Here is a 49995-nt window from a genome sequence, read left to right on the forward strand (position 1 = left end):
GCCTTGTTGTCATGTCGTCATGGTCTTGCGGTCATGGTCCTGCTGTCATGCTTGCTGCCATGGGCGGGAGAGGCCGAAGGCCTCCCCTGGGGAGAGGCCGAAGGCCTCCCCTGGGGAGACGCCTCAGGCCTGTCCCATCGGCTGGCTGTACATTGGCATGCGGCTTTACGACGTAATCCGCAATGTCTCGGCAGGCCGGAAGACCGACAGCTTGGTCGCAAAACTCTCCGCAAAGGAAGCCACGGTCTTCGCGCTGATCGGAAAAGGCCAGACGAACCGGCAGATCGCCGAGGCCACCGGCGTCCAGATAAAGACCGTCAAGTTTCACGTCTCGCGACTGCTCGCCAAGCTTGGGCTGCGGAACCGTGTGGAAATCGCGCTTCTGGCCCAGCAAAGTGGCGTAGGCAAGACCGCCCGTGGCTAGCGGCGGCGATGAGTTGGACATTGGGGCGGCCGACGCAAAGTGACATGACCATCCTTGGAGGTTAGCCGAACGCGTCAGGCTGCCTCCGGGACATTGGCAGCTCGGTATCCAAACGCGCAGATCAAATTCGTTCATGCGGCCTGCATGAGCATGAGAGAAGGCTGGCTTTCACCAGCCTTTCCTTCTTTTACGGGGACGCTTTGCCGATCCGGCTTGGTGGTAAAGAATGGCTCGAAAATGCGGTTCAAGGCAGCCGGATCGATCCCAGGACCGTTATCAGCGACAGCAATGATGGCGTCTTGACCTTCCAAGCCGGTCCACAAATTGATGCGGGGCTCGGGCCTATCATAGAGGGCTTCTGCGGCATTGCGGATCAGATTGTGGATGATCTGCTGGAACGAGATGACATCGATTGCCACCATGCGGGACCGGTCGGCGATCGCGATATTCAGCGCGATGCCTCGTTGTGCCAGGTCCGCTTCGAAGAAGCGCGTCGGCGAGCGCCACGGTCTCCATCCGCGCCTCTGCTCCAGAGATAGGCGCGCATACGGCCAAGAATGTCGCCCGCGCGTTTTGCTTCACGGACGTTGGCCTCGAGCGAGCTGAAACGGTCAGTCTATGTCGGCTTCTGCGCGCTCCGGCGTGCATAGAGGATACTGATCAGCCCCAAGAGCGCCGAAGGGACGAGCATTCCAACGACGCCGACGGTAACCTGGGCAAACGCCCCCGCAGCGCATCCGGCGACGAAGCCAAAAACCAAAACCATTGATGTCAGTGACTGGTTCCACTCGTCAGGTTTCTCAGGGTAGCCAATCAGCCGACGAGCAGCAGCCACGGCCAGACCAGCGATGTTGCCGGTCATCAGCGAAAACGGCGGGCCAAGTCCGCTGTCCAGCCGTTCGATCGCCGTCAGCATTCCCATAGCAACAACAGCGAATAGGGCACAGGCGGCATCAAATCCGGTATTGGCGATTGCCAGAACAGCCGAAATCGCAAACGCGCAAGCCGCCGCGATTAACGTCCAGACGGTTGCCCTTTGCAGGGGTTTGATACGGGCCACCATAATCGCTGCGATACCTGCACCGACCATAAACAGCGGAAATGTCATCAATTGCAATCCTCGCAGACCGCCTTGCTCGTGACCGACGAGTCCCAATCCGATGAGGACAACATTGCCTGTAACCAGGCCGACAAAAAGCCCGCCTAGATGAATGAAAAATAGCGCATCTGCAAATCCTGAAACGAATGCAAGCACCAGCGAATTGCCTTTGCTACGAAGTACATCCAGCATCGATCGCGGTTTCCCCATTCTAAGTGTTTAGATCGTTCGTTCTGAAGCGCGCGGCGTCGCACGATCCGGCAATGATCTCCATCTGAATTGACTCGCGACGTCCAGTCTAGAAGATTTTGGTTTCACGGCCGGAGGCGAGTGAAGGGTATTGTCACATAAACGTGGCGTCAGTATTTGTGGGCTAGAACGCATGGCATGATTGAGCCTGCCGTCAGCCACAAACGTCACCGTTTCCCAGCTCAGATCATCGCCCATGCCGTCTGGCTCTACTACAACAAAAGAACTCCGGGTCACAACGATGCCGGACGAGGCGCTAACCGCCGTCGAGGACAGTGGCCAGTCTTGATCGATTGATTGGGTGATCGAGAAGCCCGCCGGACTTGCTCCTCCGATGAAGCTCACAGCGATTGGCTCTGATGGCGCGTGCTCGCTACGGATGTGTTGAAGCCGAGCAGGCGTGACGGCGAACCCGCAGTCCGTTTTCGCCAACAGTCCGTCATCCCGGCGCGATAAGGAACGACTGAAAGGCGACCTTAAGACCGTGATGTGACATCGCCGCTCGCCGCATCTGTCTTAAACGCGGCCGGACGCGGGTGCGAGGAAACGGTCGCGATTATTTTCATTGCTGCGGCCAATAAGACAATAGCGACAGGCAAGACCAGCGCGTTCCATTGCGGCATAGTATCGGCAGTCTCCGCAACCAACGTCACGAAGTGGACGACGAGATAGAGAATAATCATCTGAAAGAAAAGATTCTTAAGCTCGGCGATGCCTTCAATCACCATCCATTCCGGCAATTTCTTTCGCCAGGGCGAAGACGGGTCAATCACGAATCCTACCGTGATCGCGCAGCCGAAAATTACCAGCACGATACCGAACAACAGCTTGTCCGTACCCTGCAGGACTGCAGTAACGACGGCTTGGTCCGGATCAGTTCGGATGTAAGCGAACGCGTCCCAGATTGTGAGAAGGCCTTCCCAAAACATCAGGAAAGACGCCGCGATGACGCCGACAGATGCCAGCGCCATCACGTAACGCAAACTCAATAGCACGGCGATCATGTCGTCTCGTCCCCGGAAAGCGGCTTACTCGCAGGTCAGTTTCGGAAAACGAAATCACTATTGGCTGTTGGCATCCATTACCATTAACTCGGCATCCCTGTCCATTCCGCGTCGAGTGGTATCCTCGTTCAGAAAAATACGGCCGAGGCCCGTTGGGGCGGTAGCAGAGCAAAGGCCAACCGGCTGCGACTGATTGGAATACATGGTGCGGCGACACCTGATCTGAAGGTTTGTCGAAGAACTGTCTGACAAGGCATTTGATTTTTTTAGGTGCCGCGCAATATGCATACACGCAGAAATAGAGCCTCGGGGCCTGGTTCGGCGACTGATGGATAAAATGGCTTTGCGAATGGCAACCAGGTGCGCAGTGGTCCTTCCGGTTGCCGCAACCGGCGCCGGCGCGGCTAGTTGCCAGTTGAAGGCGTTTTGCCCCTTGTGTTCTCATTGGAGCAAGCATGTCCAGTTCTTCTCATGAGACCAAGTTTTCCGCCTGGACACTGATGGGAATCGTGGTTGGTTCCATGGTCGGCGCGGGAATTTTCTCCCTGCCTCAAGCCTTCGGCAGGGCGACCGGACCGCTGGGTGCGATGATTGCTTGGACAATTGCCGGTGTCGGGATGCTGATGGTCGCTTTCGTGTTCCAAACCCTTTCAGAGCGGCGACCGGACCTTGACGCGGGTATTTATGCTTACGCCAAGGAGGGATTTGGCAACTACGCCGGCTTCCTGTCGGCGCTCGGTTATTGGAGTGCTGCTCTTTTAGGGAACGTATCGTATTTTGTTCTCATAAAATCGACCCTCGGGTTGTTCTTTCCAATTTTCGGAGATGGAAATACGGTCATTGCAGTAGCGACCTCTTCATGCCTGCTCTGGGGAATGCACTGGCTCATTCTTCAAGGCATCCGCCAAGCTGCAGCTTTAAACGCTGTCGTAACAGCCGCAAAGCTCATTCCAATCATGGTTTTCATCGTCCTGGTGCTCCTCGCCTTCAAATGGGAGGCCTTCAGCAGCGGATTTTGGGGAAGTGGTGATCGCACCTTTACTGCAATCGCTGAACAAGTGCGCAGCACCATGCTGGTCACAGTATTCGTCTTCGTCGGCATCGAGGGTGCAAGCGTTTATTCGCGATATGCCAAGAGCAGGTCAGACGTGGGGATCGCCACGGTAGGCGGATTTCTGCTTGTCTTGGGCTTGATGCTAGCCGTCACATTGCTGTCGTACGGCATATTATCGCCCGCTGAGCTTGGCCAACTTCGCAATCCATCCATGGCAGGTGTCCTTGCAGCGGCAGTTGGCCCGTGGGGCGCCATGTTCGTCAGCCTGGGGTTGATCATCTCTGTCGCTGGCGCATACCTCGCCTGGGTTCTGCTCGCCGCAGAGATTTTATACTCCGCGTCAAAATACGAGACGATGCCTCGTTTTCTTTCAAGAGAAAACAGTCGGGGGGTGCCTGCCAATGCGCTTTGGCTAACAAATATTCTGGTTCAGCTATTTCTTATCGTTACGCTTTTCACGCAATACGCCTTCACATTGGCGGTAGCGATGACGAGTTCAATGATATTGATCCCGTATTTTTTTGTTGCAGCCTATGGCGTCAAACTCAGTTGGAGTCAGATACCTTTCAAAGAAATAGGACGAAGCCCCCGTCGAACAGAATTTATGCAATCGTTGCTGGCACTGATCTACACGAGTGGTCTGATCTATGCAGCTGGCGCGAAGCATCTGCTTCTCACCACTCTTCTCTATGGTCCCGGTACGGTTCTTTTTGCCTTGGCGAGAAGGGAGCAACGCAAGGGAGTCTTTAACCATTGGGAAAAGGCCGCCTTCGCTCTGCTATTTCTAAGTGCAGCCGCGGCTATATTCGAAATTGCAAACGGGGGAATTAGGATATAGCCTGAGACAACCCTTAAGGGCAAAACCGCGCCCTGCAAAGGATGCAAAAGCCTTACATCAAACTGACAGCTGAACAGAGATAATGCTTGAACTGAGAGGTTTTTCTCAAATGGCAGACTCGCAGCAGAAGTTCTCACTATTCTCTCTCACCGCAATGGTGGTCGGCTCTATGGTAGGAGCCGGAATTTTCTCTCTGCCACGTACCTTTGGTATGGCAACGGGTCCTTTTGGCGCGATCATCGCCTGGTGCATTGCCGGTGGTGGCATGTACATGCTGGCGCGTGTTTTCCAGGCACTTGCCGAACGCAAGCCCGACCTTGATGCTGGCGTTTATGCCTATGCCAAGGAAGGCTTCGGCGACTATCCGGGCTTTCTCTCAGCCTTCGGCTACTGGATCGGCAGCTGCATCGGCAACGTCTCCTACTGGGTCCTGATCAAATCAACACTCGGCGGCTTCTTCCCGGTCTTCGGCGACGGCAACACGGTGGTCGCGATCGCCGTCGCGTCGATTGGTATCTGGCTGTTCCACTTCATGATCCTGAAGGGCATTCAGCAGGCGGCCCTCATCAACACTGTTGTGACGGTCGCAAAAGTTGTGCCGATCATCGCCTTCATCATCATCCTCTTCGTCTTTTTCAAGCTTGACCTGTTCCGGCTGAACTTCTGGGGTGGCGAAGGCATGCCCGAAGCCTCGCTCCTGGAGCAGGTTCGGGCGACGATGCTGGCAACCGTGTTCGTCTTCATCGGTATCGAGGGCGCCAGCAACTACTCCCGCTACGCGCAGACGCGCGCCGACGTCGGCACGGCCACGATCATGGGTTTCATCGGCGTGTCCGCGCTGATGGTCCTCGTTACGCTGCTGCCCTATGCTGTGCTCCAGCGCCCCGAGATCGCCGCTATGGGCCAACCCTCGATGGCGGGCGTGCTTGCCGCCGTGGTCGGCCCCTGGGGTGCGGTTTTTATCAGCGTCGGCGTCATCGTTTCGGTGCTGGGTGCCTATCTTGCCTGGTCGCTGGTGTGCGCCGAAGTGCTGTACATCGCCGCACGCACGAACGACATGCCCCGACTGTTTGGCACGGAAAACCAAAACAAGGTTCCAGCCGCGGCCCTTTGGCTGACCAATGGCATCGTCCAGCTTTTCGTCATCAGCACCTACTGGTCCCGGGATGCCTTCGCGCTCATGCTGAACCTGACCAGCGCCATGTCGCTAATCCCGTATCTTTTTGTAGCCGCATTCGGCTTTCTGTTGGCGAAGCGGCGACTGACCTATGATGTCAGGCCGGCGGAACGCAACCGGGATCTTATCATCGCGAGCATTGCCGCCATCTACACGATCTTCATGATCGTTGCAGGCGGCATGAAGTTCGTCCTGCTATCGGCTCTTCTTTATGCGCCCGGGACAGTTCTCTACTTCTGGGCGCGGCGGGAGCAGGGCAAGCAGATCTTCAACACAACCGTAGACTGGGTAATCTTCGCCGCAGCCGCTATAGGTTGCATTGTCGCGATCATTGCTTTGGCCACTGGATACCTGACAATCTGAAAAGGAGGAAGAGCATGTCTTCTGCAAGTTCCACCCCTCAGGCACTTGGCGTCCATTCCGAAGTTGGGCAGCTGCGCAAGGTGCTGGTGTGCGCTCCCGGGCGTGCCCACCAGCGGCTGACACCGACCAATTGCGACGCGCTGCTGTTTGACGATGTGCTCTGGGTCGACAATGCCAAGCGCGACCATTTCGACTTCATGAATAAGATGCGCGACCGCGGTATCGAGGTCGTGGAAATGCACAATCTCCTGGCCCAGACAGTCGCCGTGCCCGAAGCCAAGAAGTGGATTCTCGACCAACAGGTCGCCCCCAACCAGATTGGTCTCGGCCTGCTAAACGAAGTGCGCTCCTATCTCGAAGGGCTGTCTGACCGTGATCTTGCCGAAACGCTGATCGGCGGTCTCTCGACCTACGAGTTCCCCGAGGCAATCGGTGGCGAGCAGCTGGCTCTTATTCGCGATGCAGCCGGCGTCAATGAATACCTGCTGCCGCCGCTACCGAACACGCTCTACACGCGTGACACGACCTGCTGGATCTACGGCGGCGTCACGCTGAACGCGCTCTACTGGCCCGCGCGTCACGAAGAAACCATCCTCACCACCGCAATTTACAAGTTCCATCCGGATTTCGCCGGCAAAGTCAACGTCTGGTGGGGCGATCCGACCAAGGACTGGGGCCTTGCCACGCTCGAGGGCGGCGACGTTATGCCCATTGGCAAGGGCAACGTCCTGATCGGCATGAGCGAGCGCACGTCGCGCCAGGCGATCAGCCAGGTCGCGGCCGCGCTGTTCGAGAAGGGGGCTGCCGAGCGCGTGATCGTCGCCGCCATGCCAAAGCTGCGCGCCGCCATGCATCTCGACACGGTGTTTACCTTCGCAGACCGAGACTGCGTGCTGCTCTATCCCGATATTGTCAATGGCATCGATGCCTTTTCTTACCGGCCGGACGGCAAGGGCGGTGTCGAACTGCACAAGGACAAGGGTAGCTTTGTCGAGACGGTACGTGACGCTCTGGGACTCAAGAAGCTGCGGGTCGTCGAAACGGGTGGCAACGACTATGTGCGCGAGCGTACCCAGTGGGACAGCGGCGCCAATCTCGTCTGCGCCGCACCGGGCGTCGTCTATGCCTATGACCGCAACACCTATACGAACACCTTGCTTCGCAAGGAAGGCATCGAGGTCATCACCATTACTGGCGCTGAGCTCGGACGCGGACGTGGCGGCGGCCATTGCATGACATGCCCCATTATCAGAGACCCCGTCGATTATTGACGAACCGAAGTCTTGCCCAATGGCATAGGTGGCAAGCCGGTGAAGGCGTCAACAATAAGTGTAGCATGAGTGAAACTGGGCGCGAGCCTTGAGCAGCTGCGGCGTATTGCCTGATGATGCCAGGACTTAGTCCTGTCCGTCCGTGGACGGGAGACCGGAGGCATGCGATCTGGTCTGAGTGCGCCCAACGTCATGGATGGCATGCCCGGTCTGACGCAGCCGCCGATCAGCACCGGCGAAACCTTCGTTTATGAGTTCACGCTGCAGGATGCGGGAAGCGTGGGCATTTCCTCCTCTAGATGCGTTGTGTCTTGGTGGTTTGAATGTTGTGCGTTTATGCCTACCGTCGATGGGTCGAAAATGCGAAACTCCGAACTTGTCCCGTGGTTTGGACTCATGCTGTCGGCGGTCGCAGCGCACTCGAGCTGCAGGGCCTGCCGGAGCGAGCATTTTGCGAGCTTCTTGACCTTCTCCCGTCTAAGGAGACGTTTCATGAGGCGGACGTCCTGATGGAGTCGGTTCGAACTCTGAGCCCGAAGCGGGTTCAAGAAGTGCTGGAAGCGTGCCGCGGCGTGAAGGTAAAGAGGCTGTTTCTCTGGTTCGCTGCGTTCGCCCATCCTTGGTTCGGCCGGCTCGATCTCAAGCGTCTCGATCTTGGTCGTGGCAAGCGTCAGATCGCGGTGGGCGGTCGACTGGATAGCAAGTATCAGATTACCGTGCCGGAGACACTCGATGCCGGCGTCTGAAACTTACCGCGCGCAAATCAGTCTCCTCGTTCGGATCTTGCCACTCGTTGCCCAAGAGGCTGTCTTCGCATTGAAGGCTCCGCTTACCGGCCGATGGAATCGCCTCTCCGCTTCATAGATATGCCGGCGGCGGTGTCATATTCGCGAACCTCCTGTATCTTGAATTCTCCGGCCATTGGCCGTACATGTGTGTGATGAGTTGGAGATTGGAAAAATGGCTGAAGCAGCAAAGAGGTCGACTGCCGGCCGCGTCCGGGGGGAGCGCCTCGAGGCGCGCGTGACTGCTGATCAAAAGCGTCTGATCGAATATGCCGCTGCCCTGCAGGGACGTTCCGTGACGGATTTCGTTCTGGCAAGCTTACAGGACGCGGCGCGCCGCGCCATCGAGGAACATCAGCATCTGGAGCTTTCGATGCGGGACAGCCAAGCGTTCGTCCAGGCTTTGGTCGAACCTCGGCCGGTCAACGAACGGCTACAAGACACCGTTCGCCGCTATCGCGAGAGAACAGGCGTTTGACGAGTGGTGGAGCGGACGACATCCTGCGAGTCGAGATTCTCGGCCCGCAACATGACCGATCAGGGTTCGCAAGCGGTGTAGGGCCGCTCGACCGATATTTCCAGACGCAAGCCGGACAGGATGCCAGAAAGAAGATGGCGGCGCCCTTTGTCCTCGTGCTGAAGGACGGCAGCATCGCCGGATACTACACGCTCTCATCGACGGCAGTGCGACTCCCTGAACTGCCGGAGGCAGTCGTCCGCAAGCTGCCGCGCTATCCTCTGATCCCGGCGACCTTGCTGGGTCGCCTTGCCGCCGATCAGCGCTACCAGGGAAGAGGATACGGCCGGTTTCTTCTCGCGGACGCCCTCTACCGGGCTGCGAGTAACGAGATCGCATCCTTTGCGGTGATCGTGGACGCCAAGGACGAAAGCGCGAAGCGCTTCTATGAGCGCGAGAGCTTTTTGCCGTTTCCGGATCAGCCGCTGAAGTTGTTCCGGCCGATGGCGGATATTGAAGCATTGTTCAAATGAGGAGGTGTTCGTGGCGGATTCCGATGAAGTAGAGCCTCAGAAATTGACATTCAAAATTTCTGCCGGGCGTCGAGGCTGATGCCGGTGAGCTTGAATGGCCGGCCGGCGCCGATGTCGTCAGGAAAGCGCTGTCGGAATCGCTTAACGCAAAGAATGTGGCGTTCCTGCTCGGTGCTGTTCACGCCGTCATGAGAAAGGGGGACCGTGATCCAGCGTGACTTGAGTAGGCCAAGTGGGATGGTTGTGGACCGGCCGAGCGCGGAAAGATGCTGCGCAAGTTCGCATAAACCGCGCAGTTTTGGCGGGGCAAGCATGCGAAGGCATCCCACAACGCAGAATGCGTTAGCCGGTGACAACCTGCAGGGAATTTTCCGAATGGAAGCGCGCAGTACCTTTGCCGCTGGACTTGGCCATGTAAAGCGCTTGGTCGGCCTTCTAACCGCTGAGGCATTCGACATGCTCTTTGCGGCGGCGATATCGGGCAGCAGCGATGTCAGCCTGCTCGGCACGGCGATCCAGTTCGGGCTCAAACTCCAGCGCTTCGACGAGACGCTGCGACCAGTCGAAACGCTCAGCCGGCTGCAGCCGGACAATCCGCAGATCAAAGATCTGCTGCGGCAGCTACGAGCCATCACTGGAGCCGGGAAATAGGGATCCAGATGCAAGTGCCGTTACTTGCCAACCGCACGCTCGCCTGTCTTATGCACGAGCGGCGATGGTGCGTTACGTCTGCGCGTAGGGCCGGCTTTGTGCTCCAGGCGATTATCCAGCAATCGAATTCCTGCCCGCGAGCGGCTGGAGTCGCTTAGTTAGGGTTTCATTTCGCCCTCAGCCGAACCGACCCCAAGGCGGCGCTGTGCAGTCGGTAAAAGTCCCACTCGGCAACCGCTCCAGCGTGGATGCAGTCGGAAAGCAGGGAGGAGACGACAGGGATGACCAATCGAGAGCAATCCAAGCGCGGTGAAAACGGCGAATTCTTGCCGCTATCGGCCCGCCAGCGATGCGTCGCCAGCGGACATCAGCGCTTCGGCGGCGCGCCGAAGCAGCGGTGTCGCCTCGCCAGCGGGCGCTGTTACTGGTGACGCGGCGGCCAGTAGTGATGACGAATTGCAGCAATATTTTAATGCCGGCTTCCTATTTGCTGCATTCGATCAGCAGGCCATCCCCATTGTCTTTGGCGGAGGGTACATGGCCGAACACAGGCTGCACATTGGCGAAGTGGACGACCCCCAAGTGCGCGCTTTCTCGCCCGAATCGGTGCTTCGAGTTCGTTTACACGAATGGTCTTAGTGACATTTCCGCTCCCAGCAGAAGCAAGCAGACAAGGAACAGGCGTCGAAAGGCAGCCGCGCTGATCCGCCCGCGCAGCGCCTGGCCAGTCCACATGCCTGCGAGCGCGGGCCCAACAGCGAGCACCGAAAGCGCCAGTCCTTGCAGCTCGAATGCGCCATGTACGCCAAGACCTGCCGCGAGTGCAACGGTTGACACCGTGAAGGACAGTCCGAGTGCCTGCACCAGATCGTCCCGCGGCAGGCTGAGTGCCTGCAGGTAAGGCACGGCCGGGATGACGAAGACCCCGGTGCCGCCTGTAACGACACCGGTCACGGCGCCGATCAGGGGCGAACGCCATGGCTCCCAACGCAGGGGCACGCGGATCTGCCGCGCCAGCAAGGAATAGCCGGCATAAGTGACCAGCGCGGCGCCGAGTGCGGGTGTGGTCGCCCGGGTTCCGCCACTGGTCAGCCATGTCATGCCCAGTATCGTGCCCGCGCAGATTGCCAGCATCATCAGCCAGAGTCGGCGGACGAGCGGACCGAAGGCGGGTCCGGCTAGAAGCTGCCAGACGTTGGTCAGGAAGGACGGGACGATCAGCAGGCCGGCGGCCGCCAAGGGCGAGAGCAGGGCTCCAAGCACTCCCATCGCCACGGTCGGCAATCCCATGCCGGTCACGCCCTTGACAATGCCAGCTACGAAGAAGGTCGCGGCAATCGCAAGCAGAATGGGGAAGGAAAGATCGATCATGCACCAGTCATAGCGACGGCCGTCCCACAGACAATGCGGAAGTGCCGCAGTCAGCCTTCGGCTGGACCGAAGCCTGGCGCCCGAGTATCCTGCCGCCATGCGTTTCGATTTCACCGACCTGCGCCTGTTTCTTGCCGTCGCCGAGGCCGGGAGCATCACCCATGGCGCGGCCGAGGCCGGCCTGTCGCTGCCAGCCGCCAGCGAACGCCTGCGCGAGATGGAGGCGTCAAGCAGGCTGAGGCTGCTGGACCGCGGCCGGCGAGGGGCGACGCTGACAGAAGCCGGCGAGGCGCTGCTGCACCATGCACGGCTGGTCCTCTCCCAGATGGCTCGGATGCATGGTGAGATGGGTCAGCTCGCCAAGGCGGTGCGCGGCACCGTCCGCGTCTTCGCCAATACAGCGGCGGTCGCCGAGTTCTTGCCCCTACGGCTCGCGCCCTGGCTGGCTACCCATCCGCACGCCGACATTGTCGTCAAGGAACGCCAAAGCGCCGACGTCGCCCGCGGCATTGCGCTCGGCTTTGCCGAAATCGGCGTGCTCTCGGATTTGGTCGACACAACCGGGCTGACGCTGCGCCCCTTCGTGACGGACCGACTTGTCGTAGTGGCGGCGCGAGACCATAGTCTTGCGGCCATGCGACAAGTCTGGCTTGCCGACCTTCGCGGTCAGCCGTTCATCGGACTGACTGAAGGCGCCTTGCAGGACCACCTTAACGCGCAGGCGGCGCGCATCGGTCTGCGGACCAGGCCGCGCATCCAGCTGCGCGGGTTCGACGATATCTGCCGGATGGCAAGTGCCGGTGTCGGCGTCGGCATCGTGCCCGAGGCGGCCGCACGCCGCTGCCGGAAATCGATGCCGATCTCCGTCAAGCGGCTGTCAGACGATTGGGCGGTGCGTCGTTTGTCACTCTGCACCCGAAGCGATACGAAACTGACGCCGCTCGCGCAAAGCCTGATCAGGCATCTTGAAAGCGAAGGGAAGGGGCCGCCCGGCCGGGCTCACACTGATACCAGCGCAAGAGATGACCGTTGACGCGAGGCGAACGTCTGTAGCACAGCCGCTGTTCTCGCTGTGTGCTCGAGAGCGTCGCGCAGCGCAGGATCGACCCGACCCCATACCAGGGCTTCGTATCTGCATCTTCTGCGTATGATTGACGCGGATGCGAAGTTCGACTGCCAACCCCTGTCAGTCTCGCGGCAGCTGCCCGACAAGTAATCCGTTGCCGGCATGGTTCCCGCAGCCGGAGCATTTCAGTCTCCTGGCCAAGGTGGCAAGGGTTACGTGTTTGCCTATCCGCCTGCCAAGCTCCCATCGATCGAGCGGCGTGCTTTTTAGGCATAAAGGACAGGCGGCCACGAGCACGAACATTTCCGGTAACGATCCGAGTGTTTCGCGATCAAGGTTGACGGCATAGTCTACAGGCAACGCCAGATTGATGCCGCGGCGGTGACGCATGCCTATTTCCGTTCGAACTCGGGCTTCCAGCCACGCGTCATGCCACGGCTGATGACGCCCTCAGTCAAGGCGAGCTGGTGACGCAGATGCCTGATGTCCTCGAGCAGCGTCGCAATGGTCGCATTTACGTCGTCGTCGTGCCAAGCGAGTGCCGCCTGCACTTCGAAGTCGACGTCTTCCTTTGTCATGGGCAGCATCAGTGCAGGTCCAGGCTGAGTTGCTGACCTTTGATCGAAGGCAGCGGGCGGCCGATGTCGATCTTGCCAAAAACGCGCTTACGGCGTTCGGCATCGCGTTCACGTTCCGCACGGCTGGCTGCAACAACTGCCAAAGCGTTTGCAATAACCTGTTCGGTATGGCTCATGACAACCTCCATTGAATGTTCTTATTTTGTTCTTATTTGGTCGCCAGGTCAAGCCGGTAGCGTCGTTTCCGGGTGGCATTTGGACGCATGACAAAAAGAGCTGTGCCAGGCGTCCTTATGTGCGTCATTGCAGCGGCCTTGCGCCCAAAGGCAATGGCGCAAGCATTGGGTAAGCAGATGGCCGCGGGCCTGCCGGCCGTTTTGCTATCGTGCCACGCGGACCGTCAGTGGGCTGTCTGTGAATGTGCACCGCCGCGTTGCGAGATGCCGCTCAGTGCCCTGCCTGTTTCCATGGTCTCGCCCTTCATAGCCAGATCGCCTAGCGAGATGATGCCGACGAGCCGCTTGCTTCGGTTCAGGACCGGCAAGCGCCGCACTCGAAGATCGCCCATGCTGTGAAGGACATCTTCGATATCTTCGTCATCGAAGCAGTATTTGACATCGGTGCTCATCACGTCACGCACCTTTGCGTCCGGCCCTTTACCCTCTGCCACGCCACGAATGGCGATGTCGCGATCAGTGATCATGCCGACCAGCCGGTCATTGTCACCCACCGGGAGAACGCCGGCATCGAGACGTCCCATCATTAAGGCGACATCCTGCAATGTCTGCTCCGGATCGGTGATCTGAACATCCGTGGTCATGCAATTGACGACTTTCATGGTAGTAACCTCCCTCACGTTGTCCGCGCCAGGTAGCGCGAGATAAAAGAATCAACGCGCACCGATCGGAAACGTTCCTGCCAAAAGCCCTGTAGACTGATCGCGTAACGCTTGCTTCAAATCGCCCACTTGTGGAGGTTTCAGACCAGGTCAGTTCGGAGCGGCTCGAGCATCTTCGATGACCTCGGGCACGTCGTTTTTCGGGGCGCCGACTGCAGCATCTCGTCGGGTCGCCTTGATGCAAACCCGTCCGCTGACCGGGTTCCGAATGGAAGGAACCTGGTGCAAGTTTCCGGCCTTGGCGTTGACAAACCGACATCAATCTCAGCGCCAGCGAGCGGAGGTCCTTCTCTATTCGGCGTGGTGAGGTCAAGCATCTTCTGACTGTCCGTAGCTATGACGATTGACGTCTTCGCAGTATCGCGCTGCTCTCCGGGCTCGGCCTGCGTGGCCCTCCCATTATGGGATCAGAAGAATGAGGCGGAACAATCCAATCGGCGATCTGATCGCAATAAACGACCGTACCAAGACAACCGCGCGAACTCACCCCATCCGTCGTCCTGCGAAAGACATCTTTCCACCGGCAGTGGAATCTTCTTGTCTCCTTTGGTTCTTGTCACCTTGGTTGTTAATTACGCAGCAACAGGCAAGCTCTCCCGTGTCCAGCAGAATTCGGTTCCGTCACTCCACATGCGATGCACGCAAGCCGTCGCGCCAAGGCGACAACCGCCTTTTGCCTGCCGCGGCGTTTGGCGATATTCATCGCCCGCGCTTTTAGCCACGACCATTTCTTAACGTTTACAAGCACGACTTGCGCGGCTTCGTACAGCAGGGATCGCATCATCGCGTCACCGCAGCAGGATACTCGCCCGACCCGTTTGCTTTCACCAGACTCGCTCAGTTTCGGCGTCAGCCCGAGCACAGAACCGACCGCCTTTGAATGTGCAAACCGGCCAGGAATATCGATCGTTGCCGTATAGGTGAGAGCGACAACGGGGCCGACACCAGGGATCGTCGTCAACCGGCGACAAACGTCATCGTCGTAGACCAAATCCAAAACCTTCTTGTGCAGCTTGTTGAACTCGTCGCGCAGCAGTTTGCGTGCAGCCAACAATGGCTGCATGATTTCGTGTAGATCAGGCCTGTCTTCGACCAGCTCATTGATCCGCTTCTCGAATTTGACCTTGCCGACCAATCCGACTTTCAGACCGAAGTTGCGCAACAATCCGCGAATGTCATTCGCGATGGCGATGGCTTTTTCCTGCAAGAGTTTGCGCGCGGTCAGCAATGCCCGGTGCTTCTGGCTCGTCAGTGTCTTCTCGCAGGCTTTGCGCTCAGGATTTCCAGAGCAATGGTCGCGGAGAAAAGCCGAGATTTGCCTTTGCCTTGCGGTTGGAGGCGCCGGTTAGAGAGAGGTGATAATATACCGCCTCCGCACCGGCCGTTTTTAAGGCGTCATCGACGCTGACTCGCGGTGGTTCTGGCGCATCAACCCAGCGCGCGAAGGCCGGGAGCCATTCGGAAACCGGAAGCGGGTCATCGTCCACGATGTTGTAGACGCCAGGCTTAGCGGTAAGCGACGCGACCGTCGCAGCGACCGCATCGTCGATGTGGACGAACGACCATACTGCGCTTCCGTCTCCTATGATCACTGCTTCCTGGTTCCGAGCCTGATCCGCAACCGCGCCGTCGGGGCGATACCAGGTGCCTGGGCCGTAGAAAAAACCATAGCGGAGAACAATGCCCGCCAGCATCGATGATCCGGTGACCCGGCTTTCGTAATCGTCAAAGGCGCGGGCGCTGTCGCCGATCTCGCCCGGCGCGTCGCGCCGTAGTTTTGCAGTTTCGTCTGCGAGCGTCCCGGAGGGGGCATCAAGGTAGAAGCCGCGCGATTGCATAATGAAGCGGCGGACACCGATTGCTTCTGACGCCGTGAGCAGATTGGCGCCGCCTTCGCGGTGCAGTCTGGTGTCGTTGGGCATGGCTTTGATGATATCGGCCGGGCTTGGGGGAAGCCAAGTGAGCTGATCGATGACGACCTCCGGCTTCGCCGCTTCGAGCGCGCGACGCACCTCCGTTGCGTTGAAGGCATCGGCCGTGGACGCCTCCGCTCCAAGCTCGCGCAGACGATCGACGCCTGGACCTGGCCTCGTCATACCGGTTACCTGGTGCCCTTGTGCGCGGAGCGCGCGCACGAGTGGGAGGCCTACCGCGCCCGTGGCGCCGGCAATAAAGATGTTCATGGCGATGTTCCTCTTCGGGTTTACTCGATGGGGGTGGTCAGGGCCTTTTCATCCGTGTCGACGACGAACACGGCGAGCAGCCTTGCGGGCTCGGTCTTGCTGGCGTTGCGGCTGACGAGATGGCGGGCAGCCGGCGGCTCGTACCAGCTCTCACCAGCACGATAGGTCCGCGTCGGACTGTCATTGACCTTGGACTCGATCTCTCCGGACAGGACGTAGGCGAAAATGAACGCAGAATCCGCGTGCGTGTGCGGGTCCGATGCCCCAGCCGGCGGATAGTCAACGATGAGGGCCGTCAGCGCTTTCCCTGGAATGTTGGGAATCGCCTTCTCGAAGTGAGGCGTGACAACGTCGCCGGGGCCATGCCCCACCGCAGGCACTGCGGTGGCGATGACGAGGGCGGCGCAAGCTGTGCCCATGGTGCACCATGCACTCATGATGAGATTCCTCCTTTATGGCGTCGGTGGGAAAGTGAACCGGTACTCTTGCGAGCTGGCCGGAAGGGTGTTGGGTACTCACCCCTGCAGCGGCCGGATGTTCGGAAACAGGCGTCGCGTCAGATGGGCCTTTTTGGCCTAGTCAGTTACGGCAACCATGCTGATTTCGATCAGTTGGCTAGGAAATGCGAGGCGCGGCGTCACGAGTATTGTGCTGGCAACGGCCGGCTTTGGAGATCCAAACGCCGTCTTGCGAACAGGCCCCGCGACTTTGAAAGCCGCGTCCATATCCAGAACATAGATCGTTTCCTGTACGACGCTATCGAGCGTCAGCCCATAGGCCGCCAGGACCTTGGCGCAGTTGGCATATGATTGCTCCATCTGTGCGCCCATGTTCGAGAAATCCGTAACCTTTCCACCTTCATCGACGGGGGCCGGCGCTACCATCTCGCCTTTATTGTTATGGCTAAGCTGGCCGGATATGTGGATCGTGGCTCCGACTTGTACAGCCTGCGCATAGCCGTAGGCGTCTTCCCAAGGAACGCCGAAGTTCTTTACGACCTTCTGGCTTTTTGTTTGCGACGTGGCGGGTGAGACCGACACGGTGAATGCGGCAGCAGCCAAAGCAGAAACCCCGACAATGCTTCTCCGTGACAGATCAACAATGCTATTTGCTTCTGTTTGCATTTTGCTCCTCCTGGTCTAACCAGAGACAGCCTGTCACGGCAGGGGAGGATAACTCAAGCTTCATTCTGGCAAGACTTAGTTTGCAAATTTGCGATCCGCCCGTCGTGGCAGGTGCGATCCCTTTGGCGCGGCAGAAATTGAGCAGGCTATCCGATGTTCGCGGATGGAAGCCCGCTACATACCCCTCTATCGAGGGACTTCCCCTTCTATGAGGCTGCGTTGCTTCGCGATTGCTTCGTTGCAAAACACCGTGAACGCATACACCCGTCCGGACCGTCGGATGTCGGGATGCGTGAGTACCCAAAGCTCATCTGAAAGATCTGGCTCAACATTGCCCAGGCGTTTCAAATTCTGGTTAATGTCGCCAAGCATGCACGGCAGGTAGCCGATTCCAATCCCGGCCTCGATCGCCGCCGCAATGCTCACCACCGAGTCACTTCTGTAAACAATCTTCTCAAAAGGAACCGCCTGTTCGATCCATTTGGCCGCCCTGAGGCGAGAGAGCGAGCCCGAGTAGGACGTCCAGTGCCGGCTTACTGCTTCCTTCCCGTCGTGATGCTCCTCATATCGCCGTCCGTACATTGCCCAGGCGATGGTCGCCACCTTTCGACCAAAAAGGTTCTCGGGAGGTTCGGAGGTCGCGCGAATTGCGATGTCGGATTCACCGCGGGCCAGATTGAAGGGATTGTTCGCAATGAGAACTTCAACGCGTATACTGGGGCTTTCTGTCCGAAAGGCCGCCACAATGGGAACTATGAGATTGTACGCTAGCGAATCGCTTGTTGTGATCCGAAGGTCGCCGGCGTGGCCGGCCTCGCGATCCGAAATCCGCGTGGAAACGCCAATTATCTCCAGCTCGATATTTCGTGCAAGGGCTATGACTTCAGTGCCCGCGTGAGTCGCGATATAGCCGCTTCGCCGCCGGTCAAACAACACCACCTTTAGCGCATCCTCAATTTGTGACAGGCGTCGAAACATCGTGGAGTTGTTCACGCCCAGGCTTGCTGCCGCCGCGGCGAGGGAGCCGTATTCTCCGATAGCCTTGACGACCCGCAGATCATCCCAACTTAGTCGATCACCCATGTAATTCCGAGACCTTCACCCTCTTCGCACGTCAAACCGTAGGCCGTGGATTTCGAGCCCGGTTCATGCACGGAATACAACCATTTTAGCTCAATTTCGTGAGGCGGCCGAGGGCCACCTTGCCTTCAATAAGTTCATTGATGCGCGCCTCGAACTTGATCGCTCCGACCCGTCGGGGAGAGGGGCTTTTCAAAGCCAGACGCCGTGGTGAGATTGATCCGAAAGCGGTCGCGCCGACGACGGTGTTTGCGCGCCATCTCCGCGATCGCCGGCCGAGCTGCTTTTGAGTGTAGCGCTCATCGATCTGAACGGAGGAGGCGAGACTGGCACGAAATGAATGCGTCAGAAAGCTTCCATTGTTGGTGTCCTTCGGCTGTGTCGCGCATAACGGAGCGAAAAGTTCAAAAATTTGGCCGCGGCCCAACACATATGACTATGATCTAGGCGAATGCGCCCCAACACTTCTGTAATGAGTTGATATTATTAATTTCATTAGACTGGCATACACCTTGCTTACCCGTCTTGTATGCAAGATAGCCATACAGCTGAGACCACGCAGAACAACATCGAAGAGGCCATCATCTCGGGCATTCTATCCGCCCGGATCAGGCCCGGCACGCGGCTGAGCGAAAACCAGCTGGCGTCGGTCTTCGGCGTGTCCCGAACCCGGGTGCGGGAGGCGATGATGCGGCTCGAAACGCGTGGCATCGTCACCGTAAGCCCTCGACGGGGCTGGTTCGTGGTCGAGCCGTCCGCCGAAGAGGCGATGACTGTCTATGAAGCAAGGCGCGCCATCGAGTCGGGCCTGCTGCGTGGCATGCGCGCGCTCACGGACGAGGGGCGGAAGGTTCTTATCGCCCATTTGGACGAGGAAAAGGCTGCGATGGCCGCCGGCGACCGCCAGCGCCTCACCTGCCTCATGGGTGATTTCCATATCCGCATTGCCGAACTGGCCGGCAACGCGATCCTTGTCGAAATCCTGCGCGACCTCACCGCCCGCACGATCCTCATCTCGATGCTCTACCAGTCGGAGTTTCACGCCGGGCAGTCCCATGAGGGACACTGCCGTATTTTCGAAGCGATGGAGGCCGGCGATTTCGTCAGGGCCGCCGAGCTTTCCGTCGAGCATCTGGACGAGGTGGAGACCGGCCTGGATCTCACGACGCGCCCCGACCCTCTCGCCGAACTGCGCAACTCCCTGTCGCTCCCTCCCAGGACCGTACCCGCCCAATCGTCGGGCACACGAAAAAACGCAACCTCAAAGGAGAAATGAACCCATGCTGACAAGAAGAACATTCTTCGCAATCGCAACGCTCGCAGCCGCCGTCGGCTTCGGTTCCGCGTCCCATGCCGATGCGCTCGCCGACATCACCGCGCGTGGCACGCTGCGCGTCGCCGTGCCGCAGGATTTCCCGCCTTTCGGCAGCGTCGGCACCGACATGGCGCCGATGGGTTACGATATCGACGTGGCCAACCTGATCGCCGAAAAGCTCGGTGTTAAGACCGAACTCGTGCCAGTCACCAGCGCCAATCGCATTCCCTACCTGCAGACGAACAAGGTCGATCTCGTCATTTCCAGTCTTGGCAAGAATCCGGATCGTGAAAAGGTCATCGATTTCTCGGCAGCCTATGCTCCGTTCTTCAACGGCGTGTTCGCGCCCGGCGATCTTTCCGTCGCCAAGGTGGAAGACCTTTCCGGCAAGACCGTCGGTGTCACCCGCGGCGCAGTCGAAGACCTCGAGCTGACGAAGATCGCGCCGGCCGATACCACGATCAAGCGCTACGAGGACAACAACGGCACGATCTCCGCCTTCCTCTCCGGTCAGGTCGAGACCGTTGCGACCGGCAACGTCGTTGCCGCCGCCATCCTCGCCAAGAACCCGCCGAAGCGCCCGGAACTGAAGTTCCTCATCAAGAACTCCCCCTGCTACATCGGCCTCAGCAAGGAGCAGCCGGCGCTTCTGGAAAAGGTGAACGGCATCATCGCCACCGCCAAGGCCGATGGCACGCTAAACGCCATCGCCCAGAAGTGGCTCGGTACCGACCTCCCGAAGGACCTCTAAGGAAACCGCGCGTTCAGGGTCATCCCGCGCCAGACGTGGGATGACCCAGGTCACCGCCGGTATCGAAGAGAGGGAGAATTTCGTGAGCTACCATTTCGAATTCGGATGGCTGCTTCAGTATTACCCGCAGATCGTCAAGGGCATACTGATCACCATCGAGCTTATCGCGATCGGCGGTGTGCTCGGCATTTCACTCGGCACTTTCTGCGCCTGGGTACGCGCGCTTGGACCTGCCTGGCTGAAACCCGTGATCGCCGCCTACGTCGAGCTGATCCGCAATACGCCGTTCCTGATCCAGCTTTTCTTCATCTTCTTCGGCCTGCCGTCGCTTGGCCTGCAGCTTAACGAACTGACGGCTGCCAATCTCGCCATGATCGTCAATCTCGGCGCCTATAGCTGCGAGATCATCCGCGCCGGCATCCAGGCGACGCCGAAGGGACAGTTCGAGGCGGGCGCCAGCCTTGCCATGACGCCGTTCGAAACCTTCCGCCACGTCGTTCTCGTGCCCTCGCTCCAGCGTATCTGGCCGGCACTCTCCTCGCAGGTGGTGATCGTCATGCTCGGTTCCTCGGTCGTCTCGCAGATCGCCGCCGAAGACCTGACCTTCGCCGCCAACTTCATCCAGTCGCGCACCTTCCGGGCCTTCGAGGCCTATATCGTCTCGACCGCCATCTATCTGGCGCTGGCGATCCTGCTTAGGCAGGTGCTTTCGGCCGTTGGCGGGTTCATCTTCCCGAGGAGACTTACGCGATGATCGAGTTTACCGTCTGGGACATCCTGCGCAACCTGCTGCTTTCCACGCGGTGGACCATTCTCCTCTCGCTCGTCTCCTTTATCGGCGGCGGCGCGGTCGGGCTGATGCTGCTCTTCCTGCGCATCAGCAAGCGGAAATCACTCAGGGCCTTTGCGAAATACTACATCGAGCTTTTCCAGGGCACGCCGCTCCTGATGCAGCTCTTCATCGCCTTCTTTGGGCTTGGCCTTTTCGGCATCGACGTGCCGGCATGGCTTGCCGCCGGTCTGGCTCTGATCTTCTGGACTGCCGCCTTCCTCGCCGAAATCTGGCGCGGCTGCGTCGAATCCGTCGCGAAAGGCCAATGGGAAGCCTCCGCCAGCCTCGGCATGGGCTGGCTCCAGCAGATGCGTTACGTCATCCTGCCACAGGCCTTGAAGGTCGCCGTGCCGCCGACGGTCGGCTTCTCCGTCCAGGTCGTCAAAGGAACGGCGCTGACCTCGATCATCGGCTTCGTCGAATTGTCCAAGGCAGGCACCGTCGTCACCAACGCCACCTTCCAGCCCTTCACCGTCTACGGGTTCGTCGCCCTCATCTATTTTGCGCTTTGCTGGCCTCTGTCGAAGAGCAGCCAGATCCTCGAAAGGAAGCTCAATGTCGCTCATCGAAATCACTGAAGTCCGCAAGAGCTACGGCACGAACGAGGTGCTGAAGGGCATCAACCTGGACGTGGAGCCCGGCGAAGTTATCGCCATCATCGGCAAGAGCGGTTCGGGAAAATCGACCCTGCTTCGCTGCATCAACGGCCTTGAGACCATCACTCAAGGCTCGATCTCGGTGGCCGGCGCCCAGCTTCTGGACGACGAGGTGCATTTGAAGGCGTTGCGCCTGAAGGTCGGCATGATCTTCCAGCAGTTCAATCTCTTCCCGCACCTGTCAGCCGGCGGCAACGTCATGCTGTCGCAAACCGTCGTCAAGAAAACGGCGAAGGCGGATGCCGAAGCGGTCGCCCGCAAGATGTTGGATCGCGTCGGCCTTGGCCATAAGTTCGATGCCTATCCCGACCAGCTTTCAGGCGGCCAGCAGCAGCGCGTCGCCATCGCGCGGGCGCTTGCCATGCAGCCGATCGCACTGCTTTGTGACGAGATCACCTCGGCGCTCGACCCGGAACTCGTCTCCGAAGTGCTGGCTGTCGTGCGCGAACTTGCCGCCGAGGGCATGACCCTGCTTATGGTGACGCATGAAATGAAATTCGCGCGTGATGTCTGCTCGCGCGTCCTTTTCATGCATGAGGGCAAGGTCCATGAGATCGGTCCACCGGAAGAGTTGTTTGCCGATCCGAAGACGCCGGAGCTGAAGCAGTTCTTGGGCGTTCATTGATTGGTAAGAGCTTGTTAATCAAACTGAGTGGGAGAACTTACCCCCGCGTTCCGAAGTCTCAACCCTGCGGCCTTCGTCAGGTTGAGCAGGAAGGATCCCTTCGATGCCGGCCGCCCTTCCTGCTGAAAACAATGCCGCCGGCGGGGAGCGCCGAGAGCTGTAACTGTCGGGTGGTGTCGGAACGCATGCGGATTGGTGGGCCGCGACAGAAAGGCTCAGTGAGGCGGGCGAGGGCGGCGGTCAAGTGTTCGTGATAGCCCTCGCATCTGCTTGATGGTGCGGCATTTTCGCGTCAAGGACGCAAATCATCGCGGCGGGGAGATTCCCTATGAGCAGATTTCACGTATTTGCGGCAGCTGGAATGATCATTTGTCTGACCGCGATCATTTCAGCTTGTACGACGACACCACGAAATCCGAACCCGCCTGATTACCAATACCAACCGAGGACGTCCGTGAATCCGGCCTGTGCGGGTGGGTTCAGACCGAGCAACGAGCGGTCGTGCAGCTACTGACCCGGTTGCGACTTGGTCCCACTTGGCCCCCGGCAACTCGGGACGCGGCTCGATGGACTGGCTGAGCTTTACGACCATCGGGCGCGACGAACTATTCGACCTGATCGCCGGAAACGTTTAGGGCGCGAAATGCGCGCTTGCCCGCCGAAAATGCGGTCTTTCTCTTCAAGCTCACCAACGGCCGGCGCGGTCACCAGCGGCGCCAACGCAAGCAGCGCGCCGGCCGGTTGACTCTGCTACGCGGCCGACCGCCAGGCTGCAACCCATCCGCGAAAAGCGCAAGTCTCGGCACACGCAACGTTCATTGGCGGTTCAGGCTTGATGGCTTTATGTAGTTGGCGAGGAGGAGTTCATGATGAAGAAGCTCTTATCCGCCCTCGCAGCAATGAGCCTGGCTGCATTTTTCGCCCTGCCGCTAAACGCCACGCCGATGTTCGTGTCGATATCCGAGCAAGCGCAAACCGGCGATATCGTGCAGATCAACAACCGGCACTATGGTTATTGGCGTTCGGATCGCTATTGGAACCGGCGCTACGCCTACCGCTCCTGCCGTTACTACGGCAACTGCTACCCTCGCCACTACGGGTACCGCGGTTATCCGAGGTACTATGGCTATCCTCGGTACTACGGCGGCTATCCCGACTATTACGGCTATCAGCGGCGGTCGGGAGTGACCCTGTATTTTGACTTCTAGCCGGTAGCGCTCGCAGGTTAGCAGAAGGGTCGCAACGATTGCGACTCAGCGACGATCCAAAACGGTTCACCCCTCAATGCGGCCGTTGCTCTCGTTCGGGCGGCGGCTTTTTCTTGCGTTGTCAACCGCAGACATCGGAATCAAAAAAGACCGTCTCGGGTTTAGCCGGGGCGGTCAACGCGGATTCGATGTCCGCTGACGCGGTGAAGGGGAGGAACACCGGGCGCTGCTGCTCGCCTCATGGGAGGGCAATGAGGCGACGACAGCCTATCGGCTGACCGCACCTTGCGAAGCTATACAGAGGTTTGCCTGAGCTGGACTCTGGAATGGGCCGCGCCGCAGTCACCATCCAAGGGCGTACCACAAGGTAACGCTTGCGGCACCTTCACGTTCGATGGAAGACTTCGTCGGTCAGGAGCAGGAGAAAGTTCTCGTCGTCGATCTTATTCGCAACTTGGCCGTCTTCGGTCATATAATCGACGACAGGTGCCCGAGGTTTCCCGTCTGGCGGGGATGACGGAAATTTTCGTTGTTCGACAATAACGAGGCGGCGTCCGGAAGCGTGTGCACAGTTTATTCGTGCAGTATTTTCAAAGATAGGCATTTGCGATCACGAGGGTTGATATCGGTGCGAACCGCAGATGGGGTTCCATCTCGTGGGGATCAATAGCCCGAATGGGTTGGCCGCGTCTAAGGAGCGCAGCATGCTCGTCGGCGCGAAGGCCGGCGGGTTTTCTTTTTACCACGACGAGACCAAGCAAACGCCCGGCGCCGGCTCCCCGCCGCCGGGCCTGATGCGGACCTGGATGCGCTGCAGGAGATTAACTGGTGTCGCGAAGAGGGTTCCGGCCGCCAAGCAGTTGGCCCGCGCGCCTATTTTGAAGTTCTTGCGGAAGGGAAATCAGGTACTGCAAAAAATGCGTCGCAGAACATTCGCGCCGCTCTCAGATCGTTGAGCGTGACTTCGTCGACCACATGCCGAGGCGCAAGGTGAGCAACGGCGCCGTTGCACAGCCGATTTTTGATGCAGTGCAGCGACGAACCTCTATTGACTGGACATGATTTTCGCGGCTCCATGACAACTGATCTGCTGGACCAACCAGTGGGTCAGTTAGAGGTGATGACGGCGATGAGCGGCAGCCCGATACTCACACAGATGCCGAAGGTCGGACAAAGTCTCGACCGGCGCACGGCTCGTGACCTCATCGCCGACAAGCTGATGGTGCTAATCGCCACCAACATGCTGCGTCCTGGCGACGTCTTGCCGGGTGAACGGGAACTCGCCAACGTGCTTCATGTCAGCCGCGAGACCGTGCGCGGTGCCATCCAGACGCTTTCCGCGCGCGGCATCGTCGAGGTGTCTCAGGGCAGCCGCACGCGGGTCTGCAATGTCGACCTCAGTCATCTCACCGTTACCATCGCATCGCCCAACGCCATCGACAGCTACGATCTCGACGATGTTCATGCGGCCCGGTTGCATATCGAGCTGAAGGTCGTCGGCGATGCTGCCGATCGGATTGATGAAGAGACGCTGGGCAAGCTCAAAAGCCTGCTCGAAGCGCAGAAGTTGTGTGGCGATGACGCCATGCGCTTCCTGATCTGCGATCGCGAATTCCATATCGGAATCTATCGGGCATGCGGAAACCCGCTGCTTTGCGATTTCGTCACCGATCTTTACACCTACATGATGGACCACCGGCGCAGCGCGATGTCACGGCCGGGCGCCATAGATGCGAGCTACGACGACCACACCGAGATCGTGGAGGCACTGGAGCGGCGCGACCGGGACGCGGTGGTTGGCGCCTTTCGACAGCATCTCACCCGGATCTACGACACGACGAAGGAACTGCTTGGCGCAACTGGGCAGCCGAAGCGGGAAAAGAGCAAGAGCAGGACGAAAACGTGATCCGGCTTGGCCGGCAGCAGGTAGAAAGGTTCACCGAGTATGCATGTCATGGTGATTGGAGCGGCCGGGATGGTTGGCCGAAAGTTGGTGGAGAAGTTCGCCGCAAAGGCAGACGTGCTTGGCTACGATATTTCCAAGCTGACGCTGGTTGATGTCATCGAACCGCCGGTGCCGCAGGCGCTGTCGGCCGCTGCAACGACACTTGCGCTTGATCTTTCAAAAGACGGTGCGGCTGAGAAACTCGTCGCTTTACGGCCCGGCGTGATCTTCCACCTCGCGGCGATCGTTTCCGGTGAGGCCGAGGCTGATTTCGACAAGGGCTACAAGGTCAATCTTGACGGAACGCGGGCTCTGTTCGAGGCGATCCGCCATGAGGGTTTGCGGGAGCCCTATGTCCCGCGCGTCATCTTTGCCTCATCGATCGCCGTTTTTGGAAAGCCTTTTCCGGAAAAGATCGGCGATGAGTTCTTCACCACGCCACTGACGAGCTACGGCACGCAAAAGGCGATCTGCGAACTGCTTCTCGCCGACTATTCGAGGCGCGGCATTTTCGATGGTGTCGGCATCCGCCTGCCGACGATCTGCATCCGCCCCGGCAAACCCAACAAAGCGGCATCCGGCTTCTTTTCCAATATTCTCCGCGAGCCGCTGGCAGGTCAGGAGGCAGTGTTGCCGGTGGACGAGAACGTGCGCCACTGGTTTGCAAGCCCGCGTTCGGCGGTCGGTTTCTTCATTCATGCCGCGCGGATGGATACGTCTGCGATCGGCCCGAGACGCAATCTGACCATGCCTGGCCTTTCCGCCCTCGTTGGTGAAGAGATCGAGGCGCTTCGGCGTGTGGCTGGTGAGAAGGCCGTCAAGCTCATCCGCCGTGAGCCCGACCCGGTTATCGACTCGATTGTTTCAGGCTGGGCGACCGATTTCGACGCACGGCGTGCTTGCGAACTGGGCTTCAGAGCCGAAACCAACTTCGACGAGATCATCAGGATCCATATCGAAGACGAACTCGCAGGACATATTTGAGATGGTTCGCGCTTTGAAATCCGGCGAAGGCAAGATCGCATTGGTGACGGGCGGTGGCACGGGCGTCGGACGCGGCGTCGCCGAGGCCTTGAGCACGGAGGGTTATACCGTGGTCATCACCGGCCGGCGCGCCGACGTGCTCGACAAAGCCGCTGGCACAATAGCGGCGCAAACGGGAGGAACCGTGCGGGCGATCGTTGCAGATATCGGCGACCCGGCTGCGGTCGCGCGCCTTTTCGAAACGATCCGCACGCAGTTCGGCCGGCTCGACCTCTTGGTCAACAATGCCGGTTCCACCGTGCCGCCAGTGTCGCTGGAGGATGTGACCTTCGAGCAATGGAGCGGTATTGTCGCCGTAAATCTCACGGGTGCCTTTCTCTGCACACAGCAGGCATTCCGGCTGATGAAGGCGCAGGTGCCGCGCGGCGGGCGGATCATCAACAACGGCTCGATTTCGGCCCAGACGCCGCGGCCGAACTCAGCACCTTACACGGCCACCAAGCATGCGATCACGGGGTTGACCAAGTCGACCGCGCTCGACGGGCGCAGATATGACATCGCCTGCGGCCAGATCGATATCGGCAATGCCGCGACCGACATGACGTCGAAGATGAATTCCGGGGTGTTGCAGGCAAATGGCGAGACCGCCAGTGAGCCGACGATCCCGGTCGCGCATATCGCAAAGGCCGTTGTCTACATGGCAAGCCTGCCGCTGGAGGCGAATGTGCTGACGATGACGGTCATGGCGACGAAGATGCCGCTGGTGGGGCGAGGGTAAGGGCAGTCGAGAGGGAACCGGACGGGGTCCAAGAACGGCATGAGGAGGCCGCCGGACAATCCGCCGATTTCAGATGAAACTCACAGGGAGGAAAGCATATGGCAGGCGTTGACTTCGTCGATGTCAGAAAATCATTCGGAGCCTTTCCCGTCATCAAGGGCGTGAACATCGAAATCGAGGATGGCGAATTCGTCATCCTTGTCGGCCCCTCGGGCTGCGGGAAATCGACGCTTCTGCGAATGCTGGCCGGGCTTGAAAACATTTCGGCGGGCCAAATCCGCATTGGCGACAAGGTCGTCAATACCCTGCCGCCCAAGGATCGGGATATCGCCATGGTATTCCAGAACTATGCGCTTTACCCGCATATGACGGTCGCCGACAATATGGCCTTCTCGCTAATGCTGAACGGCTCGCCGAAATCCGAGATCGACAAGCGCGTCGGCACCGCGGCGGGAATTTTGGGGCTTTCAAAGCTGCTTGACCGCTATCCGCGCCAGCTCTCCGGCGGCCAGCGCCAGCGCGTGGCCATGGGCAGGGCGATCGTGCGCGATCCGCAGGTGTTTCTCTTCGACGAACCGCTGTCGAACCTCGATGCGAAACTGCGCGTAGCCATGCGCGCCGAGATCAAGGAACTGCACCAGCGGCTGAAGACGACGACCGTCTACGTCACGCATGACCAGATCGAGGCGATGACGATGGCCGACAAGATCGTCGTCATGCATGACGGCATTGTCGAGCAGATCGGTTCCCCGCTTGAGCTTTATGACAGCCCCGCCAATCTTTTCGTCGCCGGTTTTATCGGCTCGCCGGCGATGAACATGATCAAGGGCAGGCTCGATCCGCAAAATCCGAACAGCTTTATCGCAACCGATGGGATGGCGCTGCCCGTCGCCCGGCCGCCGTTGGCGGGAAGGGGGCGCGATCTCATTTACGGCCTGCGGCCGGAATATATGTCGCTCGACCCGAACGGGTTTGCCGCCAGTGTCGCGGTTATCGAGCCCACCGGCTACGAAACGCAGATGATCGTGCGCTTCGGCGCAACGGACGTCACCTGCATTTTCCGCGAACGCGTGAACGTTAAGCCGGGAGAGGCAATCCACTTGTCGATCGATGCCAATCACGTTCACCTGTTCGATGCCGAAACCGGAGCGCGGCTGACCGACTGATACCGCCCCGTTTGCGGCTGCGCGAGGGAAGAGGAGCCCTGGCGCATCCGGTTTCGGGGCCGGCTTTTCCGGCCGTGCCGGAAGCCATTGCCGCCGCATTCGCCAAACGGGACGGCGGGTGCCGGTACGGATATGTCCCGTGCCACGAAGGAGGAGCATGATGACTTTCAAGAGACGTGATTTTCTTACCGCATCTGCCGCGATCGCGGGCATGGCCGGTCTTTCGCCTTTCGGCATCCGTCCGTCTTTCGCTCAAGCGGCGGAACCGGCCTACAAGCCGGAGGAAGGTGCAAGCCTGAGGCTGTTGCGCTGGACACCCTTCGTCAAGGGCGATGAGGATGCATGGCTTGCCAATACCGCAAAATTCACGGAAGCGACCGGGGTTGCGGTCCGCATCGACAAGGAAAGCTGGGAGGACATTCGCCCGAAGGCTGCGGTCGCTGCGAATGTCGGGTCCGGGCCGGATCTGGTGATGTGCTGGTTTGACGACGCCCACCAATACCCGGACAAACTTGTCGATCTGACCGAGCTCGCCAACTATCTCGGCGGCAAATATGGCGGATGGTACGATGGCGTGAAAGGCTATGCGACGCGCGACGACAAGTTCATCGCCATGCCGCTGACGGCCATCGGCAACGCCGTCTGCTACCGTGACAGCCACATGAAGGCGGCCGGCTTCAGCGAGTTTCCGAAGGATACCGATGGTTTCCTCGAACTCTGCAAGGCCATGAAGGCCAAGGGAACGCCCGCCGGGTTCCCGCACGGCAAAGCCGTCGGCGACGGCAACAACTATGCCCATTGGCTGCTCTGGAGCCATGGCGGCAAGATGGTCGATGAAGGCGGCAAGGTTGTCATCAACAGTCCCGAGACGCTGAAGGCGATCAACTATGCCAAGGCGCTGTACGAGACCTTCATTCCGGGCACCGAGAGCTGGCTCGACATCAACAACAACCGCGCCTTCCTCGCCGGCCAGGTGTCGCTGACGGCCAACGGCGTCTCGCTCTATTATGCGGCGAAGAAGGACCCGGCGACGGCGGAACTTGCGGCCGATATCCGCACCACCAACTTCCCGGTCGGCCCGGTCGGCCAGAGCGTCGAACTGCATCAGACGAGTTCGCTGCTTTTGTTCAACCACACGAAATATCCAGAAGCCGCCAAGGCTTACATCAAGTTCATGATGGAGGCCGACCAGATGAATGCCTGGATCACGGGCTCCAGCGCCTATTGCTGCCAGCCGCTCAAGGCCTTCGCCAGCAATCCTGTCTGGACGTCCGACCCGATCCACGCGCCCTATGCGCGCGCTTCCGAAACGCTGCGTCCCAACGGCTATGCCGGGCCGCTCGGCTATGCGTCCGCCGGTGTGATGGCCGACTATGTGCTGGTCGACATGTTCGCGACCGCCGTCACCGGGCAGAAGACACCGGAAGAGGCGATTGTCGAGGCTGAGCGCCGAGCAAACCGCTATTACCGGGTCTGAGCCGGCAGCGGCCCGCAAGGCCGCGAAGATAGGGTATCGGCGGAAATGCTGCCGCCGGTCCCCATTCCCAAATTCGTCATACGGGAGATGTCCGATGCCCAAAGTATCGTCCAGGAAGCCGCCATCGGCGATGGCTTCGCTCATGCAGAACAAGAATATGATCGGCTTCCTCTTCATGCTGCCGGCCGCCGTCTTCCTTGTCTGCTTCCTGACCTATCCGCTTGGTCTGGGCGTCTGGCTCGGCTTCACCGATACGCGCATCGGCCGTGACGGAGTGTTCATCGGGCTGGAAAATTACATCTTCCTTGCCGAGGACTCGGTGTTCTGGCTCGCGGTCTTCAACACGCTTCTCTACACGATCGTCGCGTCGATCCTGAAATTCGTCTTCGGGCTCTGGCTGGCGCTGCTTTTGAACGAGAACCTGCCGTTCAAATCCTTCTTCCGGGCGATCGTGCTCTTGCCCTGGGTCGTTCCGACGGTGCTTTCGGCGCTGGCCTTCTGGTGGATCTACGATGCGCAATTCTCGATCATCTCCTGGTCGCTGATGCAGCTCGGCGTGATCGACAGCCCGATCAACTTCCTCGGCGATCCGACGAATGCCCGGGCCTCGGTGATCGCAGCCAATGTCTGGCGCGGCATTCCCTTCGTCGCCATTTCGCTGCTCGCCGGCTTGCAGACCATTCCCGCTTCACTGCAGGAGGCGGCATCGCTGGACGGCGCGACAAGCTGGCAGCGCTTCCGCTACGTCACGCTGCCGATGCTGACGCCGATCATTGCCGTCGTCATGACCTTCTCGGTGCTGTTCACCTTTACCGACTTCCAGCTCATCTACGTTCTCACCAAGGGCGGGCCGGTGAATGCGACGCATCTGATGGCGACGCTGTCCTTCCAGCGCGGCATTCCCGGCGGACAGTTGGGCGAGGGGGCGGCGATCGCCGTGGCGATGATCCCCTTCCTGCTTGCCGCTATCATGTTCAGCTTCTTCGGCCTGCAGCGCCGCAAATGGCAGCAGGGCGGCCAGGATTGATTGGGGGAGAATGACAATGGCCACGACCGTTAAATCCGAAGACGCCGTTTTGACCGATGACGTACAAGGAATGAGCTATCTCAATCGCCTGCCGCGCCGGATCGTGATGGTTTATCTGCCGATGGCGGTATTCGTCTTCGTGCTGCTCTTTCCGTTCTATTGGATGGCGATCACGGCGATAAAGCCAAATTCGCAGCTGACCGACTATACGAACTACAGCCCCTTCTGGGTGGTCGGCCCGACGCTCGATCATATCAAGTACCTGCTGTTTGAGACCTCCTATCCGGGCTGGCTGTGGAACACGATGCTGGTTGCGACCTGCGCGACGTTTCTGTCGCTCGCAGCTTCGGTCTTTGCGGCCTACGCGATCGAGCGGGTGCGGTATTCGGGCTCGCGGCCGGTGGGGCTGATGATCTTTCTCGCCTACCTCGTGCCGCCCTCGATCCTTTTCATTCCGCTCGCCTTCATCGTCTTCAAGTTCGGCATCTACGACACCAAGTTGGCGCTGATCTTTACCTATCCGACCTTCCTCATTCCCTTCTGCACGTGGCTGCTGATGGGCTATTTCAGGTCGATCCCGTTCGAGCTCGAGGAGAGCGCACTGGTGGATGGCGCGACACGCTGGCAGATTCTGATCAAGATCATCCTGCCGCTGGCCGTCCCCGGATTGATATCGGCGGGTATCTTTGCGTTCACGCTGTCCTGGAACGAGTTCATCTATGCGCTGACTTTCATCCAGTCTTCGGAAAACAAGACCGTGCCCGTCGGTGTGCTGACGGAACTTGTCCGCGGCGACGTGTTCGAGTGGGGAGCGTTGATGGCGGGTGCGCTGTTCGGCTCGCTGCCGGTGGTGATCCTCTATTCCTTCTTCGTCGACTATTACGTCTCGTCCATGACCGGGGCGGTGAAGGAATGAACACCTTGAAGTACGATCACGTATTCAATCGTGGTCGTGGTCGTGGTCGTGATGCGACGGCAGGTCGAGGCCGAAGGTCTTGGTAAGATCGGCCACTTGCGCCGGGCTGAGGTAGCGGGGGTTGAGATTGCGCAGCAACAGATAGAGCTTCGCCGTCTCCTCCAGCTCCTCGGTAGCGAACACCGCCGCCTCCAGGCTGTCGCCGGCGACGACCGGTCCGTGATTGGCCAGAAGCACCGACGAATATTTGCCCGCCAGCCCGCGGATTGCGTCGGCCACCGCCGGATCGCCGGGGCGATAGTAGGGAACGAGCGCCGTCTGGCCGGCGCGCATGAGATAGTAGGGGGTCATCGGCGGCAGGGCGGCGCGCGGATCGATCTCCGGCAGCATGGTCAGCGCCACCGCGTGGGTGGAGTGAAGATGGACGATGGCGCGGGCGCTGCCGCGCGTATCGTAAAGTGCCGTGTGAAGCGGAATTTCCTTGGTCGGCTTGTCGCCGGCAAGATGCCGGCCTTCGGCATCCAGCCTTGAGATGCGGGCCGGATCGAGGAAGCCGAGCGAGGCGTTTGTCGGCGTGACGAGCCAGCCGCCATCGTCCAGCCGCAACGAAATATTGCCGGACGAGCCGGGCGTCAGCCCGCGCTCGAACAGCGAGCGGCCGTAGCGGCAGATTTCCTCACGCAGGCGCGTGTCGGACATGACAGTTCCTCCAATCAGGCGGTTGCCCCTTCGATCAGCTCGAAACCGAGATCGACGACCTGGGGTGGTGCGTTGGCGACGACGAGCTGCGCTGCCATCTGTCCCGTCGCCACGCGCGGCGTGCGGATGGTCGACAGCGGCTGCGGCGTCGCCCGGCCGATATCGAGGCCGTTGTAGCCGAAAATGGCAAGCTGCGAGGGGATCGAAATCCCCCGCGCCAGGCAGTGAAAATAACCGCCGAGCGCCATGTCATCATTCGAGAAATAGACTGCTTCGAGACCGGGCGTGCGGGCGAGCAACCGCTCCAGCCCCAGCCTGCCGTTCTCCACGGATGATGCTCCAGCCAGAATTTCGTGGTCGGCGAGCGGCGCGTCATGCGCGCCGAGCGTTTCGCAAAAGCCGGAAAACCGCTTGCCGGCGCGGGTATCGCGGTTCAGGTCGTGACCGACATAGCCGATCCGGCGATAGCCCCGCTTGAGCAGGAAGGCGGCACTGTCGCGTCCGGCCGCGCGGTTCGAGAAGCCGACCGCCATGTCGAGAGCATCGCCGTCCACATCGAGCAGTTCCACGATCCGGCAACCGCTCGCGCGCAGCATCTTTACCGTGCCCTCGGTGTGCTCGTATCCTGCCAGCATGACCGCAGCCGGCCGCCAGGCGAGCATCGCGGCGGCGAGCGCTTCCTCCTTGTCGGGATCATAATCAGTGACGGAGAAAACTGCCTGATACCGGTTTTCCTCCAGGACGGCGCTGGCGCCTCGCAGCACATCGGGAAAGACGATGTTGGACAATGAGGGAATGACGAAGGCGACAAGACGCGAACCGGTCGAAGCCAGCGTTCCCGCAATCCGGTTCGGCACATAGCCGAGCCGCTCGACCGCAGCCATCACCCGGTCCCGCGTCTTGCCGGAAAACGAGCCGTGGTTGCGCAGCACGCGCGACACCGTGCTCTCGCCGACACCGGCTGCTTCGGCGACCTCGGCCAGCGTCACCGTCGCCTGATGTTTGAAGTCCATGGTCACTTTTGAACCCAGCTCTGCGACGACTTCCTCGTCAGCGGGTATGCCCGCGCGATGATGCATCGGCGCCCATTTTTCACCGCTGCCGCCAAGAAGCAAGATTTTTTTGGCAGCGCTACCAATTTTGTGTTGGCAGCGCTGCCAAAATGGATTAATGAAAATGGCAGCGCTGCCAAAAGTGGCTTGGCGTGCCGCGGGAGGACCGACTGAGACCGCGGCAACAATTGGAGGAGAAAATCATGACGCTGCAGACGCAGGCGCCAGTCGATGGCGTGTACGCCGCACAGGCGGTGGAAGACCGTGCCTATGGCAGGGTCTTCTGGCGCATCGTGCCCTTTTTGATGCTGTGCTACGTGGTCGCTTATCTCGACCGCGTCAATGTCGGTTTCGCCAAGCTGCAGATGTCGAGCGAGCTCGGCCTGTCGGAAGCCGCATACGGCGTCGGCGCAGGCATTTTCTTCATCGGCTATTTTCTGTTCGAAGTGCCGAGCAACATCATCATGAACAAGGTCGGCGCGCGGGTGTGGATCGCCCGCATCATGGTGACCTGGGGCATCATTTCCGCCGCCTTCATGTTCACCTCGTCGGAAACCGTCTTCTATGTCCTGCGTTTCCTGCTGGGCGTTGCGGAAGCCGGATTTTTCCCCGGCATCATTCTCTATCTGACCGCCTGGTATCCGGCCCATCGCCGCGCCAGGATCATCACGACGTTCATGTCAGCGATCCCGATATCCGCCATTTTCGGCAATCCGCTTTCGGGCCTCTTGATGGACAGTTTCCACGGTACGCACGGCCTTTCCGGCTGGCAGTGGATGTTCCTCATCGAGGCCATTCCAGCCATCCTTTTCGGCGTCGCCACGTTCTTCTACCTTGATGATAAGATCGGTGACGCGAGATGGCTGAGCGATGAGGAAAAGCAGGTGCTGACGACGAATATCGAGGCGGAGAACAAGGCCAAGGTCGCAAGCCCGCACAGCATTGCCGGAACCCTGACGGACCGCCGCGTCTGGCTGATGTGCCTGATCTATTTCTGCTTCGTGCTCGGGCAATACGGCCTGAATTTCTGGATGCCGACCATCGTCAAGGCCTCGGGCGTCACCGGAAACCTGAACATCGGACTGATCTCTGCGATCCCCTATATCTGCACCTTCGTCGCCATGCTGGCGCTCGGTCGCTCCGCCGACCGGCTGCGCGAACGCCGGTGGCACCTCGTCATTCCCGCGCTCATCGCCGCCGGCGGCTTTGTCGCGGCGACTTCGGCGACAAGCACGACGGTCGCAATCGTCTGCCTCTCGCTGGCCGCTGCAGGCGCCATCAGCTGCGCGCCACTCTTCTGGTCGCTTCCGACCGCCTTTCTTGCTGGTACGGGGGCTGCGGCCGGTATTGCCTGGATCAATTCGGTTGGCAATCTCGCCGGGTTCCTCGGGCCGTTTCTGGTCGGCTATCTGAAGGACCTCACCGGCACCAACAGCGCTGGCATGTATTTGCTGGCAGCAGCGCTGATCATCGGTTCGCTGGCCGTGCTGATGGTGCCTGCGCAAACCGTCAATCGCTAGATCTCGACCCCTCCGGGTGGCCGCATCCGGAGGGGCAGCTTTTCCCTTACAAGACTGGAGAACATCGTCATGTCACCGCTTGCTGAAAACCCAGCCCCCGCCGTTGTCGCGGCCGTCATAGGTCTGGGTTCCATGGGGCTTGGAATGGCCCGATCGATGAAACGCGCAGGTCTCGACGTCGTCGGCTACGACATCACGCCTGCGGCGGTGGATCGCTTCGTCGCCGAGGGTGGCCGCGGCGCGGCCACGCCCGCCGGCGCGGCAGAAGGTGCCGATATCGTTGTTTCTGTCGTCGTCAACGGCGCGCAGACCGAGGCCGTCCTGTTCGGCCCCGAAGGCGTCGCGAAGACGATGAAGCCCGGTGCCGTCTTCGTCTCCTCGGCGACCATGGATCCAGCCGTCGCACGCGACCTGTCGCAACGGACCGAGGCGCTTGGGCTCAATTATCTCGATGCACCGATTTCGGGTGGTGCCGCCAAGGCGGCCAGCGGCGCCCTGACGATCATGGCATCCGGCTCCATGCAGGCGTTCGACGCAGCCCGCCCGGGTCTCGACGCCATGGCCGGCAAGGTCTACGAACTCGGCGACGCGGCCGGAACGGGTGCTGCCTTCAAGATGATCAACCAGCTTCTCGCCGGCGTGCATATCGCGGCCGCCTGCGAAGCGATAACCTTCGCCGCCAGGCAGGGTCTCGATCTTAACAAGGTCTACGAGGTGATCACGGCTTCGGCCGGCAATTCCTGGATGTTCGAAAACCGCGTGCCGCATGTGCTGGCCGGAGACTATACGCCGCTAAGCAGCATCGAGATTTTCGTCAAGGACCTCGGCATCGTCCAGGACATGGCCCGCTGCGAGCGTTATCCGGTGCCGCTGGCGGCCGCGGCTCTGCAGATGTATCTGGCCGCTGCGGGTGCTGGCATGGGGCGTGACGACGATTCCTCGCTCGCGCGCCTCTACGCCCAGCTCTCGGGCGCTCAATTGCCCGGTGGCGCCAAAGAGCCGCAGAGCCTGTAAAGGGAACTTCACCATGCCGGTTTTCGCCGCCAACCTGACGATGATGTTCAACGAATGGCCCTTCCTCGACCGCTTCGACGCGGCGGCCGATGCCGGCTTTTGCGCCGTCGAATATCTCTTTCCCTATGAAGCCCCGCCGGAGGCGATCGCCGAACGGCTTGCCCGCAACAATTTGCAGCAGGCCTTGTTCAATCTGCCGCCGGGCGACTGGGCCGCCGGCGAGCGGGGTATCGCAGCGCTTCCAGGACGCTTCGAAGCATTGAAGTCGGATGTGGAGCGGGCGCTCGACTATGCGGCAGCGACGGGCGTGAAGCGGTTGCATCTGATGGCCGGTCTTGCCGATCCCCATGACGAGGACGCCGCCTCGTCTTACCGGCGCTCCGTCGCCTACGCTGCCGGGCGGCTTGCGGAGGAGGGCATCGACCTCCTGCTTGAACCGATCAATGGGCGAAACATGCCGGGATATTTCCTCAATGACTTCGGCGCCGCAAAGCGGCTGATCGCGGACCTCGGCCTACCGAACCTGAAGCTCCAGTTTGACATCTATCACCGCCAGATCATCCATGGTGACGTGGTCATGGCCTTGCGCCGCCTCATGGCGATCACCGGCCATATCCAGATTGCCAGCGTACCGTCACGCAACGAGCCGGACGGGGAGGAGCTCAACTATCCCTATCTGTTCGGCGAAATCGACCGCCTTGGCTATGACGGTTTCATCGGCTGCGAGTACATCCCGCGCGGCCACACACTGGACGGTCTTGGCTGGTTCAGACCTTTTGCACGGAGCTAGACGATGGCTATATTGCTCGGATCGATCGCGGACGACTATACGGGCGCGTCCGACCTTGCCAACACGCTGACGAAAAACGGCCTGCGCACGGTGCAGACGGTCGGCATCCCCGATCCGTCGCTGGCGCTGCCGGACGTCGACGCGGTCGTTGTTTCCCTGAAGATCCGCTCGGTGCCTGCCTCGGACGCGGTAGCGGCCGCGACTAAGGCGGAACGATGGCTGCGCGCGCGCGGCTCGGCCCATGTGCTCTACAAGATCTGCTCGACTTTCGATTCCACCGATGCCGGCAATATCGGTCCGGTCACCGAGGCGCTAAGCGATGCCGCGGGCGGTGGCGTTGTGCTGGTGACGCCCGCCTTTCCGGAAACGGGCCGCACCGTCTATCTCGGCCATCTCTTCGTCGGCGGACAGCCACTGAACGAAAGCCCGCTCAAGGACCACCCCCTCAATCCGATGCACGACGCCAATCTCGTGCGCGTGATGGCCAGGCAGTCGCGTGGATCAATCGGGCTGATCGACCTGCCGTCAATTGCGGCGGGACCGGATACGCTCAGAGCCCGGCTCGAGGTCCTGCGTGAGGCAGGTGTCAGGTCGGCAATAGCCGATGCGGTCTTCGAACGCGATCTCGAGACGCTCGGCGAGATCGCGCTGGAAACGCCGGTGTCCACCGGCGCGTCGGGCCTCGGGCTTGGCCTTGCCCGCGCACTTGTCCGCTCAGGTCGGGCCTCTGCCGGCGGCACTGTAACGGCAAACGCCATTCGCCCCGTCGGCGGGCTTTCGGCGATCGTCGCCGGCAGTTGCTCCAGAGCGACGCTCCGGCAGCTTGAGGTCGCCGAACGATCGATGCCGGTTCTGCGGCTCGACCCGGAGCGGCTGCTGGCCGGTCCAGATGAGATTGCCGCAGCGATTTCGTGGGCTGGAGACCGCATCTCGGCCGGTCCGGTTGTCGTCGCCGCGAGTGCTGCGCCGGAAACCGTTTCCCGGCTGCAAGCGCAATACGGACGCGACGCATCCGGCCATGCGATCGAAACCGCAACCTCGATCATCACCGCCGAACTGGTGGCAAGAGGCGTGCGGCGCCTGGTCGTTGCCGGCGGCGAAACCTCGGGTGCCGCCGTCGACAGGCTCGCCATTCCGGCATTTCTGATCGGCCCGGAGATCGCGCCTGGCGTGCCGGTCTTGCGCACGATCGGCAATGCGCAGGGCGATATGCTGCTGGCGCTGAAATCGGGAAACTTCGGAGGCGAGGATTTCTTCACGGCGGCGTTGGCGATGATGCACTGAGCAAGATACCGAAGTGCAGGATAATGCAGCCGTGTATGAGATCCAGGAGAACGCGCCTTAAAAGGGCTTTGAACCGCCCTTTAGCCGAATTCGACAATTCCGGAAGTCCGTGTCAAAATTCCGAAAATTCGCGGCGGGCTACATTGAGGCGCTCTCGAGCTTTCAAGTCCGGTTCGTTCAGTTCATGAACCAGATCGTCAACTTCGTGTGCTGGCCGTCCGTCGAGAGGCATACCTCGGGCGTAAACGGGCCATCCCGTGAAGGTGTCAACGACAGCCCACCTTGCTGCGACCTTCGCGCTCCTACCTACCTGATAACGAAGGGGCGGCGTGTCGGGCTTGATAGGGGAAATGTAGTGTGACGGGGCTTGTTAGCAGGAGTATCTGAACGATCCACAACCAGCATTCCTTCCCCAAGGGTGGGATACTGAGAGGAGAACCTTCGTTGGGGGACGGTTTGCACCTGTTCCTGGGGCGAAGGCTCCCCCCTATCCCGCCCCTTGGGGCAGGACGGCTGCAGAGTACAGGATTGAAGCTGAGTTGCCAGTGGGACTTAAGTCCGAGTAAGCGCCACTGCAAAACCGGCTGACAGAAATGTAAAATCACGCGACGGCTACATCTCTTTTGCTCGAGGCATCGGTGAGCAGCGCGATCACCGCGACGACACGCGGATCGTGGAGGGTAGAATAGTCCTCCTCAAGGACAACAAACTCATCCCCGGAATGCCTGTCGAAGTCTTCGTCCAAACCGCAGAACGAACCGCACTCTCATACCTCCTCAACCATTCTCAGACCAGATGATGAAGGCGTTCAGAGAGGAGTAGCTCATTTTTGCTTCTGCAACGAAATGTGTAGTGAAAGAGACATTATCCATTATCCCATCGATGCTTGGAGGATATTGCCGCCGGAAGCTTTCGCCGGCGCGGCAAAGGCGATTGTTCTATGACCTCAGATGCGATTTGCGCGCGGTCGCGTCATTCGACAGCTCGCTATAAGCAACAGCGCAATCTCGTCCGGACCTTTTTGCCGCATAGAGCGCGCGGTCCGCTTTCTCCAGAAGGTCCGAAGGATCGTCCGCACTGGAGGTTGTGAATGAGACACCCACGCTGCCTGTGAAACGAATTGTGTTTCCGTCAACGCCCGTTGTTTCAAGTTGGGCGATTTTCTTGCAGAGGAAGCGGGCGTATTCTGCCGCATGATCGGCGCAGGGAGCATCGTAGACAACCACGAATTCTTCGCCACCAAACCTTGCCGCGAGCGGGTTGGATAGATCCGGAATGTTGGCCAGCAGGTCTGACAGCGATTTGAGACAACGGTCTCCAGTCGGATGCCCGAATCGATCGTTGATGGCCTTGAAGTGATCAATGTCGATGAGCAAGATCGCGGTTCCTGTCTCCGACGTTGACCTGAGGATCGACGCCGCGAGAAATTTCTCGAACATCCGTCGGTTCGCCAGGCCCGTTAGCGGATCCTTTTCAGCCAGCACTTGCAACACGAGGTTGGTTCGCCGAAGTTCAGACGCGGTGCTTCCATAAGACATGACTGCATCGCCAATGAGCGCGAGCTCCTTGAGTTTTGGCCGGTCCGTTGCGGCCTTTAAGGCTTGGTCCTTCTCGATCCGGTCGAGATTCACGATGGCCGCGACGATCGGGGCGGTCAAATGCCTGCGGGCCAGAGCGAGCAGCATCGCCACAAGGATTGCCGGGATAGTGAGGAAGACGATTACCAGGTAACGGACTTCTACTGCGCGTTCTTGTATTCCCGCCGCGATGTCGTCGGCGACGAAAGCGGAGTTGTCACTTGTCTCCTTTGCCATCTTCTCGATGATCCGCATGGCCTCCTCGTAGGCCGAGAGGTCGGCGAGCGATTGGCTAGACTCCTGCTGACCGCCGGCCCGTTCCGCCGCTTGATCGCGATGCTGCTGATGAGCGGAGACGATCGACTTGGCAAGACCGGCAACTTTCTTTGAACCGTCGATCAGGATTGGCGAGCCGTCGAAACCAAAACCTTGAGCTAGGGCCTGTATCTGAAGCTGAAGTTGCCGCTCGAGACGCCGATCGTTGGTGAGAAAGACCGCCCTTACGAGGGAAGACATTCTTTCGATCTTAACGGCGTTGCGTGTCTGGGAGAGGATGAGAGGAATCTGCTTCTGGCGGGTTTCGATCGCTTCGTGTTCAATTCGCGTTAGCAAAAGTGCTGCGCCTATCGCGGCCACTGCGCAATATGCGACGACGACTGCGAGCAAAATCCTTCCGGCAGACCGAAGCGAGATGTTCCACGATGAAGCAGCCTTAGGTTCCTTCAAGTCTACGTCCCTAGTAAATGCTGAAGGGGAAGTACTGGTCGTTGATTCTATCGTAGACCCCGTTGAGCTTGATCTGCTTCAAGGCGTCGTTCACTCGAGCGATCAGTTCCACGTTGCCTTTTTGCGCAGCAATGTGAGCGGAACTTTGTAGAAATTCGCTCGAAATCGGATCGCCGACGTATCCGTATACGGAACCCTTCCCCGTCTCCATGAAACTCAGGAGTTCGATGGCGTCGCCAATCAAGAGATCAGCCTTGTTCTCTTCAAGCAGCTGCTGTGCCGACGGTTGATCCTTGGCCAAGACGAGAACGCTTTGAGTGTATGCCTGCTTCACGTAGTCAGCCTGAATTGTTCCCTCGGCGGCGGCGATACGAACACCGGTGAGCGCGGTCGGCGAGCTATCTGTGAACTTGTCCGCGTTACCAACGAGCACAGAGTGGGATCGATAGTACGGGGCTGAAAATTCGACGCGTGCGGCGCGTTCCTTTGTGTAGGCCATGCTGGCAACGATCAAATCGTACTTGTCTGCCTCAAGCCCGTCGATGATCTTTGGCCACTCGACGGTCTGGAACGTGCATTCGCTCTTGAGCTGTTCGCAGAGCGCTTTGGCAATATCCACGTCGAACCCTTTAAGCGTTCCGTTCTGGTCGATGAGATTGAAGGGCGGATAGGCGCCTTCGGTGGCAATCCGGAGCCGCTCGGCCGCGTTGGCCGCCGACATGGCGGTCAGCAGTGCGAAGACGGCTATGACTGAAGTGCGCATCATGAAGTTTCTCCAATAAGATCATCATGATGATGCAAAATGCCTAATGAACTGCTGATGCGACCTTTGCGATTTGATGATTTGAATAAAGAACAAGGGTGGTACCAAATCTCTTTGGGCCGCCACGCTCAAAACATCCAGCCGCCGCCGTCCATTTGCATCGCCTCAGAGCGATCGCACATCAAAAGGCCGTCAGAGCACGACCTCAGCCAAGCAGCTGCCAAAAGCCTCCTTGGCCGAGTTGACCTGAGGTCACCCTTCTTACGGCTTATCGTTGTTCGGCTGGTCAAGCCGCAGCCGCTGTGGGTGCTGGCCTAAGCAATGGCCGGTGATCAGGGCGCCAACCCTGTGGACCTGCAGGAAGAGTGCGGGCACGAACACCAGCGACAAGAGCGTCGAGGCGATCAGGCCGCCGATGACGAAGATCGCCATGGGCGCACGGAATGCACCACCATCGCCAACCCCAAGCGCGACAGGCACCATGCCGGCGGCCATGGCAGCCGTGGTCATGACAATCGGGCGAAGGCGCTGCTCGGCGGCCAGGACGACGGCATCGCGCGGCGGCGCGCCCGCGCCAATCATCCGACTGGCCAGGTCCACGATCAAAATAGCGTTCTTGGCGACGATTCCCATGAGCATCAGGGCTCCGATCAAGACCGGCATTGTCACGCCATGGCCGGTTGCGGCCAGCGCGACGAGCCCTCCAGACAGTGATAGCGGCAGGGACAGGAGGATGGTCAGTGGCTGGAACGGGCTGCCGAAAAGCACGAAGAGAATGACGAAAACAAAGGTCGATCCGAGAATAGTCGCTTCAACGAAGCTTGCGAAGAAGTCTTCCATCGAGCGCGTTTCCCCGGCAGTTTGCAGGCGTATACCGGCCGGCAGCGGATGTCGCTCGATCCATGATTGCAGTTGCGCAAGTGCCGTTCCGGGCGAGGCGGTCTCGGCCAAATCGGCGTTAAGTTCGATGCGGCGCAGCCCGTCCTGGCGCAGGATCAGCGCCGGCCCGTACCCTTCCACGATGCGGGCAACCGCCCCCAGCGGAACCACCTTCCCATCTGCGGTGCGCAATGGCATGAGCTCAATGAGGGATAAGTCGGCGCCTGATTTGCGGACCTCAACACGAACAGGAACGTTCCGGCCATCGATCTGGATGGAACCGAGCGCCCGATCCCTGTCGCCCATCGTTGCGACACGCAATGCGTTCGATAGCGAGTCGAGCTTAAGTCCCATAGCGGCGGTAAGGTCGAGGTCGGGAATGACCTGAAGCTCTGCCCTGTGCGTGGTGCCGGATGATGTCACGTCACGGATTGAAGGCATGGACGCCATGGAGGATGCGAGCCACTCTCCCGCGCGCTCCAACGCCACCGCATCCTGTGACAGCAACGAGACAGAAAACTGTCGCCCCCCCGTCAGGCTAACCTGGCTGATGCGAATGTCGGCGATGGACCTCAATTTTCGGGTGATGTCAGAAGCGATGGCTTGGCGCGTTCGCGCTCGGTGGGCCGGGTCTGTCAGCGCGAGCTGGACGGCGATCGACTGCAGGTTCGCCAGTCGGGCCGCGGAAGCCCTATATGCGTAGACATGTACGACCTCGCTGTCAGAGGCGAGCAATCTGGCGATTTCGCTGGATTTCTCACGCATTGCGGCATTGCTCGTGCCGCCTGCCATCTCGATTGCAAATTTGAGCCGCGTTCCATCCTCGTCCGGAATGAAGCCACGTGCCAAGCCCGGAAGGACGAAGAGGGCGGCCCATGCAAGCGATGCGATCCCCAGGCCGATCGTGACAAAGGACATGTCGATGGCTATGGCGTATCGGGGAGGCCGGTCGGCGTGGGATCGTCCAAGCGCAATGCGATGACGGCCGGTCGCGAACCTGAGGAGCCTGGAATAGCGGCCTTCAGTGGGCAAGGCAGGGGTATTTGGATCAGGCGTACTCGGCCGGAGCAGTCTTGAGGCAAGCAGCGGCGTTATAAGACGGGCAACCAGCAGAGATGCCAGTGTTGCCGCTGCCACCGTCATGCCGAACTCGCGAAAATATTGACCGGGCGTGCCCCCGATCATGGCGAGCGGCGCGAAGACGGCAACGATCGTCAATGAGATTGCGATAACCGAGCTGCCGATCTCTTCCGTCGCGTCGATGACTGCCTGATGCGGCGCCTTTCCCATTTCAAGGTGCCGCGCCGTATTCTCGATCTCGACGATGGTGTCATCGACAAGGAGACCGATCGCCAACGTCAGTCCGAGCAGCGAGACGAGGTTCAGCGAGAAACCGAGTGCGTCCATGATGAAGAAGGTCGGGATCACCGCGAGCGGCAGGCTGATTGCGGCGATCATGACGGAACGCCAGTCCCTCAAGAAGAAAAACAGCACCGCAATCGTGCAGATGGCGCCTTCGAGCATGGCATGCATCGTGCTTGCGGCATTGTTGCGCGTGTAGCTGGCGTTCTCGTCCAGCAGCGTGAACTGCAGACGTGTGTCCTTGCTGGCCAAGTCATCGACCGCTGTGCGTATGCGGTTGAATGTTTCGACCTCGTTTGCGCCTTTCTCCGTGAAGAAGGACAGGGCCAGGATCGGTTCGCCGTCCAGTTGGGCGAAGCCTCCGGCGTCGACCCAGCCATCCTCAACGCGCGCAACATCCGAAAGCCTCAAGCCGGCACCGTTGGTATCCGGCAGTGCGACGCTGGCCAGCGCGGCAATACCCGTCAGTGCCGATACGGTCCTTATTGGTCGATCGAATTCGTTGGCCGATACAATGCCGGCCGAGGCGTTGGTAATGGCGGTGCGAAGTGCTACGCCGACAGCGTCGGCGGATAGCCCGCGAGCGAGCATCTCGTCAGGGTCGAGCCAAACCCGAACCTCGCGGGCGTCGCCGCCTCGCAGCACGACCTTGCCGACGCCGCGAATTCGCTCGAATCGACGTAGGACATCGTCGTCTAGAACGCGGTCGAGTGCTTGGAAAGACATTGCGTTCGACCGCACGGCGAAGGTCGCAACGGCGATCTCGCGCAGGTTCGATAGCGCAATTGCCGGTTCCTCGATCGCCGCGGGAAGGTCGCCACGCATCGAAAGCATTGCACGATCGGTCCGTTCAAGCGCCACCTGAGGATCAATGGCGGCGTCGAACTCTAAATTGAACGTGACCGCGCCATCCTCGATGGCTGTATCCAGTCGGCGAATGCCGTCTAGTCTCAACAAGACATCTTCGCATTTCTGGGCAACATCGTATTCGAGATCGCTGGCGGATGCTGCCTGCTGCCGAAGCACGACCTTGACGATAGGCGATTCCATTTCGGGGAAACGGCTGATCGGCAACGCGCGCAGCGACAGAAGGCCCATCACCACCAGAAGAACGAAGATCGCAATGCTATAGGCGGGGCGTTCGATCGACCAGCGGGAAAGGTTGAACGACATGCGCGACCTCACCTGTTCGAGGCAAGAACGGAGGCGGCGGGCACTGGTCTCACGTGCGTACCTGCCTGGACGATTTCGCCAGCGCGCAGCACGACCTGCTCCCCTTCAGTCAGACCTGACAGAACCTGGATCTGCTCTGCTGTGCGCTCCCCTGTCACCACGCTTCGTCTCTCCACGATGCCCGAAATCACGACATCCACGTGTGCTCCCTCCGGCGCTTGGTGGATTGCGGTGAGCGGCAAGACCACCGACGTGCCTTCGATATAGGGAAGCTCGGCGCGGGCGAACGCTCCGATTTTCAAGGCCTCGGATTGGGGAAGGGCAAGACGAAGGCGCGCCATCCTGGTGGACGGATCGACGCTCGGCGAGACATGTCGCAGCGTGCCGGAGACGGTTGTGCCCATCCCCTGGATGGTGACGACGGCGGGCGAATGGGGCTGAATTCGCCCGACGATACGCATTGGCACCAATGCCTCGAACTCGATCACGCCCTCCTTGACAAGCCGGAAAAGCGGCGCGTCACTGGAGGCGATATCGCCGAGCCTTGCGATCCGCGCGGTCACGATGCCGGCGGCCGGTGCCCTGACGCGGGTCCGTTCGAGTTGGGCCATTAGTTCTCGGCGTTTGACATAGGCGATCGCGCGTTCGGCAACGGCAACGCGTTTCGTTTGGTGCGCCGTTCGCAGCTTGGCGTTGGCCACTTTCACGTCGGCCTCACGCTGCTCGAGGACATCGAGCGACATCACGCCGCTACGAGACAGAGGCTGGGTCCTTTCGAGCGCCTTCTGCGCCAGGTCTAGATTGGCTTCTTCGAGAGCGATCGCGCTTTCGCTCTGCAGTAGAAGCGCATTCGCCCGTTCGATCTCAACGTCGTTCATCGAGACAGCGATTTCGTCGAGGTCCGACGACAGGATGGCGAGTACTTGTCCTTCCCGCACCTTGTCGCCTTCGTCCACGAGGACGGCTTCAATTTTGGCATGTTGGCTTTCGGTGCCGACGGACACTTCCTCGCGCGCAACGAGCGACCCCGAGACGAATGTGCGCGTTTCAAGACGACGGCGTTCGGCGGCGACCGTGGTGACGGTGACGGTCGGTGCGCCGCCAGCACCCGGCGCTGCACGCGGCGGTGAGCTCGCCCCCTTGCCGACAAGAAGAGGGCTGACGAGGATAGCCGCGACAATTGTCGCAAGTGCGGTCGCGGTTGCGGCTTTTCGCAGCAAGGTTGCGCGGCGAAGTACTCCACTGTCGGGCGGGGACGATGTGTTCGTCCATGGCCGTCTGATGTTCATGACGACACCTCTCTACGCCCGGGGGTGAGCCTCCAGCATGGCGCGGTCGCTGCTCATCGCCAGGAGCTGGCGGCAGGCCGTGCACATAGCCGGCTCCTTGGGGCGCCAAGCATGTGCCGGCGCTGCCTGAGGCATTTTCACGCGAGTCCTTGGGGCCCGGGCAAGGCCGGTCTGCTCCCACACCTCATCCAGTGCTTCGACGAGTTGTTCGATGTCACCACGGCTGTGAAGAGGGGAGGGGGTGATGCGCAGTCTTTCCGTACCGCGCGGAACCGTGGGATAGTTGATTGGCTGGATATAGATGTCGAAATCGTCGAGTAACCGATTGGCGACGGTCCGGCATTTCACGGGGTCGCCAACCATTACCGGCACGATGTGGCTGGGATTGGCGCGGTGGGGAATGCCCCGGTCGTCGAGACGCTCGCGCAGCAACCGAACACGATCCTGCTGCGCTTTTCTTTCCCATTGGCTTTCCTTCAGGTGCCGCACCGAGGCGAGCGCACCGGCCGCCAGCATCGGCGGAAGCGCCGTCGTAAAGATGAAGCCGGACGCGAAAGAGCGCACGAAGTCGATGACGGGCGCGCTTGAGGCGATATATCCGCCAATGACCCCAAATGCCTTGCCGAGCGTGCCCTGGATGATTGTCAGACGATTCATGACCCCGTCGCGTTCCGCGATCCCTGCGCCACGCCGACCGTAGAGACCGACGGCGTGGACTTCATCCAGATAGGTCATGGCGTCATATTGCTCGGCAACGTCGCACAGTTCGGCAATCGGCGCGATGTCTCCGTCCATCGAATAGACCGACTCGAAGGCGACCAGCTTTGCGCGGTCGGGTTCGACCTCGCGCAGACAGCGCGCCAGGTCGTCCGGGCAGTTATGCTTGAAAATCCGGTACTCGGCGCGGGAATGGCGAATGCCTTCAATCATCGAGGCGTGGTTGCCGGCATCGGACAATACGACGCAGTTCGGCAGCTTCGCGGCCAGCGTCGACAGAGCCGCCCAGTTGGAGACATAGCCCGACGTGAACAGCAGGGCGGCCTCCTTGTCGTGAAGGTCGGCCAATTCGCGCTCCAGCAAGACGTGACTATGATTGGTGCCGGCGATGTTGCGCGTGCCACCGGCGCCCGTGCCTGACAGATCGATCGAACGATGCATGGCTTGCCGGACCTTGTCGTTCTGTCCCATGCCGAGATAGTCGTTGGAACACCAGACGATGACGTCACGCACGCGCTCGCCGTCGTGATAGCGGGCACGCGGAAAGGCGCCCGCCACTCTTTCTATGTCGGCGAAGACGCGATAGCGCCCTTCCTGACGGAGCCCATCCAGGGCGTTGCTGAAGAATGCGCTGTAGTCCATTGCCCCTCCTCGGTCGGCTCCTTTCCTCGACGCGCGAGGTTGCCGGCATTCGCACTACGACCCGCCTGTATCGTAGGGATGTTACGGTCCCCCAGACATAGACCTAGGTTGAACGAAGTGTGCGACATAGGCCGCCATCGGGCGGGACCAAAGTCCGACATCGGGAATATGGGACGTCGTCGTATTTGCTGCGCAATCATGGCTTGGCTCGCTTCGAGCAAGATGAAGATTAATGAGATCTGTAGGAAAAAAGCCATCGACGCCAATGAGGTGTGGATCGGATTGCTCGCCACGACTACGCTCAGGACCGCAATCACGGACACCGTCGCGAACAGAAGAAAGACCCCCGTCCTTGTGTGTTCAAAGGCCGTCACTTTGATATCGCCAGGCGGTGTCCAGCGTGCGCTGATATTTGCGTCGGCGTGTCGCGACCATAAAGAACCGCATGTAAATTCCAGTAGGTGGGCGCCAGGATCGCCAAGGCAGCAATGAACCCGATGGGTGCACCGACGATCGCTCGTCGGAAACCCGGCGCAATTTGGATCTCGCGAGACGGGTCGATCGCCGCAACCACCAGCATCATTGTGATCAGACCGTGGCCAACGAAGTCCAGTCGTCCAAATGGTATGACGGCCGCATTGAAGATGATCAGCAGTGTTATGGCAGAAAACCGCCGCACGATAGGTGTCCAGATCAATCCGAGGCCGAGGACAAACTCGACGACACCTGCCATCGGCAGGAATACATCCGCCGGCATCCCGAAGGTCAGGAACGGTTTGTCCTGCGCCAGCGGATAAAACCAGTCCGGATAGGCGAACTTTTCGAGGCTGGAGCGCATCAGTGTAATGGCGATCGCAAAGCGCAGAATGGTGAAACGCTGTTCTTGCCACGAAGACCCCTCAAGCGAGAACGACACGAGATAGCCGGCAACGCCAAGGGCAAGCACAAGATAGTCGAGCAGATGAAAGAGCTGATACTCATAAAGCGCCGTACCCCAGAGCGCGAGTATCCCCATGGCGGAAAGCAACATCGTTCGGCGCGAGAAGAGGCCGGCTGCGATAAACAACTGTGCCCACGAGACCCATTCCGAGCGCGTTCTTAGGTCAGGCGTAAGATAGACACCGCCAAGAGCGAAGATGGCGATGAAGAAGGCTGCCGTCGCGGCGCGGACGAAGTCGTCAGCCCGGTTCCACAGGGGTGCTGCCAGACGGTCCATAGCCATAAGTATCCTATCGCCGACGACGGTGCACTCGACAGCGACGGTGACAGCGAAGAGCGGGATCGCGATCGCGACGGCAAGCCAGAACCAGATGCTCGTCAAGGTTTCTGCAAATGGTCGTGAGGCTGATGCTATGTCATACGGCGCAAACCATTTGACATGAGCCTCGGCCAGCGTCGGCGTCCCCGTGCTAACCATGATCGCCGCGGCAGCTTGCCCAATTCGTCTTAAGGGAATTTCGCCCCTGTTCGTTCGATAACATGTCACAAGCATCACACCCCCCTTTGCGGTGGCTGCCGTGGCCGGGCTGGTTCTTTCCAGACCAACGTCCGGCCTGATTTGCCTGAGGCTGCCATTGCGGCGCCGTGCGTCTTTTTCAGCCGCGCAAGCGTCGCTGTAACAGTTTGAACCACTGCCTGGTTTCGTCCTTAAATCGGCTCCGATTTACAGAATCAGGCAGCGGCTGGCGCCGACGAAGGCGGCGCCACGGTATGCGCAAAAATGATCTATCGAGCAGTCCGCCGTCGGGACTGGCGATCCTAGCTGGGAAATGGGTCGGCATCCGCGATCTTGCGGTGGAGAAAGGATCGCCAGAAGCCGGTCCAATGGGAACGGCGGAAGGTCCAGCAAGTTTTGCGACTTTCGTCGCGCCTGCTATACGGCCTTCCGTCCTAGGGAAGCAGGCGAGACACTGCGTAGTGTCTTCGAAGCTTTATACTCTGCAATTCCTGGGTGCCAAAACACTTGAGCTTAGCAACTGGCCAATCGCGCGAGAAAGCCTTCAAGTCGGCAGGCAAGGCCCTCGGTCACTTCTGACCTCAGCGAAAGGAAGAAGCAGCAAGTGTGCAACGATCCGGCGACGAAAATGTGTTTTTCAGCGGTCGCCAGAAAATCTGCGACCAGCCGGCAAACGACTATGAAGCTCCGGGACGAATACTCAGTCGCTGCTGTTTAAGGTCAACGCTCAGACCGAAGAAAGCCTCGCGATGCTGGCGGGGCCAGTCGTCGACGGGTAGCGTATGGATACCCCCACGGATTCTGTCGAAACCCATCCGGATTCGCTCGCGTTCCTCGGGTGTATCACCAGTTCAACGCCCACCAGAGAAGCGCACCTGCTGCAATCAGAACAGCCAGGACGTAGAAAATTCGCGAGGCCATTGAATCTCCGAAAGGTTTAAAGATCGGAGGGTGCAACCTTTGATGGGCGAGGTCAAGCGCCGGAGAAGGCTGCGCTTCTCTAATCGGCGGGCTGAGGTCAAGCTCTTTTCCGACTATCAGTAGTCGCGGAGGCAAGTTATCGTCCGCAATCGGCCGAGGCTGTCGTCTAATCGCGCGGTAAAATGCAAGCCCTTTTTTGAACATCGAAGCTGTCGTTTGCCGGGAGCAGTGTCGTCTTCGCGGTCG

General features: G+C 59.8%; 50 protein-coding genes and 3 pseudogenes. 30 read left to right on the forward strand and 23 right to left on the reverse strand.

Annotated features, from left to right (window positions below; all coding sequences use genetic code 11):
* The first annotated feature begins 157 nt into the window (after positions 1-157).
* Positions 158-424: a LuxR C-terminal-related transcriptional regulator gene (locus tag FHX09_RS30155; protein ID WP_246699519.1), complete on the forward strand. Its 267-nt coding sequence runs from the start codon at positions 158-160 to the stop codon at positions 422-424.
* A 131-nt stretch (positions 425-555) separates the two neighbouring features.
* On the opposite strand, the gene FHX09_RS27135 is transcribed toward FHX09_RS30155, so the two are convergent.
* The 3 genes from FHX09_RS27135 to FHX09_RS27145 form a co-directional block, all read right to left on the reverse strand.
* Complete coding sequence (locus tag FHX09_RS27135; RefSeq protein ID WP_184450893.1) at positions 556-846, reverse strand: ATP-binding protein; 291 nt, start codon at positions 844-846, stop codon at positions 556-558.
* Positions 847-1040: 194 nt separating this feature from the next.
* Complete coding sequence (locus tag FHX09_RS27140) at positions 1041-1715, reverse strand: YoaK family protein (RefSeq protein ID WP_183721396.1); 675 nt, start codon at positions 1713-1715, stop codon at positions 1041-1043.
* A gap of 533 nt (positions 1716-2248) precedes the next feature.
* Positions 2249-2776, reverse strand: a complete 528-nt coding sequence (locus tag FHX09_RS27145; protein WP_183721398.1) for a YqhA family protein — start codon at positions 2774-2776, stop codon at positions 2249-2251.
* Between the two features lie 455 nt (positions 2777-3231).
* Between FHX09_RS27145 and FHX09_RS27150 the strand changes: the two genes are divergently transcribed.
* From FHX09_RS27150 to FHX09_RS27180, 7 genes and pseudogenes are all read left to right on the forward strand, one after another.
* Positions 3232-4668: a basic amino acid/polyamine antiporter gene (locus FHX09_RS27150; RefSeq protein ID WP_183721401.1), complete on the forward strand. Its 1437-nt coding sequence runs from the start codon at positions 3232-3234 to the stop codon at positions 4666-4668.
* Positions 4669-4777: 109 nt separating this feature from the next.
* The gene (locus tag FHX09_RS27155) at positions 4778-6208 is read left to right on the forward strand and encodes a basic amino acid/polyamine antiporter (RefSeq protein WP_184450894.1); all 1431 of its coding nucleotides are present in this window, start codon (positions 4778-4780) and stop codon (positions 6206-6208) included.
* Positions 6209-6222: 14 nt separating this feature from the next.
* Entirely contained in the window at positions 6223-7479 is a 1257-nt protein-coding gene (gene arcA / locus FHX09_RS27160; protein WP_184450896.1) for an arginine deiminase, read from the forward strand.
* Between the two features lie 171 nt (positions 7480-7650).
* Positions 7651-7755: pseudogene (locus tag FHX09_RS30160) on the forward strand (multicopper oxidase domain-containing protein); the annotation flags it as partial.
* Positions 7756-7862: 107 nt separating this feature from the next.
* Complete coding sequence (locus FHX09_RS27170; protein ID WP_348649200.1) at positions 7863-8225, forward strand: type IV toxin-antitoxin system AbiEi family antitoxin domain-containing protein; 363 nt, start codon at positions 7863-7865, stop codon at positions 8223-8225.
* Positions 8226-8439: 214 nt separating this feature from the next.
* The gene (locus tag FHX09_RS27175) at positions 8440-8742 is read left to right on the forward strand and encodes a DUF1778 domain-containing protein (protein ID WP_184450900.1); all 303 of its coding nucleotides are present in this window, start codon (positions 8440-8442) and stop codon (positions 8740-8742) included.
* A complete protein-coding gene (locus FHX09_RS27180) occupies positions 8739-9254 on the forward strand; it encodes a GNAT family N-acetyltransferase (protein WP_184450902.1) in 516 nt (171 codons plus the stop codon). Before FHX09_RS27175 ends, FHX09_RS27180 begins: the two co-directional genes overlap by 4 nt.
* Before the next feature lie 50 nt (positions 9255-9304).
* On the opposite strand, the gene FHX09_RS27185 is transcribed toward FHX09_RS27180, so the two are convergent.
* Positions 9305-9568, reverse strand: a complete 264-nt coding sequence (locus FHX09_RS27185) for a hypothetical protein (protein WP_165933153.1) — start codon at positions 9566-9568, stop codon at positions 9305-9307.
* A 61-nt stretch (positions 9569-9629) separates the two neighbouring features.
* Between FHX09_RS27185 and FHX09_RS27190 the strand changes: the two genes are divergently transcribed.
* Both FHX09_RS27190 and FHX09_RS29495 read left to right on the forward strand, forming a co-directional pair.
* Positions 9630-9905 (forward strand): hypothetical protein, encoded by a 276-nt coding sequence (locus FHX09_RS27190; protein ID WP_132592742.1) that lies wholly within the window; start codon positions 9630-9632, stop codon positions 9903-9905.
* A gap of 309 nt (positions 9906-10214) precedes the next feature.
* Positions 10215-10544 carry a hypothetical protein gene (locus FHX09_RS29495; RefSeq protein ID WP_210301598.1) on the forward strand — a complete coding sequence of 110 codons (330 nt, stop codon included), beginning with the start codon at positions 10215-10217 and terminating at the stop codon, positions 10542-10544.
* Here the strand turns inward: FHX09_RS29495 and FHX09_RS27200 are convergent.
* Positions 10527-11276, reverse strand: a complete 750-nt coding sequence (locus FHX09_RS27200; protein ID WP_184450905.1) for a sulfite exporter TauE/SafE family protein — start codon at positions 11274-11276, stop codon at positions 10527-10529. The two genes, FHX09_RS29495 and FHX09_RS27200, sit on opposite strands and share 18 nt — an antisense overlap.
* Positions 11277-11373: 97 nt before the next feature.
* Between FHX09_RS27200 and FHX09_RS27205 the strand changes: the two genes are divergently transcribed.
* Positions 11374-12309 (forward strand): LysR substrate-binding domain-containing protein, encoded by a 936-nt coding sequence (locus FHX09_RS27205; RefSeq protein ID WP_184450907.1) that lies wholly within the window; start codon positions 11374-11376, stop codon positions 12307-12309.
* Positions 12310-12462: 153 nt separating this feature from the next.
* Here FHX09_RS27205 and FHX09_RS27210 read toward each other — a convergent pair whose 3' ends face one another.
* The 10 genes and pseudogenes from FHX09_RS27210 to FHX09_RS30165 form a co-directional block, all read right to left on the reverse strand.
* A complete protein-coding gene (locus tag FHX09_RS27210) occupies positions 12463-12732 on the reverse strand; it encodes a hypothetical protein (RefSeq protein ID WP_184450909.1) in 270 nt (89 codons plus the stop codon).
* A gap of 2 nt (positions 12733-12734) precedes the next feature.
* On the reverse strand, positions 12735-12929 hold the full coding sequence (locus FHX09_RS27215; protein ID WP_183721417.1) for a hypothetical protein: 195 nt from the start codon (positions 12927-12929) through the stop codon (positions 12735-12737).
* A complete protein-coding gene (locus tag FHX09_RS27220; protein WP_007799735.1) occupies positions 12929-13096 on the reverse strand; it encodes a hypothetical protein in 168 nt (55 codons plus the stop codon). Before FHX09_RS27220 ends, FHX09_RS27215 begins: the two co-directional genes overlap by 1 nt.
* Before the next feature lie 224 nt (positions 13097-13320).
* The gene (locus FHX09_RS27225) at positions 13321-13758 is read right to left on the reverse strand and encodes a CBS domain-containing protein (RefSeq protein ID WP_132592730.1); all 438 of its coding nucleotides are present in this window, start codon (positions 13756-13758) and stop codon (positions 13321-13323) included.
* 632 nt (positions 13759-14390) lie between these two features.
* Positions 14391-15076: pseudogene (locus FHX09_RS27230) on the reverse strand (IS110 family transposase); the annotation flags it as partial.
* A 16-nt stretch (positions 15077-15092) separates the two neighbouring features.
* The gene (locus tag FHX09_RS27235) at positions 15093-16001 is read right to left on the reverse strand and encodes an NAD(P)-dependent oxidoreductase (protein WP_184450911.1); all 909 of its coding nucleotides are present in this window, start codon (positions 15999-16001) and stop codon (positions 15093-15095) included.
* 20 nt (positions 16002-16021) lie between these two features.
* Positions 16022-16438, reverse strand: a complete 417-nt coding sequence (locus tag FHX09_RS27240; protein WP_183721422.1) for a cupin domain-containing protein — start codon at positions 16436-16438, stop codon at positions 16022-16024.
* 138 nt (positions 16439-16576) lie between these two features.
* The gene (locus tag FHX09_RS27245) at positions 16577-17125 is read right to left on the reverse strand and encodes a Rid family hydrolase (protein ID WP_184450913.1); all 549 of its coding nucleotides are present in this window, start codon (positions 17123-17125) and stop codon (positions 16577-16579) included.
* 186 nt (positions 17126-17311) lie between these two features.
* Positions 17312-18208, reverse strand: a complete 897-nt coding sequence (locus FHX09_RS27250; RefSeq protein ID WP_184450915.1) for a LysR family transcriptional regulator — start codon at positions 18206-18208, stop codon at positions 17312-17314.
* Positions 18209-18342: 134 nt separating this feature from the next.
* Positions 18343-18548, reverse strand: a pseudogene (locus FHX09_RS30165) (hypothetical protein); the annotation flags it as partial.
* Positions 18549-18734: 186 nt separating this feature from the next.
* Here FHX09_RS30165 and FHX09_RS27255 point away from each other — a divergent pair.
* From FHX09_RS27255 to FHX09_RS27320, 15 genes are all read left to right on the forward strand, one after another.
* Entirely contained in the window at positions 18735-19481 is a 747-nt protein-coding gene (locus FHX09_RS27255; protein ID WP_183721431.1) for a GntR family transcriptional regulator, read from the forward strand.
* Between the two features lie 4 nt (positions 19482-19485).
* Positions 19486-20271 (forward strand): transporter substrate-binding domain-containing protein, encoded by a 786-nt coding sequence (locus FHX09_RS27260; RefSeq protein WP_132592718.1) that lies wholly within the window; start codon positions 19486-19488, stop codon positions 20269-20271.
* Between the two features lie 82 nt (positions 20272-20353).
* Positions 20354-21025 (forward strand): amino acid ABC transporter permease, encoded by a 672-nt coding sequence (locus tag FHX09_RS27265; RefSeq protein WP_037083812.1) that lies wholly within the window; start codon positions 20354-20356, stop codon positions 21023-21025.
* Positions 21022-21681: an amino acid ABC transporter permease gene (locus FHX09_RS27270; protein WP_184450916.1), complete on the forward strand. Its 660-nt coding sequence runs from the start codon at positions 21022-21024 to the stop codon at positions 21679-21681. The genes FHX09_RS27265 and FHX09_RS27270 overlap by 4 nt, the downstream gene beginning before the upstream one ends.
* Positions 21659-22384 (forward strand): amino acid ABC transporter ATP-binding protein, encoded by a 726-nt coding sequence (locus FHX09_RS27275; protein ID WP_132592714.1) that lies wholly within the window; start codon positions 21659-21661, stop codon positions 22382-22384. The genes FHX09_RS27270 and FHX09_RS27275 overlap by 23 nt, the downstream gene beginning before the upstream one ends.
* A 328-nt stretch (positions 22385-22712) precedes the next feature.
* Positions 22713-22898, forward strand: a complete 186-nt coding sequence (locus tag FHX09_RS30170) for a hypothetical protein (protein ID WP_246699521.1) — start codon at positions 22713-22715, stop codon at positions 22896-22898.
* A 355-nt stretch (positions 22899-23253) separates the two neighbouring features.
* Positions 23254-23592, forward strand: coding sequence for a hypothetical protein (locus FHX09_RS27280; protein ID WP_246699522.1), 339 nt, complete (start codon positions 23254-23256; stop codon positions 23590-23592).
* 704 nt (positions 23593-24296) lie between these two features.
* Positions 24297-24548 carry a hypothetical protein gene (locus FHX09_RS27285; RefSeq protein ID WP_184450919.1) on the forward strand — a complete coding sequence of 84 codons (252 nt, stop codon included), beginning with the start codon at positions 24297-24299 and terminating at the stop codon, positions 24546-24548.
* A 173-nt stretch (positions 24549-24721) separates the two neighbouring features.
* Positions 24722-25498 carry a FadR/GntR family transcriptional regulator gene (locus FHX09_RS27290; RefSeq protein ID WP_183721556.1) on the forward strand — a complete coding sequence of 259 codons (777 nt, stop codon included), beginning with the start codon at positions 24722-24724 and terminating at the stop codon, positions 25496-25498.
* A gap of 39 nt (positions 25499-25537) precedes the next feature.
* The gene (denD, locus tag FHX09_RS27295) at positions 25538-26521 is read left to right on the forward strand and encodes a D-erythronate dehydrogenase (RefSeq protein ID WP_132592706.1); all 984 of its coding nucleotides are present in this window, start codon (positions 25538-25540) and stop codon (positions 26519-26521) included.
* Between the two features lies 1 nt (position 26522).
* Positions 26523-27299 carry an SDR family oxidoreductase gene (locus tag FHX09_RS27300; protein ID WP_183721441.1) on the forward strand — a complete coding sequence of 259 codons (777 nt, stop codon included), beginning with the start codon at positions 26523-26525 and terminating at the stop codon, positions 27297-27299.
* Positions 27300-27397: 98 nt separating this feature from the next.
* On the forward strand, positions 27398-28465 hold the full coding sequence (gene ugpC, locus FHX09_RS27305) for a sn-glycerol-3-phosphate ABC transporter ATP-binding protein UgpC (RefSeq protein ID WP_184450921.1): 1068 nt from the start codon (positions 27398-27400) through the stop codon (positions 28463-28465).
* A 160-nt stretch (positions 28466-28625) separates the two neighbouring features.
* Complete coding sequence (locus tag FHX09_RS27310) at positions 28626-29942, forward strand: ABC transporter substrate-binding protein (RefSeq protein WP_132592777.1); 1317 nt, start codon at positions 28626-28628, stop codon at positions 29940-29942.
* A gap of 94 nt (positions 29943-30036) precedes the next feature.
* A complete protein-coding gene (locus FHX09_RS27315) occupies positions 30037-30969 on the forward strand; it encodes a sugar ABC transporter permease (protein ID WP_183721444.1) in 933 nt (310 codons plus the stop codon).
* 16 nt (positions 30970-30985) lie between these two features.
* Positions 30986-31885 (forward strand): carbohydrate ABC transporter permease, encoded by a 900-nt coding sequence (locus FHX09_RS27320; protein WP_007799699.1) that lies wholly within the window; start codon positions 30986-30988, stop codon positions 31883-31885.
* Between the two features lie 24 nt (positions 31886-31909).
* On the opposite strand, the gene FHX09_RS27325 is transcribed toward FHX09_RS27320, so the two are convergent.
* Together FHX09_RS27325 and FHX09_RS27330 are read right to left on the reverse strand one after the other, a co-directional pair.
* On the reverse strand, positions 31910-32584 hold the full coding sequence (locus tag FHX09_RS27325) for an aldolase (RefSeq protein ID WP_184450923.1): 675 nt from the start codon (positions 32582-32584) through the stop codon (positions 31910-31912).
* 14 nt (positions 32585-32598) lie between these two features.
* Positions 32599-33597 carry a LacI family DNA-binding transcriptional regulator gene (locus FHX09_RS27330; protein ID WP_183721450.1) on the reverse strand — a complete coding sequence of 333 codons (999 nt, stop codon included), beginning with the start codon at positions 33595-33597 and terminating at the stop codon, positions 32599-32601.
* Between the two features lie 242 nt (positions 33598-33839).
* On the opposite strand from FHX09_RS27330, the gene FHX09_RS27335 reads away from it, so the two are divergent.
* The 4 genes from FHX09_RS27335 to otnK all read left to right on the forward strand — a co-directional run bounded on the left by FHX09_RS27335 (position 33840) and on the right by otnK (position 38244).
* Entirely contained in the window at positions 33840-35156 is a 1317-nt protein-coding gene (locus tag FHX09_RS27335) for an MFS transporter (RefSeq protein ID WP_183721453.1), read from the forward strand.
* Positions 35157-35225: 69 nt separating this feature from the next.
* A complete protein-coding gene (gene ltnD, locus FHX09_RS27340; protein WP_184450925.1) occupies positions 35226-36170 on the forward strand; it encodes an L-threonate dehydrogenase in 945 nt (314 codons plus the stop codon).
* A 13-nt stretch (positions 36171-36183) separates the two neighbouring features.
* On the forward strand, positions 36184-36960 hold the full coding sequence (otnI, locus tag FHX09_RS27345) for a 2-oxo-tetronate isomerase (RefSeq protein WP_184450927.1): 777 nt from the start codon (positions 36184-36186) through the stop codon (positions 36958-36960).
* Positions 36961-36963: 3 nt separating this feature from the next.
* Positions 36964-38244: a 3-oxo-tetronate kinase gene (gene otnK, locus FHX09_RS27350; RefSeq protein ID WP_184450929.1), complete on the forward strand. Its 1281-nt coding sequence runs from the start codon at positions 36964-36966 to the stop codon at positions 38242-38244.
* 938 nt (positions 38245-39182) lie between these two features.
* On the opposite strand, the gene FHX09_RS27355 is transcribed toward otnK, so the two are convergent.
* From FHX09_RS27355 to FHX09_RS27380, 6 genes are all read right to left on the reverse strand, one after another.
* Positions 39183-40076 carry a GGDEF domain-containing protein gene (locus FHX09_RS27355; protein WP_245505522.1) on the reverse strand — a complete coding sequence of 298 codons (894 nt, stop codon included), beginning with the start codon at positions 40074-40076 and terminating at the stop codon, positions 39183-39185.
* A gap of 481 nt (positions 40077-40557) precedes the next feature.
* The gene (locus tag FHX09_RS27360) at positions 40558-41313 is read right to left on the reverse strand and encodes a transporter substrate-binding domain-containing protein (protein WP_132592686.1); all 756 of its coding nucleotides are present in this window, start codon (positions 41311-41313) and stop codon (positions 40558-40560) included.
* Positions 41314-41571: 258 nt separating this feature from the next.
* Positions 41572-44724: an efflux RND transporter permease subunit gene (locus tag FHX09_RS27365; protein ID WP_184450931.1), complete on the reverse strand. Its 3153-nt coding sequence runs from the start codon at positions 44722-44724 to the stop codon at positions 41572-41574.
* An 8-nt stretch (positions 44725-44732) separates the two neighbouring features.
* Positions 44733-46013, reverse strand: a complete 1281-nt coding sequence (locus FHX09_RS27370; RefSeq protein WP_183721470.1) for an efflux RND transporter periplasmic adaptor subunit — start codon at positions 46011-46013, stop codon at positions 44733-44735.
* Positions 46014-46025: 12 nt separating this feature from the next.
* The gene (gene hemA / locus FHX09_RS27375) at positions 46026-47372 is read right to left on the reverse strand and encodes a 5-aminolevulinate synthase (RefSeq protein WP_132592680.1); all 1347 of its coding nucleotides are present in this window, start codon (positions 47370-47372) and stop codon (positions 46026-46028) included.
* 370 nt (positions 47373-47742) lie between these two features.
* Positions 47743-48693 carry a DoxX family membrane protein gene (locus FHX09_RS27380; protein WP_245505521.1) on the reverse strand — a complete coding sequence of 317 codons (951 nt, stop codon included), beginning with the start codon at positions 48691-48693 and terminating at the stop codon, positions 47743-47745.
* Positions 48694-49995: the final 1302 nt, after the last annotated feature.

It is taken from the genome of Rhizobium sp. BK538, assembly GCF_014197575.1.
Lineage (GTDB): Bacteria > Pseudomonadota > Alphaproteobacteria > Rhizobiales > Rhizobiaceae > Rhizobium.

What these genes read in the sequence shown, in the direction of transcription:
- FHX09_RS27320 (WP_007799699.1), top strand. Translation starts at nt 30,986, where the DNA reads ATGGCCACGACCGTTAAATCCGAAGACGCCGTTTTGACCGATGACGTA.
- FHX09_RS27280 (WP_246699522.1), top strand. Translation starts at nt 23,254, where the DNA reads ATGAAGAAGCTCTTATCCGCCCTCGCAGCAATGAGCCTGGCTGCATTT.
- FHX09_RS27285 (WP_184450919.1), top strand. Translation starts at nt 24,297, where the DNA reads ATGCTCGTCGGCGCGAAGGCCGGCGGGTTTTCTTTTTACCACGACGAG.
- FHX09_RS27325 (WP_184450923.1), bottom strand. Translation starts at nt 32,584, where the DNA reads ATGTCCGACACGCGCCTGCGTGAGGAAATCTGCCGCTACGGCCGCTCG.
- FHX09_RS27245 (WP_184450913.1), bottom strand. Translation starts at nt 17,125, where the DNA reads ATGCAAACAGAAGCAAATAGCATTGTTGATCTGTCACGGAGAAGCATT.
- FHX09_RS27250 (WP_184450915.1), bottom strand. Translation starts at nt 18,208, where the DNA reads ATGGGTGATCGACTAAGTTGGGATGATCTGCGGGTCGTCAAGGCTATC.
- FHX09_RS27290 (WP_183721556.1), top strand. Translation starts at nt 24,722, where the DNA reads ATGAGCGGCAGCCCGATACTCACACAGATGCCGAAGGTCGGACAAAGT.
- FHX09_RS27365 (WP_184450931.1), bottom strand. Translation starts at nt 44,724, where the DNA reads ATGTCGTTCAACCTTTCCCGCTGGTCGATCGAACGCCCCGCCTATAGC.
- FHX09_RS27330 (WP_183721450.1), bottom strand. Translation starts at nt 33,597, where the DNA reads ATGGACTTCAAACATCAGGCGACGGTGACGCTGGCCGAGGTCGCCGAA.
- otnI (WP_184450927.1), top strand. Translation starts at nt 36,184, where the DNA reads ATGCCGGTTTTCGCCGCCAACCTGACGATGATGTTCAACGAATGGCCC.
- FHX09_RS27225 (WP_132592730.1), bottom strand. Translation starts at nt 13,758, where the DNA reads ATGAAAGTCGTCAATTGCATGACCACGGATGTTCAGATCACCGATCCG.
- FHX09_RS27275 (WP_132592714.1), top strand. Translation starts at nt 21,659, where the DNA reads ATGTCGCTCATCGAAATCACTGAAGTCCGCAAGAGCTACGGCACGAAC.
- denD (WP_132592706.1), top strand. Translation starts at nt 25,538, where the DNA reads ATGCATGTCATGGTGATTGGAGCGGCCGGGATGGTTGGCCGAAAGTTG.
- otnK (WP_184450929.1), top strand. Translation starts at nt 36,964, where the DNA reads ATGGCTATATTGCTCGGATCGATCGCGGACGACTATACGGGCGCGTCC.
- FHX09_RS27310 (WP_132592777.1), top strand. Translation starts at nt 28,626, where the DNA reads ATGACTTTCAAGAGACGTGATTTTCTTACCGCATCTGCCGCGATCGCG.
- FHX09_RS27315 (WP_183721444.1), top strand. Translation starts at nt 30,037, where the DNA reads ATGCCCAAAGTATCGTCCAGGAAGCCGCCATCGGCGATGGCTTCGCTC.
- FHX09_RS27145 (WP_183721398.1), bottom strand. Translation starts at nt 2,776, where the DNA reads ATGATCGCCGTGCTATTGAGTTTGCGTTACGTGATGGCGCTGGCATCT.
- FHX09_RS27205 (WP_184450907.1), top strand. Translation starts at nt 11,374, where the DNA reads ATGCGTTTCGATTTCACCGACCTGCGCCTGTTTCTTGCCGTCGCCGAG.
- hemA (WP_132592680.1), bottom strand. Translation starts at nt 47,372, where the DNA reads ATGGACTACAGCGCATTCTTCAGCAACGCCCTGGATGGGCTCCGTCAG.
- FHX09_RS27210 (WP_184450909.1), bottom strand. Translation starts at nt 12,732, where the DNA reads ATGCGTCACCGCCGCGGCATCAATCTGGCGTTGCCTGTAGACTATGCC.
- FHX09_RS27355 (WP_245505522.1), bottom strand. Translation starts at nt 40,076, where the DNA reads ATGCGGATCATCGAGAAGATGGCAAAGGAGACAAGTGACAACTCCGCT.
- FHX09_RS27190 (WP_132592742.1), top strand. Translation starts at nt 9,630, where the DNA reads ATGGAAGCGCGCAGTACCTTTGCCGCTGGACTTGGCCATGTAAAGCGC.
- FHX09_RS27215 (WP_183721417.1), bottom strand. Translation starts at nt 12,929, where the DNA reads ATGCTGCCCATGACAAAGGAAGACGTCGACTTCGAAGTGCAGGCGGCA.
- FHX09_RS30155 (WP_246699519.1), top strand. Translation starts at nt 158, where the DNA reads ATGCGGCTTTACGACGTAATCCGCAATGTCTCGGCAGGCCGGAAGACC.
- FHX09_RS27240 (WP_183721422.1), bottom strand. Translation starts at nt 16,438, where the DNA reads ATGAGTGCATGGTGCACCATGGGCACAGCTTGCGCCGCCCTCGTCATC.
- arcA (WP_184450896.1), top strand. Translation starts at nt 6,223, where the DNA reads ATGTCTTCTGCAAGTTCCACCCCTCAGGCACTTGGCGTCCATTCCGAA.
- FHX09_RS27150 (WP_183721401.1), top strand. Translation starts at nt 3,232, where the DNA reads ATGTCCAGTTCTTCTCATGAGACCAAGTTTTCCGCCTGGACACTGATG.
- FHX09_RS27200 (WP_184450905.1), bottom strand. Translation starts at nt 11,276, where the DNA reads ATGATCGATCTTTCCTTCCCCATTCTGCTTGCGATTGCCGCGACCTTC.
- FHX09_RS27235 (WP_184450911.1), bottom strand. Translation starts at nt 16,001, where the DNA reads ATGAACATCTTTATTGCCGGCGCCACGGGCGCGGTAGGCCTCCCACTC.
- FHX09_RS27260 (WP_132592718.1), top strand. Translation starts at nt 19,486, where the DNA reads ATGCTGACAAGAAGAACATTCTTCGCAATCGCAACGCTCGCAGCCGCC.
- FHX09_RS27140 (WP_183721396.1), bottom strand. Translation starts at nt 1,715, where the DNA reads ATGCTGGATGTACTTCGTAGCAAAGGCAATTCGCTGGTGCTTGCATTC.
- FHX09_RS27185 (WP_165933153.1), bottom strand. Translation starts at nt 9,568, where the DNA reads ATGCTTGCCCCGCCAAAACTGCGCGGTTTATGCGAACTTGCGCAGCAT.
- ugpC (WP_184450921.1), top strand. Translation starts at nt 27,398, where the DNA reads ATGGCAGGCGTTGACTTCGTCGATGTCAGAAAATCATTCGGAGCCTTT.
- FHX09_RS27370 (WP_183721470.1), bottom strand. Translation starts at nt 46,013, where the DNA reads ATGAACATCAGACGGCCATGGACGAACACATCGTCCCCGCCCGACAGT.
- FHX09_RS27255 (WP_183721431.1), top strand. Translation starts at nt 18,735, where the DNA reads ATGCAAGATAGCCATACAGCTGAGACCACGCAGAACAACATCGAAGAG.
- FHX09_RS27135 (WP_184450893.1), bottom strand. Translation starts at nt 846, where the DNA reads ATGGTGGCAATCGATGTCATCTCGTTCCAGCAGATCATCCACAATCTG.
- FHX09_RS27335 (WP_183721453.1), top strand. Translation starts at nt 33,840, where the DNA reads ATGACGCTGCAGACGCAGGCGCCAGTCGATGGCGTGTACGCCGCACAG.
- FHX09_RS27300 (WP_183721441.1), top strand. Translation starts at nt 26,523, where the DNA reads ATGGTTCGCGCTTTGAAATCCGGCGAAGGCAAGATCGCATTGGTGACG.
- FHX09_RS27220 (WP_007799735.1), bottom strand. Translation starts at nt 13,096, where the DNA reads ATGAGCCATACCGAACAGGTTATTGCAAACGCTTTGGCAGTTGTTGCA.
- FHX09_RS27360 (WP_132592686.1), bottom strand. Translation starts at nt 41,313, where the DNA reads ATGATGCGCACTTCAGTCATAGCCGTCTTCGCACTGCTGACCGCCATG.
- FHX09_RS27270 (WP_184450916.1), top strand. Translation starts at nt 21,022, where the DNA reads ATGATCGAGTTTACCGTCTGGGACATCCTGCGCAACCTGCTGCTTTCC.
- FHX09_RS27155 (WP_184450894.1), top strand. Translation starts at nt 4,778, where the DNA reads ATGGCAGACTCGCAGCAGAAGTTCTCACTATTCTCTCTCACCGCAATG.
- FHX09_RS27175 (WP_184450900.1), top strand. Translation starts at nt 8,440, where the DNA reads ATGGCTGAAGCAGCAAAGAGGTCGACTGCCGGCCGCGTCCGGGGGGAG.
- FHX09_RS30170 (WP_246699521.1), top strand. Translation starts at nt 22,713, where the DNA reads ATGAGCAGATTTCACGTATTTGCGGCAGCTGGAATGATCATTTGTCTG.
- ltnD (WP_184450925.1), top strand. Translation starts at nt 35,226, where the DNA reads ATGTCACCGCTTGCTGAAAACCCAGCCCCCGCCGTTGTCGCGGCCGTC.